At 70.8% G+C, this 57,671-nt stretch carries 50 protein-coding genes and 1 pseudogene (1 of these 51 cut by a window edge); 25 read left to right on the top strand and 26 right to left on the bottom strand.

Annotation, left to right across the window (positions count from 1 at the left end; translation table 11 throughout):
* Positions 1-827, bottom strand: the 5' portion of a protein-coding gene (locus BMY07_RS03890) for a fibronectin type III domain-containing protein (RefSeq protein WP_143073340.1). Its footprint begins 487 nt before the window's first position; 827 of the gene's 1,314 nt are visible here — the first part of the coding sequence; it begins with the start codon at positions 825-827; the stop codon falls past the left edge of the window.
* Between the two features lie 333 nt (positions 828-1,160).
* Here BMY07_RS03890 and BMY07_RS03885 point away from each other — a divergent pair, with 333 nt between their 5' ends.
* A complete protein-coding gene (locus BMY07_RS03885; RefSeq protein ID WP_092775050.1) occupies positions 1,161-1,553 on the top strand; it encodes a peptidase inhibitor family I36 protein in 393 nt (130 codons plus the stop codon).
* Positions 1,554-1,830: 277 nt separating this feature from the next.
* Here the strand turns inward: BMY07_RS03885 and fxsT are convergent, their stop codons facing one another.
* Together fxsT and BMY07_RS03875 are read right to left on the bottom strand one after the other, a co-directional pair.
* Entirely contained in the window at positions 1,831-3,783 is a 1,953-nt protein-coding gene (gene fxsT / locus BMY07_RS03880) for an FxSxx-COOH system tetratricopeptide repeat protein (protein ID WP_092775049.1), read from the bottom strand.
* Positions 3,784-3,871: 88 nt separating this feature from the next.
* Positions 3,872-4,753: a helix-turn-helix transcriptional regulator gene (locus BMY07_RS03875; RefSeq protein WP_092775431.1), complete on the bottom strand. Its 882-nt coding sequence runs from the start codon at positions 4,751-4,753 to the stop codon at positions 3,872-3,874.
* 147 nt (positions 4,754-4,900) lie between these two features.
* Between BMY07_RS03875 and BMY07_RS03870 the strand changes: the two genes are divergently transcribed.
* From BMY07_RS03870 to BMY07_RS03830, 9 genes are all read left to right on the top strand, one after another.
* Positions 4,901-5,926, top strand: coding sequence for an aldo/keto reductase (locus tag BMY07_RS03870; protein WP_092775048.1), 1,026 nt, complete (start codon positions 4,901-4,903; stop codon positions 5,924-5,926).
* Positions 5,923-6,309, top strand: coding sequence for a carboxymuconolactone decarboxylase family protein (locus tag BMY07_RS03865; protein ID WP_092775047.1), 387 nt, complete (start codon positions 5,923-5,925; stop codon positions 6,307-6,309). Before BMY07_RS03870 ends, BMY07_RS03865 begins: the two co-directional genes overlap by 4 nt.
* On the top strand, positions 6,306-7,514 hold the full coding sequence (locus BMY07_RS03860) for an MFS transporter (protein WP_092775046.1): 1,209 nt from the start codon (positions 6,306-6,308) through the stop codon (positions 7,512-7,514). Before BMY07_RS03865 ends, BMY07_RS03860 begins: the two co-directional genes overlap by 4 nt.
* Positions 7,515-7,696: 182 nt before the next feature.
* Positions 7,697-8,500: an AfsA-related hotdog domain-containing protein gene (locus BMY07_RS03855; RefSeq protein ID WP_092775045.1), complete on the top strand. Its 804-nt coding sequence runs from the start codon at positions 7,697-7,699 to the stop codon at positions 8,498-8,500.
* Positions 8,497-9,165 carry an HAD family hydrolase gene (locus tag BMY07_RS03850; RefSeq protein ID WP_092775044.1) on the top strand — a complete coding sequence of 223 codons (669 nt, stop codon included), beginning with the start codon at positions 8,497-8,499 and terminating at the stop codon, positions 9,163-9,165. The genes BMY07_RS03855 and BMY07_RS03850 overlap by 4 nt, the downstream gene beginning before the upstream one ends.
* Complete coding sequence (locus tag BMY07_RS03845; protein WP_245782186.1) at positions 9,162-10,208, top strand: 3-oxoacyl-ACP synthase III family protein; 1,047 nt, start codon at positions 9,162-9,164, stop codon at positions 10,206-10,208. The genes BMY07_RS03850 and BMY07_RS03845 overlap by 4 nt, the downstream gene beginning before the upstream one ends.
* Before the next feature lie 26 nt (positions 10,209-10,234).
* Complete coding sequence (locus BMY07_RS03840; RefSeq protein ID WP_092775043.1) at positions 10,235-10,840, top strand: hypothetical protein; 606 nt, start codon at positions 10,235-10,237, stop codon at positions 10,838-10,840.
* Positions 10,840-11,661: a hypothetical protein gene (locus tag BMY07_RS03835; protein ID WP_092775042.1), complete on the top strand. Its 822-nt coding sequence runs from the start codon at positions 10,840-10,842 to the stop codon at positions 11,659-11,661. Before BMY07_RS03840 ends, BMY07_RS03835 begins: the two co-directional genes overlap by 1 nt.
* Positions 11,661-11,873, top strand: a complete 213-nt coding sequence (locus BMY07_RS03830) for a tautomerase family protein (RefSeq protein ID WP_092775041.1) — start codon at positions 11,661-11,663, stop codon at positions 11,871-11,873. The genes BMY07_RS03835 and BMY07_RS03830 overlap by 1 nt, the downstream gene beginning before the upstream one ends.
* Positions 11,874-12,279: 406 nt before the next feature.
* On the opposite strand, the gene BMY07_RS03825 is transcribed toward BMY07_RS03830, so the two are convergent.
* The 3 genes from BMY07_RS03825 to BMY07_RS03815 all read right to left on the bottom strand — a co-directional run bounded on the left by BMY07_RS03825 (position 12,280) and on the right by BMY07_RS03815 (position 16,017).
* Positions 12,280-13,590, bottom strand: a complete 1,311-nt coding sequence (locus BMY07_RS03825; RefSeq protein ID WP_092775040.1) for an MFS transporter — start codon at positions 13,588-13,590, stop codon at positions 12,280-12,282.
* Positions 13,591-14,356: 766 nt separating this feature from the next.
* The gene (locus tag BMY07_RS03820; protein ID WP_092775039.1) at positions 14,357-15,091 is read right to left on the bottom strand and encodes a hypothetical protein; all 735 of its coding nucleotides are present in this window, start codon (positions 15,089-15,091) and stop codon (positions 14,357-14,359) included.
* Positions 15,092-15,144: 53 nt separating this feature from the next.
* Positions 15,145-16,017 (bottom strand): MerR family transcriptional regulator, encoded by an 873-nt coding sequence (locus BMY07_RS03815; protein ID WP_092775038.1) that lies wholly within the window; start codon positions 16,015-16,017, stop codon positions 15,145-15,147.
* 886 nt (positions 16,018-16,903) lie between these two features.
* Here BMY07_RS03815 and BMY07_RS03810 point away from each other — a divergent pair.
* Entirely contained in the window at positions 16,904-19,597 is a 2,694-nt protein-coding gene (locus BMY07_RS03810) for a response regulator (RefSeq protein ID WP_143073339.1), read from the top strand.
* A gap of 208 nt (positions 19,598-19,805) precedes the next feature.
* Here the strand turns inward: BMY07_RS03810 and BMY07_RS03805 are convergent.
* Positions 19,806-20,009: pseudogene (locus tag BMY07_RS03805) on the bottom strand (transposase); the annotation flags it as partial.
* Between the two features lie 156 nt (positions 20,010-20,165).
* Here BMY07_RS03805 and BMY07_RS03800 point away from each other — a divergent pair.
* A complete protein-coding gene (locus BMY07_RS03800) occupies positions 20,166-20,366 on the top strand; it encodes a hypothetical protein (protein ID WP_092775036.1) in 201 nt (66 codons plus the stop codon).
* 195 nt (positions 20,367-20,561) lie between these two features.
* Positions 20,562-20,738, top strand: coding sequence for a hypothetical protein (locus tag BMY07_RS34115; RefSeq protein WP_177215428.1), 177 nt, complete (start codon positions 20,562-20,564; stop codon positions 20,736-20,738).
* Between the two features lie 16 nt (positions 20,739-20,754).
* Here the strand turns inward: BMY07_RS34115 and BMY07_RS03790 are convergent, their stop codons facing one another.
* Positions 20,755-21,414 carry an HNH endonuclease family protein gene (locus BMY07_RS03790; protein WP_177215466.1) on the bottom strand — a complete coding sequence of 220 codons (660 nt, stop codon included), beginning with the start codon at positions 21,412-21,414 and terminating at the stop codon, positions 20,755-20,757.
* A gap of 298 nt (positions 21,415-21,712) precedes the next feature.
* On the opposite strand from BMY07_RS03790, the gene BMY07_RS03785 reads away from it, so the two are divergent.
* Positions 21,713-23,128 carry an NB-ARC domain-containing protein gene (locus tag BMY07_RS03785; protein WP_092775035.1) on the top strand — a complete coding sequence of 472 codons (1,416 nt, stop codon included), beginning with the start codon at positions 21,713-21,715 and terminating at the stop codon, positions 23,126-23,128.
* Positions 23,129-24,205: 1,077 nt separating this feature from the next.
* Here the strand turns inward: BMY07_RS03785 and BMY07_RS03780 are convergent.
* A complete protein-coding gene (locus BMY07_RS03780; protein ID WP_092775034.1) occupies positions 24,206-24,400 on the bottom strand; it encodes a hypothetical protein in 195 nt (64 codons plus the stop codon).
* 935 nt (positions 24,401-25,335) lie between these two features.
* Between BMY07_RS03780 and BMY07_RS03770 the strand changes: the two genes are divergently transcribed.
* Entirely contained in the window at positions 25,336-26,238 is a 903-nt protein-coding gene (locus BMY07_RS03770) for a hypothetical protein (RefSeq protein WP_143073337.1), read from the top strand.
* Between the two features lie 22 nt (positions 26,239-26,260).
* Here the strand turns inward: BMY07_RS03770 and BMY07_RS03765 are convergent, their stop codons facing one another.
* From BMY07_RS03765 to BMY07_RS34105, 17 genes are all read right to left on the bottom strand, one after another.
* Positions 26,261-26,953, bottom strand: a complete 693-nt coding sequence (locus tag BMY07_RS03765; RefSeq protein WP_092775031.1) for a DUF6461 domain-containing protein — start codon at positions 26,951-26,953, stop codon at positions 26,261-26,263.
* Between the two features lie 65 nt (positions 26,954-27,018).
* Positions 27,019-27,558: a helix-turn-helix domain-containing protein gene (locus BMY07_RS35830; protein ID WP_177215427.1), complete on the bottom strand. Its 540-nt coding sequence runs from the start codon at positions 27,556-27,558 to the stop codon at positions 27,019-27,021.
* Positions 27,549-29,198 (bottom strand): helix-turn-helix domain-containing protein, encoded by a 1,650-nt coding sequence (locus BMY07_RS34110; protein WP_177215426.1) that lies wholly within the window; start codon positions 29,196-29,198, stop codon positions 27,549-27,551. Before BMY07_RS34110 ends, BMY07_RS35830 begins: the two co-directional genes overlap by 10 nt.
* Positions 29,195-31,516, bottom strand: coding sequence for a helix-turn-helix domain-containing protein (locus BMY07_RS35825; RefSeq protein WP_092775029.1), 2,322 nt, complete (start codon positions 31,514-31,516; stop codon positions 29,195-29,197). Before BMY07_RS35825 ends, BMY07_RS34110 begins: the two co-directional genes overlap by 4 nt.
* Positions 31,513-32,010 carry a hypothetical protein gene (locus tag BMY07_RS03740; RefSeq protein ID WP_177215425.1) on the bottom strand — a complete coding sequence of 166 codons (498 nt, stop codon included), beginning with the start codon at positions 32,008-32,010 and terminating at the stop codon, positions 31,513-31,515. Before BMY07_RS03740 ends, BMY07_RS35825 begins: the two co-directional genes overlap by 4 nt.
* Positions 32,007-33,056 carry a tetratricopeptide repeat protein gene (locus BMY07_RS03735; protein ID WP_092775027.1) on the bottom strand — a complete coding sequence of 350 codons (1,050 nt, stop codon included), beginning with the start codon at positions 33,054-33,056 and terminating at the stop codon, positions 32,007-32,009. The genes BMY07_RS03740 and BMY07_RS03735 overlap by 4 nt, the downstream gene beginning before the upstream one ends.
* 215 nt (positions 33,057-33,271) lie before the next feature.
* Positions 33,272-33,994, bottom strand: a complete 723-nt coding sequence (locus tag BMY07_RS03730; protein ID WP_092775026.1) for a CPBP family glutamic-type intramembrane protease — start codon at positions 33,992-33,994, stop codon at positions 33,272-33,274.
* A 290-nt stretch (positions 33,995-34,284) separates the two neighbouring features.
* Complete coding sequence (locus tag BMY07_RS33390) at positions 34,285-34,467, bottom strand: hypothetical protein (protein WP_143073335.1); 183 nt, start codon at positions 34,465-34,467, stop codon at positions 34,285-34,287.
* 315 nt (positions 34,468-34,782) lie between these two features.
* Positions 34,783-35,250: a hypothetical protein gene (locus BMY07_RS03725; protein WP_092775025.1), complete on the bottom strand. Its 468-nt coding sequence runs from the start codon at positions 35,248-35,250 to the stop codon at positions 34,783-34,785.
* Positions 35,247-36,443, bottom strand: coding sequence for a tetratricopeptide repeat protein (locus BMY07_RS03720; protein WP_143073334.1), 1,197 nt, complete (start codon positions 36,441-36,443; stop codon positions 35,247-35,249). Before BMY07_RS03720 ends, BMY07_RS03725 begins: the two co-directional genes overlap by 4 nt.
* Positions 36,444-36,530: 87 nt before the next feature.
* Positions 36,531-37,181 (bottom strand): hypothetical protein, encoded by a 651-nt coding sequence (locus BMY07_RS03715; RefSeq protein WP_092775023.1) that lies wholly within the window; start codon positions 37,179-37,181, stop codon positions 36,531-36,533.
* Between the two features lie 89 nt (positions 37,182-37,270).
* On the bottom strand, positions 37,271-37,843 hold the full coding sequence (locus tag BMY07_RS03710; RefSeq protein WP_092775022.1) for a MarR family transcriptional regulator: 573 nt from the start codon (positions 37,841-37,843) through the stop codon (positions 37,271-37,273).
* Positions 37,844-37,860: 17 nt separating this feature from the next.
* Positions 37,861-39,873 (bottom strand): tetratricopeptide repeat protein, encoded by a 2,013-nt coding sequence (locus BMY07_RS03705; RefSeq protein ID WP_092775021.1) that lies wholly within the window; start codon positions 39,871-39,873, stop codon positions 37,861-37,863.
* Positions 39,870-40,280 (bottom strand): RNA polymerase-binding protein RbpA, encoded by a 411-nt coding sequence (locus BMY07_RS03700; protein WP_092775020.1) that lies wholly within the window; start codon positions 40,278-40,280, stop codon positions 39,870-39,872. The genes BMY07_RS03705 and BMY07_RS03700 overlap by 4 nt, the downstream gene beginning before the upstream one ends.
* Positions 40,281-40,326: 46 nt before the next feature.
* A complete protein-coding gene (locus BMY07_RS03695; protein WP_092775019.1) occupies positions 40,327-41,418 on the bottom strand; it encodes a hypothetical protein in 1,092 nt (363 codons plus the stop codon).
* 32 nt (positions 41,419-41,450) lie between these two features.
* Positions 41,451-42,623, bottom strand: a complete 1,173-nt coding sequence (locus BMY07_RS03690; protein ID WP_092775018.1) for a hypothetical protein — start codon at positions 42,621-42,623, stop codon at positions 41,451-41,453.
* Between the two features lie 128 nt (positions 42,624-42,751).
* Positions 42,752-43,660, bottom strand: coding sequence for a S1 family peptidase (locus BMY07_RS34105; RefSeq protein WP_177215424.1), 909 nt, complete (start codon positions 43,658-43,660; stop codon positions 42,752-42,754).
* A 1,342-nt stretch (positions 43,661-45,002) separates the two neighbouring features.
* Here BMY07_RS34105 and BMY07_RS03680 point away from each other — a divergent pair.
* The 10 genes from BMY07_RS03680 to cas2e all read left to right on the top strand — a co-directional run bounded on the left by BMY07_RS03680 (position 45,003) and on the right by cas2e (position 57,519).
* On the top strand, positions 45,003-46,244 hold the full coding sequence (locus BMY07_RS03680; RefSeq protein WP_143073333.1) for a helix-turn-helix transcriptional regulator: 1,242 nt from the start codon (positions 45,003-45,005) through the stop codon (positions 46,242-46,244).
* On the top strand, positions 46,237-46,752 hold the full coding sequence (locus tag BMY07_RS03675) for a flavoprotein (protein WP_245782183.1): 516 nt from the start codon (positions 46,237-46,239) through the stop codon (positions 46,750-46,752). Before BMY07_RS03680 ends, BMY07_RS03675 begins: the two co-directional genes overlap by 8 nt.
* 1,424 nt (positions 46,753-48,176) lie before the next feature.
* A complete protein-coding gene (gene cas3, locus BMY07_RS03670; protein ID WP_425426226.1) occupies positions 48,177-51,044 on the top strand; it encodes a CRISPR-associated helicase Cas3' in 2,868 nt (955 codons plus the stop codon).
* A gap of 147 nt (positions 51,045-51,191) precedes the next feature.
* The gene (gene casA / locus BMY07_RS03665; protein WP_218150586.1) at positions 51,192-52,850 is read left to right on the top strand and encodes a type I-E CRISPR-associated protein Cse1/CasA; all 1,659 of its coding nucleotides are present in this window, start codon (positions 51,192-51,194) and stop codon (positions 52,848-52,850) included.
* Complete coding sequence (gene casB / locus BMY07_RS03660; RefSeq protein WP_092775014.1) at positions 52,847-53,422, top strand: type I-E CRISPR-associated protein Cse2/CasB; 576 nt, start codon at positions 52,847-52,849, stop codon at positions 53,420-53,422. The genes casA and casB overlap by 4 nt, the downstream gene beginning before the upstream one ends.
* 44 nt (positions 53,423-53,466) lie before the next feature.
* The gene (gene cas7e, locus BMY07_RS03655) at positions 53,467-54,600 is read left to right on the top strand and encodes a type I-E CRISPR-associated protein Cas7/Cse4/CasC (protein WP_092775013.1); all 1,134 of its coding nucleotides are present in this window, start codon (positions 53,467-53,469) and stop codon (positions 54,598-54,600) included.
* Positions 54,597-55,460 carry a type I-E CRISPR-associated protein Cas5/CasD gene (gene cas5e / locus BMY07_RS03650; RefSeq protein ID WP_092775012.1) on the top strand — a complete coding sequence of 288 codons (864 nt, stop codon included), beginning with the start codon at positions 54,597-54,599 and terminating at the stop codon, positions 55,458-55,460. The genes cas7e and cas5e overlap by 4 nt, the downstream gene beginning before the upstream one ends.
* Positions 55,461-55,464: 4 nt before the next feature.
* On the top strand, positions 55,465-56,226 hold the full coding sequence (gene cas6e, locus BMY07_RS03645; protein ID WP_092775011.1) for a type I-E CRISPR-associated protein Cas6/Cse3/CasE: 762 nt from the start codon (positions 55,465-55,467) through the stop codon (positions 56,224-56,226).
* 1 nt (position 56,227) lies between these two features.
* The gene (gene cas1e, locus BMY07_RS03640; RefSeq protein WP_177215465.1) at positions 56,228-57,223 is read left to right on the top strand and encodes a type I-E CRISPR-associated endonuclease Cas1e; all 996 of its coding nucleotides are present in this window, start codon (positions 56,228-56,230) and stop codon (positions 57,221-57,223) included.
* The gene (gene cas2e / locus BMY07_RS03635; protein WP_092775009.1) at positions 57,220-57,519 is read left to right on the top strand and encodes a type I-E CRISPR-associated endoribonuclease Cas2e; all 300 of its coding nucleotides are present in this window, start codon (positions 57,220-57,222) and stop codon (positions 57,517-57,519) included. Before cas1e ends, cas2e begins: the two co-directional genes overlap by 4 nt.
* The last annotated feature ends 152 nt before the right edge of the window (positions 57,520-57,671 follow it).

The raw sequence follows: 57,671 nt of genomic DNA, 5'->3' as shown, positions 1-57,671 counted from the left end.
GTGCGGAGTTTGATCGGTGTGGTCGAGCGCACCAGGCGATCGGGTCGGGTGATCGGACGGACCTGGACGTAGTACCCGGTTTCCGGCATCAGACCGGTGATCACCGCCGACCGGCCGTCAGCGCCGGTCGCGGCGACGACCGAGTCGTCGAGCAGCACCTGGTAGCCGGTCGTCGCCGCGTCCGACGGACCCCACCGGGCGGTGATCGTGTCGGCGGTGGACGTGGCCGTGAAGGGTGTTGGCGCGGGTGCGTAGTCGACCCGCATGTCCATTGTGGTCACCGAGTACCACCGGGTGGTTGGCTGCTCCCCGCGCGTGCACAGGGTGCTGACGGGAGGGATGTCCGACTGGTCCGCCCGCTTGCCGGTCAGGCTGATCCGGACGCTGTCCACCTCGACCGCCGTGGATCCCCAGGCGTTCCCGACCAGTGCGGCGGTCGCGTACCCGAACACCGGAACCACCACGTCCTGGCCGGTGACCGGGGTCGGACGCAGGTCCAGGGTCCGCACCGCGGTCGTGCTGCCCAGGGCGTTGCGGGACTCCAGCCGGACCGCCACGGTGCCCTCGACCCCCACCGCACCGGCCGCCGCCAAGCCCGCGGCGGGAATGGTCAGCGTGCCGCGCACCGCACGGGGCTCCGGGCCCAGCCACCCGTAGATCGGGTCCTCGGCGTTGGTGGTGAGCACGAGGTCCGCGTGGGCGACCACCGGCGAATCGCACGTCCGCGCCACCGCGACCGACCGCTCCGCCGCACCCGCAACACCCCCTGCCGCGAGCACACCACCCGCGACGACGAGCACAGCGGCGATCACGTGTCGTACGCGCATGGGACATCCGTTCGGCCGGGACCACTCGGTGTCGGAATGGTAGGGGCACTGCTGATCACCGGCAATCAGGTTGCGCCGAACGCGGGCCGGTGCTTTCACGCTCGAGTCGATGAAAGCGGCAACTTCTCCTCGAACGATGGATTTCGGCGACCACCGCTCTCCGACCCGGACGGGCGAACGCGGGGTGCCCGGGTCAAGCGAAACCTGCCACGCAGGCATCTGGGTGAGATCAAGCCGAGCCAGGCTCAACCACTCTTCCTGCTGGTGTCCGCATGCCGGTGATCTGGAGTACACCGGATGCCAGGACGTTCGCTCGCGTGAAGGGATCTGGACATGCGCACCAGTCGGAGAGTCGTCGCCGCGATGGCCATCGCCGCAGTCGCAGCCCTGGCGGTACCACAGGTCGCCGCTGCCGCGCCCGTGGCCTGGGAATGCAACACGGGCAACATCTGCTTCTACACCGGCCCGGACGGCACCGGATCGCGGTGCATGTGGGACGTCGCCGACCCCGACTGGGCCACCGGCGGCACCGTCTGCTCCTGGGCGTTGACCACCAACGTCAAGTCGGTGTGGAACCGCGGCACCAGCAGTGCCAGCGGTGTCGCGTACTACCGCAACGTCGACTACGTCAACCGGGCCGGGTGTACTCGACAGGGCCAGAGCGGCAACCTCGCGGGCACCTACAAGCTCCGCTCCCACAAGTGGATCTCCGGTTCCTGCGGCTGACCTGCTCCTGGGGCACGGTGATCAACTGCTGCCCGAGGTCGTTGCTCGTCTGCACCCGGCTGGAAAGTCAGTGCGAGACCCAGGCATGCGTGGCGCGACCGCCGTCGCCACTCGGTTCCGGTGGCCGAGCGGGGAGTTCCTCCTCCGCGCCGACTGGACCACCCGGCACACCCACCGGTCGCTGCCCCGGTGCACACCGCACACCCCGGAGCGGGCGGCCAGGAATCGGCACCGTCGCGGTTCTCCGCGTCCTCACCGGCTTCTGCGGAGAAGGCCTTCACGATCGACCCAGCTCTGCTCGTGCCGCCAACTCCTCGGCATCCAGGGTGTGCTCGTGGTCGACGCCCAATGTTGATCGAAGGATGGGCAAGGCTTTCGCGAGCAGCGACCGCGCCAGGTCGATGTGTCCGGCGGCGAGTGCGGTGCTGGCATATCTGACTGTATAGGTAATCGTCGCGGAATGCTCGGAACCGTGCACTGCCGCGGAGAGCGAGATGGCGTGGCGGTGGAACTCGAACGCTGTCTCGTAATCTTCTTTCTCGTGCATGACGAAGGCGAGGCAGGACTGGATTTCGAGAAGGTCGATGTCTTTCTTCTCGCCGCTCCTGGACCATATCTTCATCGCGAGTCGCAGTCGGGAAAGAGCCTCGTCGTGCAGGCCGAGGCTGATGAGGCGGCTGGACGGCATGACCAACGACTTGATCAGTTCCGGGTGTTCGGCCCCGAGTGTTCTCTGGATGAGCTCGATCGCGAGGGTGAACGATGCGATGCCATCAGCCGGATTGTCGGCCATCTGGGCGGAACCGATGTGGTTCCACAGTTGTGCTTGCATCAACCGCTCGGGCCCCGAACCTGCTCGCTGAAACATCGGCAGGGCTTGCGTGAAGATCTGGATGGCCGTTGTGCGTTCTCCGCGGCGGCTCAGGGAAAGGCCTATCGCGAAGAGCAGTTGCCCCACGTGCGGGGCGATTCGCTGGGTCGGTTTCACGTCCGAGGCGACGGTGCGAATATGCGGATCCAGCCGCTCCATCTCGGGCCACGACTCCGGATGGCCGGGGCCGTGCGGCACGAGGCCCGCGAGCGCGCTGACGGCTGAAGACCGCCACGTCGCCTGCTCTTTCGGGGTCAGCCTGTCCCGAGTGACCTGCTGCACCAGTCGGTGGACGCGGACGACGTCGTCACGGGTACGGCTCAGCAGCGAGGTCGCTATCAGTTCACCAAGCGCGTTCTCGCGGTTCAACGGGTCGGCCGCCACCTCGCGCAGTGTGCGCGGGAGGTGGTCACTCGCACTGAACAACAGGTCGAGGGGTATCGAGTCGGGCGCCAAGAACGCGATGAAGTCCAGCAGCGCCTTCGCGACCGGGGACAAGACCTGGAAGTGCAGCAGCCAAGTGGTGGCAACGGTGTCCGGGTATCCCGCGGGTCTCGGACCGAGACGCAACAGTTCTTGGGCGGCGTTGCGGTACAGCTCCAGGTATCGCGTGACCGAGCAGGAGTGGACCTCGGTGTACGAGCGAGCCTGCGCCAGCGCCAGCGGGAGCCGCCCCAAGAGGTGGACCAGCTCTACCGTGGCGTTGTCAGGCGTCGTGGCGAAGAACGCCACGGCGTCCTCCGTGCTCATCTCCGTGACGTCGATCGGACGGGCGACCCCGGCCCAGTTCCGGTACCTGGTCGTGACGAGGACGTGACCTCGTTCCGAACTCGGGATCCTGGCCAACGCCTCCGGTCCCGTCGCGTTGTCCAGCACGAGCAACCAGTCGTGGTGCCTGCTCAGTTCCGCCGACAGCGAGGCGAGCACCTGCTGTTGCTCAAGGGAGGTGTCCAAGCCGAGCGCGAAGGCCAACGACATCAGGTCCGACATCAAGGTCTGGTCATCCTCGGCGCGCAACCACCACCGCACCGCATACTTCTCGCGGCCGCGGTGTGCGTACTCCAAGGCCAGTTGGCTCTTGCCGACTCCGCCCAATCCGCGGATCGCCGCTACGGGAAGCCGTGCCTCGAGTTCGGCGAACCACTTGTGCTGGCCGGTGAACTCCGGATTGCGCACCGGGAGGTTGTGCACGCCCTTCGCCGCCGACCAGTCCACGCTTGTGGATCGGCCCCCGAAACTCAAGTTGTCGATGTTTCTGGCCTGTACGGTGATGCCACTCGCGTGGGAAGCGAAGTTCACCAACCGAGGATGCTCTTCGATGTCCGGCGAGATCGGGCTGTCCTCGTTGCTCGGCTTCATCCGAACATGATGCCGGATCGCGGTGATCAGGGCAGGCGACCTGGTGCACCGCGGCGGACCACCCGCGGCGACGCTCCACAGTGGACGATCAGCGCTGGTCCGACCGGCGCCGGGGGCGTTCGGTGGTGGTCTCCGCGCTGGGGTTGACCAGGTTGAGCAGCATCATCGAGTCGTGGTCGACCGTGCCCGCGGGGGCCTGGTAGATGACCAGGCGCTGGTGGTCGATGGTGATGTCGAGGACCTCGTAGGTCAGCGCCATCCGGCCGACGTTGGGGTGGTTGAGCAGTTTGCGGCCGGTGGATAGGCTGCGGACGTCGTGCTGCTGCCAGAGGGCGCGGAACTCCTGGCTCTGCTCGCTGAGCTCGTCGACGAGGGTCTGCAGCGCGGGGGCGCCCGGCAGCAGGCCCTCCATCGCGTGCAGGTGCGCCACGGCGTTGTGGGCGATCGAACCCCAGTCCTCGAACAGCGTCGGCGCCACCGGGTGCAGGAAGATGTAGCGGACCGTGTTGCGGCGCGCGGGCGGCCACTCGTCCAAGCCCGCCAGCAGCGCCAGCCCGGCCGGGTTGGCGGCGAGCATGTCGTTCCACCGGTTCAGCACGTACGCCGGGGACGGGGTCACGGTGTCCAGCAGCTGGCGAACGGCGGGCCGCACGGCGCGCGGGGCGGGCGGCGTGGCCTGGGCGCGGTTGCCCGTGTGCGCGGCCAGCCGGAACAGGTGGTCGCGTTCCTCGCCCTCCAGCAGCAGGGTCGTGGCCAGCGACTCCAGCACCGCGATGCTCGGGTTGCGCTCGCGCCCCTGCTCCAGCCGCGTGTAGTAGTCCACGCTGACCCCGGCGGACGCGGCGACCTCCTCGCGCCGCAGGCCCTGCGTGCGGCGGACGGTGTGCCCGTTGTTCAACCCGATGTCGGCGGGCCGGACCTTCGCCCGGCGCGACCGCAGGAAGGTGCTGAGGTCCGTCTGCTGCGCCATGGACCCATGCTGCCACGGGCGCCCGGCCGCCGCCTGGGTGTGCGGCACCCAGGTAGCGCACACCTGGTGACGGCGCACCCGGGCAGCCGACTCCCAGGGTGGATCGCGTCCTGCCGCCGGGCCGCGCGGGCCAGCAGGGTTGGTGGCATGAGCGAGACAGCACAACCCCCAGAGGCCGGGCGGACCAGGCTCCTCGGAGGGGACCCGGTCGGCCTGTTCGGCCTCGGTTGCATGGGCATGAGCGAGTTCTACGGCGCGCACGACGACGCGCGGTCGACCGAGGTGCTGCACGCCGCCATCGACGCGGGCGTGACCCTGCTCGACACCGCCGACATGTACGGCGGCGGGCACAACGAGCGGCTCGTCGGCGCGGTCCTGCGCACCCGGAACGCGTTCGTGGCCACCAAGTTCGGCATCCGCCGCGACGGCGAGCGCCGGTGGAACGACTCCAGCCCCGGCTACCTGCGCACCGCCTGCGACGCGAGCCTGCGCAGGCTCGGCGTCGACACCATCGACCTGTACTACGCGCACCGCCTCGACGGCACCACTCCGGTGGAGGACACCGTCGGCGCGCTCGCCGAGCTCGTCCAGGCGGGCAAGGTGCGCCACATCGGCCTGTCCGAGGTCGACGCCGCCACGCTGCGCCGCGCGCACGCCGTGCACCCCATCGCGGCGGTGCAGAGCGAGTTGTCGCTGTGGACCCGGGACGTGGTGACCGACGGTGTCCTCGCCGCCGCCCGCGAGCTGGGCACCGCCCTGGTCGCGTACTCCCCGCTGGGCCGCGGTTTCCTCACCGGCGCCCTGCGCGACCGCGCGAGCCTCGCCGAGGACGACTTCCGCTTCACCAACCCGCGCTTCACCGAGACCAACCTGGCCGCGAACCTGCCGCTGCTCAGCGCGGTGGACCAGGTCGTCGAGCGCCACGGCGCGAGCCACGCGCAGATCGCGCTCGCCTGGGTGCTGGCGCAGGGCGAGGACGTCATCCCGATCCCGGGCACCCGCCGCCTCGACCACCTGCGGGAGAACCTGGCCGCCGCCGCGATCACCCTCACCGACGCCGAGGTGGCCGCGCTCGACGCCGCCTTCGCCCCGGACAAGGTGCACGGGCAGCGCTACCCGTCCGCCACCCTGCCGGTCACCGGCCCGGCACGCACCGAGGAGGCCAGGGCATGAGCGAGCGCGAGCAGGTGGGCCGGGAGGTCATGCTGGGCCTGGGCATCGACCCGGACGCGGTGATCGCGTCGGTCGCCCCGCTCGACGACCGCTTCGGCACCACGATCGTCGAGTACGCCTTCGGCGACATCGTCAGCAGGCCCGGCCTCGACCTGCGCACCCGCCAGCTCGTCACCCTGGCGCTGCTGGCCGCGCAGGGCGGCTGCGGGCCGCAGCTGGACACGCACATCCCCGCGACCCTGCGGGCGGGCGCCACCCGCGCGGAGATCGTCGCGCTGTTCGTCCACCTCACCCCGTACGTCGGGATCCCCCGTTCGCTCAACGCGCTGTACCAGGCGAAGGAGCTGTTCGCGGCGGCCGACTCCCAGGAGGGAACACCATGACCGCCCAACCCGACACGACCCTCCCGCCCGACGCGGTCGAGGACACCGACCCCCGCTCCTGGCCCGCGGTCTGGGTCCTGGGGCTCGGCACGTTCCTGTTCGTCACCACCGAACTGCTGCCCGTCGGCCTGCTCCCGTCCATCGGCGCGGGCGTGGGTGTCCCCGTCGGCATCGCCGGGCTCGTCGTGTCCGTCTACGGCGGTATCGCGGCGCTGACCGCGGCGCCGCTGACCTCGTGGGTGCGGCGGATGGACCGGCGCACGCTGCTGGTGTCGCTGCTGGGGTTGCTGGTCGTGGGCAACGTCATCTCCGCGGTCGCGCCGAACTACCTGGTGCTGATGCTGGGCCGGGTCGTGATCGCCTTCGCGCACGGCGTGTTCTGGTCCACCACACCGGCGGTCGGCACGCGCCTGGTCGAGCCGAAGAACGCGGTGCGCGCCCTGTCCGTCGTGCTGGGCGGGATCTCGGTCGCCTCGGTGGTCGGGGTGCCGTTGGGCACGGCCATCGGTCAGGCGGCGAACTGGCGGGTCGCGTTCCTGGCGGCCGCCGGGGCCGGTCTGCTGGTCCTGGTGGCGGTGCTGGTCCTGCTGCCGTCGATGAAGGCCCGCAACAGCGGCGGTCTGGCCGCGATCCCGCAGCTGCTGCGCAACGGCCCGTTCCTGGTGGCCATCTCGGTGGCGGCACTCACCATGATCGGCCACTACCTCGCCTACACCTACGTCACGCCCTACCTCGAGGACGTGGTGGGCATCTCGCCCGGCATGGTCAGCGTGCTGCTGCTGGTGTTCGGCGCGGCGGGCATCGCGGGCAACTTCCTCGCAGGCGGCGCCGTCGCCAGGGGGCTGCGCCGGGCGCTGGTGAGCGCGGTGGCCCTGCTGGCCGCGTCGCTGCTGGTGATCTCGCTGACCGGTGGCGCGTCGACCATCGCGGCGATCGTCCTGCTGGTGACCTGGGGGCTGTCGTACGCGGCGCTGCCGGTGTGCCTGCAGACCTTGGTGCTGCGGTCGGCGCCGAACGCCACCGACGCGGCGTCCTCGCTCTACGTCGCGGTGTTCAACGCCTCGATCGCCCTCGGCGCGCTCGGCGGCGGTATCGCCGTGGAATCCGCCGGAGTCGGCTCCGTCACGGCGGTGGGCGCGGTTCTCGTCGCCGCCGCGCTGATCGTCCTGCTGGTATCCCGGAAAACCCAGCAGAACGAAGGCTGAACCTGGCAGCATCCTGACGCGCTTCACAACTCGTGTCACGAAGTACGTGTTACGTTCGAACTCGTAGGGGATGCGTTGACGCGTCCCGCCGGGGAATTGTTCCAGCGTCGGACGGATCTGTTCCGGCGCGGGTATCGAAATCATCGACGAAAACGCACGTGATACCTGAGGGGGTATTTGTCATGTCCAGCGCGAGCAGCGGGATCGACTTAGCCAGCCGTGAGGACCAGGTCGGCGCCACGGTGGTCTGCCTGGTGGGGGACCGGTTCGCCGGGATGCGGGCCGTGCCGGGGGTGCACACCCTGAGCGAGCTGGTCGGCGACCTGCGCCGCGGCGGGCCGGTGCCCGCCGCGATCGTGGTCGGCCAGGGCGTCGGCGAGTACGAACTCGACTACCTGCACAGCGTGCTCGCCAAGCGCGGCAACGCCAACGAGACCGTGGTGCTCGGCATCGACGGCGCGCCGGTGGCCAGGTCGCTGGTGCACAAGCACCGCGAGCAGAACGTGCTGCTGTCGGACCTGCGCCCCGTCGCCGCCGGGCGCTGGGAAGCGGGTCTGGTGGTGCACGGGGAGAACGAGCTGCTGCTCGACCACCAGACCGGCCAGCACGTGCAGGGCATGGTCGTCACCGAGGCGATGCGGCAGATGTTCATCGCGGTGTTCGAGGCCGAGCACGGCGTGCGCTACCCCGAGCGGCACTACTACGTGGTGTGGAACTCGATCGACCTGACCTTCGAGTCGTTCCTGTTCCCGCTGCCCGCGCGGCTCACCTGCGAGATCGTGGAGTCCTCTGTGGAGGACCCGGAGCGGATGACATTCCGGGCGCGGATGGACCTCGCCCAGTCCGGCGCGGTCGCCGCGCACGCCGATATCCGTTTCGCCGCTTTCGACGATCACCGGATCAAGCGCTCGGAACTGCGCCGGGCGACGAGCGCGGTCGAATCGCTGGTCGGTCGCACCACCGGCGAGGGGGTGCTGAACCGATGAGAGTCGCCGCGTTCTTCGACGTCGACGAAACGTTGATCACCGTTAAGAGCATGTTCGACTTCCTGCGATTCCACCTCGCCGACGACCGCAGCCCCCGGCTCGGTCAGGCCGAGCGGTTCGCCGCGTTCGAGCAGGCCGCGGCCGGGGGCGGGCTGCCCCGCGCCGAGGCCAACCGCGAGTACTACCGGATCTACCGCGGCGTGCCCGCCGACCTGGTGGACGTGCAGGGCCGGGAGTGGTTCGAGCGGCGCCGCCGCACGCCGGGGTTCATCAACCCCCGGGTGGTCGGCGCGCTGGTCCGGCACCGGCTCGCGGGCCACCGGGTGGTCCTGGTGAGCGGGTCGTTCCCGGCCTGCGTCCAACCGCTCGCCGACGCCCTCGGCGCCCACCACCTGCTGTGCACCCGGCCCGAGGTCGGCGCGGACGGCCTGCTCACCGGCGCGGTCGACCGGTCGGTGATCGGCCCGGTCAAGGCGACCGCGATGCGCGAGGCGGCCGAGCGGTTCGACCTCTCGCTGCCGCTGAGCTTCGGCTACGGCGACCACGTCAGCGACCTGCCGCTGCTGCGCGAGGTCGGCAACCCGGTCGTGGTGGGTGCCGACCCGGAACTGGCCAGGCACGCCGAGGACAACCGGTGGCCGCGGCTCGCGGGGGTGGCGGCGTGAGCCAGGACTGCTTCTGCGGGTGCGCGCTGGCGGAGGCGGCCGACGGCCCCGCCGTGCACCGGGCGCCCATGCCCACCTCGGGCATCGGCATCCTCGGCTGCGGGGCCTACCTGCCCGACGAGGAGGTCGGCAACGACGTCGTCGCCGCCGAGGTCGGCGTCGAGGAGTCGTGGATCGAGCGCAAGACCGGCATCCTGGCCCGGCGCCGGGCCGCGCCGTGGCAGGCGGCGTCGGACCTGGCGGTGCCCGCCGCCGAGGCGGCGCTCGAGCGGGCCGGGCTGACCGCGGCCGACCTGTCGGTGATCATCATCGCCACGTCCACACCGGACTCGCCGCAGCCCGCCACGGCGTGCGTGGTGCAGGACAAGCTGGGCGCGGTCAACGCGGCCGCGTTCGACGTCAACGCCGTGTGCAGCGGTTTCGTGTTCGCCCTGGAGACCGCGCGCAGGCTCGTCGCCGACGGCGGGCACGCGCTCGTGGTCGGGGTGGACGTGTACTCGCGGATCCTCGACCACACCGACCGGCGCACCGCCGTGCTCTTCGGCGACGGCGCGGGCGCGGTGGTGGTCGGCCCGACCCGGCCCGGCCGCGGCATCGTCGCCTCGTCGCTGTCGAGCTACGGGCAGCACGCGGGTCTGATCGAGGTGCCCGGTGGCGGCAGCCGCGTCCCGCCGACCAAGGAGTCGCTGGCCGCGGGCGCGCACTACTTCAAGATGGACGGCCGCGCGGTGCGCGAGTTCGTCGACCGCGAGGTCCCCGTCGCGGTGCGCGGGTTCCTCGCGGACACCGGGCACGCCGACGACGCCGTCGCGCACTTCGTGCCGCACCAGGCCAACGGCCACATGGTGGCCGAGCTCGAGCGCACCCTGGCCTTCCCGACCGCCCGCACCCACGTCACCTTCGAGCGCTACGGCAACACCGGCGCCGCCTCGGTGCCCATCACGCTGGCCGCCGCCCAGCACGAGATCGCCGAGGGCGACCTGGTCCTGCTCACCGCCTTCGGCGGCGGCATGGCCATGGGCATGTCCCTCATCCGCTGGTGAACCCCCTCCGACGAAAGGAAAGTCCCATGGCCGCGACCACGCTGTTGGTCACCGAGGTCACCACCGCCGCCGACGCGCTGGATGCCGCCGCGAAGCAGTGGGCCGAGATCCGCCCCGAAGGCCACCTGTTCCGCTCGCTGGAGGGCTCGACGCTGCTGCGGCTCACCCCGCTCGCAGGCGTCGAGGCGCTGGCGGGCGAGACCGAGCTGTTCGAGCGCGAGTTCGCCGAGCTGGCCCCGTACGTCGCCGGTGACTTCCGCCGCCAGGTGTTGACGTTCGTCGAGGCCGCCAAGTCCACTGAGGACGCGGTGCCGCTGACCAGGTACGTGCAGCTGCGGCACATCGAGGTGCCGCCCGGCGTGTTCGCCGACTACCGGAAGTGGCGCGAGGGCACCATCTTCGACGTGGTGCGCCGCGCCGAGGAGGTCGAGGTGTTCCTGGCCTACCACTCGCTGCTGAGCACCGAGCCCGGCGTCATGTTCGTCTCCGGCTTCGACACCACCCCCGAGCGGTACGGGGCCGTGTTCGCCAGCGCCGAGTACCAGGAGATCGTCCGGCAGGCCGGGTCGGCCTACATCGCCGGTGGCGAGCGCGGGCTGTTCACCACGATCTACGAGCGCGTCACGGGCTGATGGTCGCCTTGACACCCACCACCCAGGGACCGCTGTACCCGCCCAGCGAGATCATGAACGCCGACGGCGACTTCGTCGTGGTGGGACGGGTCAACCGGCCCGCGCCCGACGGCGGCGTGGTCGCACCGTGGGGGTCGGCCATCGTCAGCGCGAAGAGCCCGGTGCCCGAGTTCGGCAGGCACCTGCCGCACGAGGTCCTGCGCGAGGTCACCCGGGCCGACGACGACATGGTGCTGTACACGTTGCCCACCCCGCTGCCGTGCAACAACTACGAGATGGTGTTCGCGCCGGACCAGCCACCCGCGGCCAGGATCCTGCCCAGCTACCCGCTGCACCAGGTGCCCATCCCGGACCTGCGCGCCGAGGACGGGCGCAAGGTCACCGAGCCGATCACCCTCGGCCGCTGGCTGCGGGCCAAGGGCGAGGTGTCGGTGCGGGTCTGCCCGGACGGCCACCACGCCGAGTTCGACTTCGAGTTCGCCGACCTCATCCCGAACAGCCTCTACACGGTGATGTCGCTGCGCGAGCTGGACCTCGACCCGGTCGCGGGGCCGACCAGGCCGGGACCGCTCGGCGTGCCCAACGTGTTCGTCACCGACCGCTGCGGCGCGGCCCGGTACTCGGCCACCCTGCCCGACCCGTTCCCGACCACGGATCGGCCGGGCCGCAACCGGATCATCAACGTCATCGTGCTGTGGATGAGCTACCAGCGCAGCTACGGCGGCGCCATCGGCCAGTACGGCCTGGGCGGCGACATCCACGCCCAGCTCAAGCTGACCGTCCCGTCCTTCCACGAGTACGCCACCACCCAGGAGCCCTGATGCCCATCCTGTCCGTCACCACCTGGCCGACCCCGGACGACAAGGTCCGCGAACTCGTGGAAGCCCTCACCACCACCATGCACCGCGTCACCGGCGCCCCCCTGGACAAGATCACCGTCCACGTCCACGAAATCGCCCCCGACCGCTGGGCCGAAGGCGGCGTCCTGGGCACCAACCCCGACTTCGCCACCCTCAGCCGCCGCCAGCAGTGAACTGTGGCCCCCGCCCCTTGTCCGGGGGGCGGGGGCCACTCCACCGCGCTCTCACCCGCCGACGACCAAGTGTCCGCGAGAGCGGGTACTCGTCCCCGCAGGCCCGCTCGGCGACGGCGCCGCCCGTTGGTCGACCTGTCGGCACCCGTCCGGTGTCAACGGTGTGCGCTCGAGCGTCGCGTGGTCGACAGGATCTCTATCGCGCACCGCCGGGGGCCGCGACCCGCCGGATTCAGTGCCGGCCTACCGCCAGCCCGAGCACGAGATGGTCGAGGTGTTGACCTGCGCGCAGACGCGGAACACGCGACTGGACGACGAACTGGTGGGATAGGCGGCGGGATTGTGGAACGGTTCCTGGCGGTGACCCCTCGGGATCCTGACGGCATTCTGTGGGTGCATCGCTCCACTAGGGTGCTTGGGCCAGGGCCCGACGCGCTGTCCCGGCGGCGACAACCAGTACAGCCGCGAACAACACGTAGGAGGCCAGCAACCCGCCGGAGCTCTCCGACGAGCTGAGTGTGCCGCCGATGGCGCGTCCCAGCAGTTGTCCGGTGCACTCGGCCGTGATGACCGCGGCAGCGAGGTCCGTCGCGGTGAACGCACCCGAACTCGAAGTCGTCGACCTGATGTACAAGCCGGGATAGGAAAGTCCCACCCCGATCCCGCCCGCTGCCCAGGCGACGACTGCCACCGCGAAGGGCATGCTGACGACCAGCCCCGCGGTCAGCACGGCGGTTCCGAGGGCGGCCAGACCAAGGCCGATGGAGGGAAGGCTCCGTGTGTTCCGCGACGAGGTGAACCGGGTTGCGAGCAGGCTCGTCAACCCCCAGCACAGCGGCGCCGCGCTCAGGACGATCGCTGCCTGCCCGAGGCTCATCCGCAATCCGGAGGTCAGCAACACGGTGATCAGGCTGTCCGCGCCGAAGTAGCCGACCGCGAACAACACCATCGTGCCGAGAGCGGCAGGGGTTCCCGGGCTGAACCGCGCGGTCCCCTCCGGCAGGAGGCTGACCATCCCCGCCAGCGCCACCGCGGCGCCGATGATGGCCAACGGCCACCACTGCACGCTCAGCACCACACCCGCGGCGCCCAACGGGATCAACAGCGTTCGAACCAGCGGGCGGTGGGCGGACTCCTCCGGGGGGTCACCGCGAACGGTGCGCACCACGAGCAACCGTCCGAAGAGGACGAATGGTAGCGGGACGAGCAGGGTCCAGCGCCACCCCACGAGGTGTTGCAGACCCAGGGTCGCGGCTGGTCCGACCAAGGCGGGCAGGATCCACATCGCCGATGAGGCCGCCACCACCTGGATGCGCAGTTGCTCGTCCAGGTGGCGGATCGCGGAACTGATGCCGAAGACCGCCAGGAGCCCACTCGCGAGCCCGTTGGCGAACTGCCCCGCGGCGAACACCCACGCTGCCTGGGAAGTCGCGGCCAGGACGAGCCCGCCGATGTAGATGACGATCCCGACCCCGAGCGCGCCCCGGGTGCCCAGCACGCGCAGAACCCGGCTCGCCAGAGGCAGCGCCACGAACAACCCCAACGTCGACCCGGCGATCAGCAGTGCCAGGTCGTTGCGCGCACCCAAATCAGGGGCGATGACGGGCAACAGCGTGGCGGCGACGAAACTGGTCACCGCGGCAGCGAATTCAAGCGAGACGATCCCGATCGCCAGAATCAAGGACCCAGTCTTCTGATTCACACGACCATCAGACATTCCGGCACGTTAGCATCCAAGTCCGATGTCTACCACGCGGCCATCAGTCACGGTTTCCGCGAGGCCCCCGCACGGCGATTTCCAGCAGGCAGGGCTCGAGCGGTCGCAGCAGGTGATCTTGGTGTTCGGCGGGAACGTCCTCTGTCACGTCCAGGGGGCACGCGGGTGCTGTGCGCGACGGTGAAGTCACGGTCCCTACGACCGTGCGCGGGCTCATGCCCTCCGGCCTGTGACGGAGGTCTTCCGGCCCAGTGGTCGCGCGAGGTAGCCGCCCGTCACGGGGCGAAGACGCCGTAGTAGTCAGGTGCCGGGTTCTCCCGCTGGGTGCGCAGGTCGTCGTGGCGGATCTCGGTGATCGTGGAGTCGCGGGGGAGTGCAGGGCGGCCGAGTTGCCCTGGGTGACCAGCAGGCGCGCCTCGCTGTTGAGGCGTACGGCCGCGCAGGTCCCGCTCCCGTTCCAGAGCACGGACCCATCGCGGAGATCGATGACGTGGAACTCGCCGCTGGTCTCGTTGTCCGGTGCTATCACCGCTCCGGCCCCTCGGCTGCGTCACCCACTCGCGCGCTCCGCGTCCCACATCTCACTCGCAGGCGGCGCCTGGGACCCGTTGCGGGGCAACCAGACCGAGGTGGGGGAGTTGGTTGGGTCTGTCGTCCTCACGTGGTGCCCACGGCGGGTGACCGGTGTGGGTGCAGGTGATCGTGAGTCGCAGCGGGTCGGGAGACGACGGGCACGGTGTGACCGACGCGACCGGTGTGACCCAGGTCAGCCCAGGTAGGCCACCAGTTCGTGGCCATCGAGGCTGTCGGTGAGGAAGCCGTTCGGGATCGCCGTGATCCTGAGGTCGTCGCCGAGGATCGGGACCTTCCACTGGACACCGAGATCCGGCAGCCGAACCGCGGTGACGGAGGGGTCGGGGAACTGGTAGTCGGCACCGCCTGCCCGGGTGACGTACTTCGTCGACGGGACCTTGGTCGGCGGGGTGATCGGGGTCTGCGAGCGCGGTTCGTGCACGCTCACCTTCGCCCCCGAGGTGACCAGCAGCCTGGACGCACCCTCCAGGCGCACGCTGGTGGGGATGCCGGTGCCCGACCAGAGCAGGGCGCCGGAGCGCAGGTCGACCACGTGGAACGGGCCTGCCCCCGAGATGGCCGAGATGACCGCGGTCTCCTGGTCGAGCTGGGTCACCTGGGACCTGGTGACGCCGGGCACCGTGGCCCGCCACCGCTTGGCCCCGGTACGCAGGTCGTAGGCGGTCGCCATGGTCGAGCAGGTGCGCCGCAGACTGTTGTCGGTGTTGCGCGATCGCGTGCTGGACTCGGTGCTTGTGCCGCGCAACCGGGAAGCGCTGGCGAGGCTGTCGAACCTGGCCGTCCGGGCGCCGACTGAGGGGCGGGGACGAGGTTGCTTGGGGGAGCGAGTCGCGTCGGCGGTGGTCATCCGGACCAGCACAGCAACATCCCGGTGGTGGTCGCCCTGCGCCGGGGCGAGGTCGCGCACGCCTTGGTGGGTGAATGTCCAGTCGCATGGGACGGGATCGGCGGTGCGCGTCGCTACTCCTCGGCTGTGTCGGGTTTGCACAACATCGTCACCGCGTTCGACAGCGACTTCGGCTGGTCCCACCCGCCGACCGCGGTCCGCCAGCCGGGTCCCGCGACGATCAGCCGCGTACCCAGAGCGGCGATCGCCGAGGCGGCGTTGTGGTGTTCGGGATCCCGGCGGTGCGACCACAGCACGACGGCTTCCGGTGTGGTCGAGGTGACCGCTCGCACCAGTGCCGGTGTGGGCATGGCCGCTCCCAGGACTCGAGCGGACACGTCGTTCTCCGCCAATGCGGCCGCCAGGGCCTCGACGGGCAGGGCGTGCTGTTCCCCCGGGGCGCAGGCGAGCATGACGGTGGCTGGTCGCAGTGGTCGGTGGACCCGGTGCAGTGCCACCGTCATGGACCAGGACAAGGCGTGTTCGTCGTCCACGCAGTCCGGATCGCTGCGTTGGTCCCGTTCCACCGAGGTCAGCGAGGGCCTGCAGACCCGGTCCCACGTCCGCATGACCCCCCATCGGTGGATCGTCTGGGTCAGCAGGTCCGCACATGTCGCGGTGTCCAACCGTTTGGCGGCCACGACCACCGCGGTGTGAACATCTCTGAGCGCTACCGCTCCGTGGAGCAGGTTCGCGGCGGCCGAGGGGCGCACGCCTCTGTCGATGAGTTCGCGCATCCGGGTCAACCGGACCAGGTCCTCGGGGTTGTAGCGTCGTTGCCCACCCTGCCGCGCCGAGTACGGTTCCATGCCGTAGCGGCGGTGCCAGGAGCGGAGCGTGGACTCGGAGACTCCGAGACGACTGGCGACCTGCCCCGCCGTCCACGTCGGTCGCCGGTCCTCTCCCTGGGCGAAAAGGGAGTCTGGCTCCTCGTGTTCGATGTTCATCGAGGTGGGCGTCCCAGGGTGTGCGGGGTACCTGGCGCGGAAAAGCTACGGATCATCTCTCCAGCTTCGACTCGACATGTGCGCGGCGGCAACGGACACCCGAGCGGAATCGGAGTGCGGTTGACGCCTGCCCGGTGGGCTTGAGCGGCGTGGAGGCTCTGCGACGTTCGGCCACATCGCAGAGCCTCCACCGAGCCCTGGGTTAGGAACCGACAACCGCCCCCAGGACCTGCTGGAGAAGAGTGATCACGATGCCAAGCAGTCCAGCATCCATTGCGCTCCCCGATCGTTCCCGCTGTGAACTCCTGACACGGATTGTTCTAGTCCCCGGCTGCCGGGCCCGCTCGGCAATACACGCGTTCTGATGACACTCCGGCGTGTACTTTCGTCGAAACCGTTGCATTTCTGTTGCGCAGCGTGGCGGAAGCGGAGCGTCGTGAAGAGGGCGCCGGGAGGGTGGATTTCCGGTGGCGAGGGCTTGTGCACGACCTCCGGCTCGGCGCACCCGACCGGCGTGCCGGCCGCCGCTTTCCCCAGCCGATGTCCGGTTCAGTGCGGTGGACGCGCCAGCGGATAAGCGAAAGCGAGGCGCCAACGGCGGACTTTGGTCCTATCAGGACTCGCCAGGACCGGACTCCACTTCGCACCGGACGCTGTGGCCGGTTCCTGGATGTCCGCTCACTGCGGCGGGCTCATCGCCCCTGCCCGAGGCCCGCGCGCTGGTCAATGCCCCGATACGGTGATGGTGTGGCAACGGAATGAGGTCCAGACTCACCCCATGGATGATTGCGGTCGTAGCTCGGTTCACCGCCGTCTCCCGCGGATGGGCACCGTCGCGACGGCTGCGCTGATCGCGGTCGGTGCGATCACTCTGGTGGGATATGCGGTGGATTCCAGGGCCCTCGCCGCACTGGATCCCGATGGGGTCGCCGTGGACCCGATATCGGCGATATCCCTGGTTCTCCTGGGGATCGCCCTGTGCTTGGTCGCGCCCGCGGGCGGTCCGCCCGCCCGGCGGCGGACAGGACGGGCGATCGCGGCGGTCGTGGCCGTTGCCTGCGCCGTGGCCTTCGTGGCGGCCGTCGCCGGTCAACTCCCCACCGGCGACGCCTTGCTGTTCCCGGACCGGGTCCAGGCTTGGGCGGCGGGCACCGGCGCTCCCCCCGCGGTGGCGGCCGCGGCGCTCACGCTGGCCGCCTGCGGTGTGATCGCCCTGGACGTCGACACCGCGCTCTCGACCGCCGCCGCCGTGGTGGCGGCGGTGGCAGTGGTCGCAGGCGGCCACGACCCCGTGGCCGGCCACGCGATGTCGCTGCCGGCGGGAGTGGGTGTCGTCGCGGTCTGGGCAGCCGTCCTGGCGGCTCGGTCCGTCCTGTCCGCGGTCCGCAACCCCGCGGGTCCGAACCGGGTGGCAGCGGACAGGTTCGGCTCGGTGGCTGCCGCGGTGGTGCTCCTGGCGGGCCCGCTGCTGGCGGCGGTCGGCGTGGTCGATGCCGCGACCCCCGCTGCCGTGCTGCTGGTGGCGGTGCTGCTCGCGACACTCGCCCACGCGAACGGGAGGTCGCGGCCCACCGCCGAGGCGGCCCCATTCGAGGGCGAGCAGCGGTTCCACCGCCTGGTGCTCGGCGCGCCGGACGCGATGGTCATCGTCGACGAGCGCGGCCTCATCACGCTGGTCAACCAGCAGACGGAACGGCTGTTCCGCTACCGGGCCGACGAGCTGGTCGGCAAACCCGTTGAGGTGCTGATCCCGGAGCAGTTCCGCCGGGACCACGTGCGCAACCGGCACGAGTACCTCACCTCGCCGTCGCACCGGGGAATGGGCGTGGGCCTGGAACTGGTCGGCCAGCGCAGTGACGGCAGCCAGTTCCCGGTCGAGATCAGCCTGGCCCCCCTGGCGACAGACCAGGGGGTGCTGGTCTCGGCGGCCATCCGCGACACCAGCGAGCGCCGTGAGGCCGAACAGGCGCTGGCGGCCGCGCGCGACGAAGCGCTGGCGGCGGTGCGGGTGAAGTCGCAGTTCGTCGCGATGGTCAGCCACGAGATCCGCACCCCGATGAACGGCGTCATCGGCTTGACCGACCTGCTGCTGGACACCCCGCTGGACGCATCGCAGCAGCGCTACGCCCAGTCGATCCGCGCCTCGGGCCGAGCGCTGCTGACGATCATCAACGACATCCTGGACTTCTCCAAGGCGGAGGCGGGCAAGGTCGAGCTGGTGGAGACCGAGTTCGCCATGGACCAGGTGCTCGGCGAGGTCGTGCACGCCGCGGTGGAGGCCGCGCGCGACAAGGACATCGAGGTGGTCGGCCACTACCCGCCGGAGCTGCCCATCAGGCTGCGCGGCGACGCGGGCAGGCTGCGGCAGGTGCTGCTCAACCTGCTGGGCAACGCGGTCAAGTTCACCGAGCGGGGATCGGTGGTGCTGCGCGCGGAACTCCAGGGGGTCGACGAGGACGGCAGGGTCCGCATCTGCTTCGCCGTCGAGGACACCGGGATCGGCATCGCCGTGGCGGAGCTGCCGTCGCTGTGCGAGCCGTTCTCCCAGGTGGAAACCGCCGCGAACCGCCGCTTCGGCGGGACGGGACTCGGCCTGGCCATCACCCGGGAGCTCGTCGGGCTCATGGGGGGCGAACTGGAGGTGGCCAGCGAACCGGGCCGCGGCAGCCGGTTCAGCTTCACGATGCCGTTCGACCGCGCGCCCGAGACGGACGCGTCCGTGTCCCGGCACTTGGCGGGACGCCGGTTGCTGCTGCTCGACGACAACCCCACGACCCGCGACCTGATCACCCGGCACGGCTGGGCCTGGGGCATGGTCCTGACCTCGGAGACCGACCTGACCACCATGCTCGAGCGGCTCCGCGCCGCCGAGCCGCTCGAGCCGTTCGACGTGGTCGTGATCAACCAGCACGTGGCGAACCGCCGCGGGCTCGACCTGGTCGCCACGATCGCGGCCGACACCGACCTGGCACACATCAGCACCGTGCTGCTGACCTCCGGGTCATACCAGGACGACCAGCGGGCCATCGAGGCGGGTGCCAGCGCGGTGCTGCCCAAGCCGATCAACCCCTCCCAGCTCTACAACTGCCTGGTCGGATTGCTCGACCCACCCGCGGGGCCTGCCACCGGGGCCACGCCCTTCCCCGTCCAGCGCGGCCGCTCCGAGGTGGACGGGGAGATGATCCTGCTCGCCGAGGACAACGAGATCAACCAGATGGTCGCGGTCGGCATCCTGACCAAGCTCGGCTACCAGGTCGACGTCGCCGACAACGGCCTCGAAGTGCTCCGCCTGGTCGGGAGCAAGCCCTACGCGGCGATCCTGATGGACTGCCAGATGCCGGAGATGGACGGTCTCACCGCCACGGTCGAACTGCGCCGCCGCGGCGAGGCGACCGAGGTGCCCCCGATCATCGCCATGACCGCGGGCGCCTTGGCCGAGGACAAGCAAGCCTGCCTGGACGCGGGCATGGACGACTACGTGACCAAGCCCGTCGACCCGGTCGTCCTGCGCAATACCCTGGAGAAGTGGATCCAGCGCACGCGAAATCCCTCGGGCAGGCACGGGGTCGGCCAGTCCTAGACGTCGCGATGGCGTGGCCGCTGTGTCTGCCGCCGGCATTCCGGAGGTGAAAACGCCGGGCGCGAAGACCCTTTCGCGTGGCGAATCGGTGTTGTACCCGCAGTAAGACCGTGTCTCATGTGGGGAGCTTCTTGCAGCAGGTCAGGGCGGTGGCGAGGGTGGCAAAGGCGAGGTAGTGGCGGGCGTGGCGTTCCCAGCGTGTGGTGAGTCGCGACCAGTCCACCAGGCCTTGTTCGCCGAGACGGTCGAGGACGGCATGATGGATCCGGGTCCAGAGCCCGGCCTTGGTCCAGTCGGCGAACCGCCGATGCGCCGTGGGCACCGCGACCCCGAACGAGCGTGGCAGCATCCGCCACGCACACCCAATGGTCAACACGAACACGATCGCGGTGAACACCGCTCGATCATCCACCGGAAGCGGCTCAAGGACGCCGAGGGACGCTTGCGGCGCTACCAGTAGGCCATCGGCGCCGAAACGACCCAGCCGCCTTGGTTGACGCGATGGTCACGCACCGGTAGAGAAGTTCGCCGCACAGGCAGAACTAGGGGAAGCGCCAGAGCCGGGCACATGGTCAGTGCGGCTGAGATCTACGCCATGATCGACTCGCTCGGCGACGTGCAGGCCATGGTGGACAACGCCGACCCGGCCAACCTGGCCGCCCTGTACGACGCGATGGGGTTGGAGATCAGGTACTTCAACGATGAAACAGCCGTCGAGATGACGGCCGCTCCGCGGGTGAATAGTGTCCGTGTCCGAAGGGGGACCTGAACCCCCACACGTAGCACTGGTGCCAACTTCGCGGGTCTGTGTCAGATGGGGTCGTGACACCCAACCAACTGTCGGTGGTACCGACGCACCAACGCGGAATGGCGGGTCGCGGTCCTGCCCGCGTCGTGCAAGGTCGGCGTCCACTCGCTGCACAAAGTCGGCTACCTCGCCCGTGTCGGCGAAGCCGAGGGTGTCGTGCGGATCTCGTGTAACGCCTGCAACGAGAACGTCGACGTGGACCACTTCTGGGTGTTGACCATGCACGGGTCGCCACCGGAATCCGCGGAGTTGGACGACGAGCCGTACCGGGACGTGGTGCCGGTCATGGTCGACCCGCGCGGTCATGGTCGACCACCGGCCACGACGCCCTGAACGTCCCTGCGCCCGGTCAGGGGACGAGGGTGGTGGTGATCGGGTCGTTGGGGCACTGCTGCGCGCGGGCGGTCAGCGTCCGCTGCTCGGGCTCGTCCACCGACAGGTGCCAGCGGGTCTTGACCGTCGCCCAGTCCGCCAGGTAGGTGCAGACCGCGTCGGGGTCCGGGGGTAGCCAGGTGGCGGGGTCCTGGTCGGCTTTGGAGCGGTTGGTCTTGGCGGTCACGGCGACCAGCGCGCGGGACTCACCCAAGTCGTTGGCATAGTCCTGGCGCCGTTGCGGTGTCCAGTCGATCGCCCCGCTGTCCCACGCCTCGGCCAGCGGGACCATGTGGTCGATGTCGAGGCCACCGGCCTTGTCGACGTCCACGTTGTCGTAGTAGGAGTGCCACCGGCCCCCGACGATGGTGCAGCGGCCGGTGGTCTCCGGCGCGATGGTCGCCTCGGCCAGCAACACCTCGGCGCGGGTGTTGCAGCCATTGCTGTCGGAGTCGACCCAGTGACGGAACTTCGTCCGCACGTAGCCATCCCGGACTTCCGTGGCCACCGGCAACGCGGCGATCGCCTCCCGCAGCGGCACCCGCACCTGCTCCGGTACGGGGTCGACCACCTGCTGGGCGTGCGCGACGCCGGGCACCGCGATCACCGCCACCACTGCCGCCGCGACCATCACCATCGCACGCACCACAACACCCCCGACTCGGGAACTCGGACACCACCGTCCTACCGGGACGGCCGAGCCGCTGCTCGGCCACCGCGTCGCCAACACTCGATCGGGTCCGACCCGCCTGACCTCCATGCCTGCCCTAGGGGGTGGTCGTTGATCAGCCCCGCCCTGGTCCCGTTGACCACCGTGCTGCGTCCCTCGGTTGCGACTAGGCCGAATGGGGGATTTTTCGTTCGTGTCGGCGAGGAGGAACCGGCTTGCTTGGCGTCAGGAGGATCATGTCGGAGTGGAAAACCACAACCATCACATGGGCGACGCGAAACAAGTCTTCCAGGCGCGCGACATCTACGGCGACGTCAACGTGAGCGCGGCGACACCAACGGACTCGCTCCGGTTCGACCAGCTCCCGGTGCGCGTCGACGGCTTCCAGAGTCGCGGAGTGATCCTCGGTGACGGCTGCACAGTCCTGTACGGCATGGCCGGGGCGGGCAAGACCCAACTCGCGGCCGACTTCGCGCATCGGGAACGGGCGGCGGGTCGCGAAGTCATCTGGATCGTCGCGGGCTCCCGTGCGCAGGTGAAAGGCGCCTACGCCGATCTCGACAAGCACGTCAGCGGCGTCCAACGGGACACCGACGCCGCCGTCCGGTCGTTTCTCGGTTGGCTCGAGACCCACCCCCACCTCGTCGTCCTCGACGGTGTCCCCTCACCTGCCGACGTGCACGGGCTCATCCCCGCCGGTCACGTCATCATCACCACCCAGGACCGCAGCGCGGCATGGCGCGCCGACGGCAGGAAGATGGAGGAGGTCGGCCTCTTCACCGACGCCCAAGCCCGCGACTGCCTCGCCTCCTGGCTCGTCCGCCGCCGCCCCCACCTCCTCGATGACGCTGACGACCTGATCAAAGAACTCGGCCACCTCCCACTGGCCGTCGCGCACGCGGGCGCCTACCTCTCCGACCTCGGCATCACCTGCGCCGACTACCTCGACCGGTTCCGCGCCCACCACTACCGCCTGTCCGACCTGTTCCCCGACAACCACGACCGCATCGTCGCCACTACCTGGACTCTGTCCATCGCCCGCGCCGACGAACGCAGACCGGTCGGCTTGGCCCGACCGCTCATGAGGCTGCTCTCGTTCCTCGACCCCGCCGGCATTCCCCTCCAGATCCTTCGCGCACCCGCACTCCACAAGTTCCTGAACGCGGACGAGAACCAGGTCAACGACGCCGCGAGCCTCTTGGCCCAACTGCACCTCATCTCGATCGACGACCACCCCGCCGCTGCGGGCGTCGCCATCTGCCTGCACGCCCTCGTGCAACGCGCCACCCGCGAAGCCAGCCCACCGGACACCGAGATCGAGACCGCCGCCCAGGCGCTGTGCGACATCTGGCCCGAGGTGGAGACCGACGCCGCTCTCGCAGACGCGTTGCGCCAGAGCGCGACCGCGCTCGGCAGGTACGCCGAATCGCAACATCCGAATCCTCTGTGGACACCGAATCCGCACCCCGTCCTGATTCGCGCCGGACGCAGCTTGATGGACGCCGGACACCTCACCGCCGCCCGTGACCACTTCACCGCCCTGCTCGACTACGGCACCCGTCGCCTCGGATTGGCCGGTACCGATCTCTGGCACATCCGGTGCCATCTCGCCGACATCCACGGCCATGCAGGGGACATAGCGGGTTCGGGGGAGGACCTGCCGCCCTGCTGGCCGACATGAACCCGGGCACCGCCCTGCCGGGTACAACGACATCGCCCTCCGCATGGGCAGGGTGGGAGATCCGATCAGCGCGTGGTCCGCACTCCGGGGGCAGTTCGCTGACCAGAAGCCGCCGGTGCCCCTCGATGCTCCGACACCGACCTGGATCGCGGCCATCCTCGGCGACAGAGGCGTGGTCGAAGTCGGGGCGGGCAAAGGCTACTGGGCCCGGCAGCTGAGCACGGCCGGGTGGACGGGGTGGCCTACGGCCGCGACCCTACGGCGCCACCCACGCGACCGAACCGGGCCGCGCTACCACCTCGGCGAGCACGAAGTCGCTGCGGCGCACCCGGGACCGAGCGGTGATGCTGTGCTGGCCCCCACCCCGAGGACCCGCTCGCCGTCGACGCTCTGTGCGCCTGCCGCGGCGAACTGTTGCTCTGCCTCGGTGAGTCCCGGGGCTGCAGTACCGCCGACTCCGACTTCTTCGACGCCCTGCAGGCGTCGTGGACGACGAGCAAGGGCTCCAATCCGCACCACGTCACCAACGGCGGACTCCACAGCCGCGTCGAGTTCCACCTGCACATCACCTCATGTGCGCTCCCGGTTGTGGCAGAAAATGCGTTGACTGCATCGGTGCGCATTTTCTGCGGCAGGGAGTGCGATTCACGGCACGTACCGGGCGCGCGATAGCCTCTCGGCGCGGCGGATCCTCGTCGCGTCCACGAGAGGAGTTTACTATGCAGAAGGGCTGTGCCCAGTGCCGGGTTACGCGGCGCCATCTAATGATGCTGGTGACGCTGTTGCTGATCCAGTCAGGAGCCCTGCCAGGGGTCCACCTGGGGATGTAACCCCTGGCAGGAGCTTTGCGTAGCAGACGGCGGCCGATCCCGTGCGGGGTGTGACCCAAAGAGGCCGGTCGATTTCCTTGACATCTGCAACATCGGCAAACCGAAATTTTGTGTCAAAAGTAGACTATACACGCCCCGGTGAACGGCAATGTTCATCGGGGCGCGCAATTTGCCAGATAGGCGTTCTGGGTGCGCATTCAAGAGACGATATCCCGCAACGAACGCAATTCCTCCGACTGATTGTCGGTCATCTGGTGAACCAGGTCCAGAGGCCGGTGAGGTGATCGTCGGGCACCCGGTGTCCCACGGCGGCGACGACGGTGGCCCACAGCACGGTGACGCGTCGCTCCACGGCGGCGAGCAGGAGTTCGCCGCGGGTGTAGCCACCATCCGGTTGGTGGGCTCGCCAGACGGCGGCGTCGGCTGGCGGGTGGGCGACCACGGCGCACAGCCGCCAGCAGGTCAGCGTTCCCGGTGAAGGTCGAGCAGGTCCACCCCGTGCTGGAGCGGGCGGGTTTCGACCGCGTGCGCGGTGGTGTCGTCGCCCAAGAGTTGGCGACGGTCGGCGGTTTCCCGGCCCGGCTCCCGCACTGGTCTCGACCCATGGACACATCGCCGGGATACCGGTGATTGTCGTCGCCGATACCGTCGGCTCGACGCACCGCGTCCTGGAGATCACCGGCCTGCTCAATCTGCTCACCGGGACCGCCGTCGTCGACGAAGCACTCCACCACCACTGCGGCCAGCCCGTACCGCTGCGGGCGACGTCGGTGGCGTACCGAGGATCCGTGTGTCGATGTCGACCTATGGGGATCGGCCTGCAGGCCGTGATGCCCTCGACGAACGTCGTGGTTTGTCGGGCCTGTGGGTGTGCCGGCGCGGTACACCCGGATACCCGGTCGGGGTGACAGGGCCATGGCGTTCGGCTTGTGGCCTGCCCCGGGTCTTCACGGCCTACCCGTGTGCTGGTGATGATCTCCCGCTGGATCGGAAAGTGTTGTCGGTTCGGTGAGGGGAGTGACGGTGATGGTGATGGTGAGCAGACGATGGCGTGCCGTGGTGGTGTCGGTGGTCGCGACGCTGCTGTGGGGGGTGAGCCCGGCGACCGCTGCGGCGGTGGTGTCGTCGAGTGCGGTGGTGGTGCGCCCCTCCTCGGTCCCTGCTGTGTCCGCTGTGGATGGTGGTGTGGTGGAGGTCGGTGAGGCGGGGTGTGTATCGGCCGGGCAGGCGAGGACGTGTCTGGATGTCGGGTCGGTGTCGTCGGCGGCTGTCGGGTCCTCGCGTGGGGTGTCGCGAGTGGGGTCGACGTGGTGTGACGGGCTGACCGGGGGGCAGTGGTGGTTGGCGCGCTCGAGCGGGTGCGTGCACGGGGTGGCGATGACCTACACGCTGGTGCACCCGACCAGTGGGGCGGTGGTGGGGGTGGCGTCGTTCCGCTACTCGCAGGAGATCGAGTTGTCGGCCAGTTCGGCGGGGATCTCCTCGGATGTGGAGCTGGTGATGACCGGTGGCACCGGGGTGTTGCTGGGGTTGACCGCGACGGTGACGGTGTCCTGTGGGACCGGGTGTGTGGTCGACTCGGGGGCGTTGCACTCGGAGCCGATGAGCACCGGGTCGACGTTGGAGGCGGGTACCGATGTGAGCGCGACGATTCCCGGGGGCGGGAGGGTGTCGCCGAGGTTCACCACGAGCATCACCTTCACCCAGCCTGGTGCGGTGCCGACCCAGCCCGCCTCGATCGTCTCGGCGTCGGGGTTGCGCTGCGACTCGGAGGTGGGCCAGTCAGCCGGGTGTGTGTTCACCCAGGCGCTGCCGCAGGTGGTGCTGTCGCTGTCGGATCCGGCGGTCGCCCAGGCGGCCGCGGGGTACGCGTGGGCGCAGCAGACCCTCACCGATCACTGGGGCACCGGCGGGAACTCGTTGCGCCGGGAGGCGGACCCGACGGTGCAGGCGTCCAACCGCGGCATCGTCTGTGACGCCACGTTCGTGCGCAGCACCAGTTACAACACCCCGGATTCGTGCGACGAGTTCGCTTTCGCCTCGACCAAGCAGTCGGGGGCACAGTTGGGGTTGGCCGGGTCGGCGTGCGCGGAGATCTACCCGTTCCAGGTCAACGGGTCGTGGTACGCGCAGGTGATCAGCGGCGGCGCGTCGTCGCGGTGCGTGCGTGCGCATGTGCAGTCCACGGTCAACTCGAACGTGGGGGCGAGGTTGGCGAACATGGCGATCTCCCAGCGAGTCCTGGACAACGACCCCTACCAGTTGGTGATCACCACCTAGCCGCACGACGGGGTGGACCGGGTCACTGCTCGGTCTCACCTCGCGCGTCGAGGTGCACCAGTGCCGCGCCGCCGGAGACCGGCGGCGCGGCGCCGTGGTGTTCGGCGCTGGGCACGACCGCGACCGCACCCGGCAGGGGTGTGGCCCGTGCCGCGGTGTGGGGGAGTGGGTGGGGGGTGATCTCTGCGATCAGCAGGGTCTCGTGCTCGCCGGGCGCGACGAGGTCGATCCCGGTGAGGTCGCGGGCGGCGCGCAGGCAGGCGGCGAGGTCGGGGCGCCTGGGGTCGAGTCCGGCGTGGGCAAAAACCGCGCGGGCCCGCGCGGGGTCGGTGCCGGTGATCTCGCCGGGGGCCAGGCGGTGCAGGGCGGCGGTGACGGTTCCGTCGGCGGCCCAGGCGATCGCGGTGTCGCGGTCGTTGTCGCAGACGGCCACCATTCGTGCCCCGTGCGCGGTGACCGCGCCGAGCACCTCGGGCCGCACGCCCTCGGCCGAGAACGGTTCCCACACCAGTACCGACCCATCGTCCAGGCCGGCCACGGCCAACAGGGCTCGCCCCACAGCGGGGGCGACGCGGCCGCGGGCGAGATCGTCGAGCAGTCGCGGCCACGAGCGCGCCGGCAGTCCGGTGGGGGCGCGGCCGAACCGGTCGACGACCGCGTCGCAGGAGAGCCCGGTGACCACGGAGACCATCAGCGGGCCGCGCAGCTCGGACACCAGGCCCCCTTTTCCCGTCCTCGCGCGGTGCGACGACTTCTGTGTGCGGAATCAGGGAATGGAGCCTAGCGGCGGGGCCGGTGTCGCGGTCTCACCTGATCGGGTTCGATCACCGAGCCGGTGTCGGTGGTCACCGCGGCTCGATAGTCGGGACCGGCGAGGACATCCAACGCAGCCCACACGCCTAGGGAATGGCGCAGGTGCACCACGATGTGCCCGCTGTGTGCTCGTAGCCGCGCCCAGGCGGCGAGGTTCGGCGGCGTGTCGGGGTCGGCGAGCAACGCCTGAGTGGAGATCACGATGTCCCCGGGGCGCGGCACCAGACCGCGGGGGCAGGCCCCCAACACGTCCAGCACCACCAGCAGTGTCGCGGCGTCGGGGACCCGTCTGCCGGTCTCGTAGCGGCGTAGCGCCTCGATGGTCAGACCATCGACCCTCGCCGCGACCGCCGCACGCGAGAGCCCCCACCGTGCACGGGTGTCGCGCAGGAGTCCGCCCAGAGCGGCGAGGACACCACGGTGATAGCGGCCAACCTCACGACCCCCGCGTGCGCCCTGGGGCCGCCGAGCGGGTGTCGGTGGGGTAGCGCCATTGTCTAGTGGCACTCGAGGCTTTCCCGTGCGTATCGGCGGAGGCCGTCGAGGCTGGTGACGTGGAGTGTGCGGTAGCCGGCGGTGAGGCCGTGTGGTTTGAGTGCGGCGATCGCCTGTTCGACGGTGCGGGGGGCCATTCCGGTGAGGCAGCCGAGGTCGTGTCGGGTGAGTTGGGGGAAGCTCCAGTGGCCGTCGGTGAGTTCGCCGTGGTGGTCGGTGAGTTCGATGAGCAGTGTGGCCAGTCGGACCGAGCCGTCTTTGATGGCGGTGTCGAGGCGGCGGCGTTCGGCCCACCGCAGTCGTGACTGGATCGAGCGACTCATCTGGATCGAGAGGTCCGGGTGTGTCGCGAGCAGCGTGGCGAGGGTGTCGCTGTGCATGATCCGCGCCGCGAGTGTGGTGGCGGCTCGGATGGTGGTGGGGTGCGGGGTGTCGGGGGTGAGGGCGCCGGTTTCGCCGACGATGTCCCCGGCCGAGCGTAGGTCGAGCAGGACCTCGGTGCCGATGGGGGAGCGGGCGGTGATCTTGACGGTGCCGTCGAGGATGAGGATGGCCTGGGTGTCGGTGTCGCCTTCACGCATGAGCACCGCGCCTGCCGGCCGTGTTGTTGTGTGACCGGCGTCGAGCAGGGTGATCCTGGTCTCGGTGGTCAGTGCGCCGAGGAGTGTGTGCTCGGGCCAGTCGGTGCGCTCAGGAAACCTGGCTATGTCCGATGTGGACAAATCGTCCTCCGTGCGGGGCGATGGGTCGGGAACGGGGATCGTTGTTGGTGTCGCGGTGCCGGGTGGTCGGTTGCGGACGGGGTGGTGAGAGTCGGTGGCGTGGGTGAGGGCGTGCGCGGCTGAGGCGTCGAGGGCGCAGGCGATGTCGTGGAGTCGGTGCAGGGCGATGTGGCGGGTGCCGGTCTCGTAGGTGTGCACGGTGACCGGCGCGATGGCGGCGCCGCTGTGGTGGGTGACGCGGTCGGCGAGCTGCTGCCGGGACCAGCCGTGCAGGGCGCGCAGACGGCGGATCCAGCCGCCGAGTAGGCGGTGGAACCGGGGTGTGGTGGGTGCTGGGGGTGGCGTGCGTGGTGGGGTCGGGGTGATGCGGGCGTGGTGGCAGTGGCGCAGCACCTCGAGGTCGTCGCGGCCGTCGAGGGCGGCGAGGTGGCGAACGGTGGCGGCGGGGATCCATGCCGGGGCGAGGCTGTGGGTGGCGAAGCGGCGCAGGGCGGGTGGGATGTCGGGGCCGCGCAGCGGTTCGGGGTCGATGAGCAGTAGTGGGGGCAGGGGGTCGCGTAGCGCGGTGGTGCCGGTGGCGGCGGCGGTGAGTAGGTGTTCGGGGGAGATGCGCAGGGCGTGGCAGAGGTGCGCGGCCCGGTAGGCGGTGAGGTGGCGGTCCCCGCGTTCGTAGGAGCCGATGGTGCTCGCCTTGACGGATCCGAGGCGTGCGGCGAGGTCGGAGGGCGAGAGGTCGAGTGCTTCGCGGCGTGCGCGCAGGACGCGCCCGATCGCCCGGGCGAACCCGGAGTCGTGGTTGTCGGTCCTGACAGCGCCGGCGCGGGGTGCGTCCGGGTGGGCCGGTGAGGGTGTTCGACTCTCGTGGTCGGGCACCCCGCCGGTGGGGTGGGCCGTTGTCTGTGATCGGGACACCGCTGGGGTCGATGTCATGTCGGCTCCACCGCGGTGGGCAGGTGGGTCTGGGGTAGTCGGGGGTCGGCGCGCAGCAGGGGCGGGTCGAGGACGCCGCGGTGGGCGAGGTCGTCGACGAGGGCGGTGAGGAGGGGGAGTTCGGTGCGCCATCGGGTGTGGGGGTGGGGGTCGAGGGCGGCGAGCCATCCGGCGGCGCTGGCGCGCAGGACTCCGGCGGTGAGGTAGAGGCGGGTGACGCGCAGCGCCTGCCCCTGGTGGGGGGTGATGGCGGTGCCGGGTCCGGGGGTGAGCGCCCGCAGCTGTTCGGCGTCGAGGCCGGTGCGGCGCAGGGCCTGGGTGACCAGGGCGCCCACGGTGGGTCGGCGGCCGGTGTCGTGGTGGCGGGCGTGGCGGTGCAGGTCGGTGGCGGTGGTGCCGTCCAGGGCGGCGATGACGGCGGCGCCGCTGACCCCGAGGTGGGCGCAGTGGCGCAGGAACTCGGTCACGGTCATGGGTGCCGCCCCGGCTTCCCACCCCAGACGCCGACCCGCGTTCGGCGCCGCGGTGGCGGGAGTGGGGGTGTGGTGTCGGATGGCGGCGAGCAGGGCGCCGAGGGCGGTGGCGACGGTGGCCTCGTTCGGTCGACGCCGGTAGGGGCGTGCGACGGCCGGGGGCGGGGCCAGGTCGAGGGGGTGGCCGTGGGTGCCGAACGCCGCCGTGATGCGGCCGGTGCCGTGGCCGGGTTGGTGCCGCCACGGACTGGGCATGAGCGTGGGCGCTGCGGCGGGATGGCGGTCGAGAACGGCGGTCTGGGTGCTCGGGGGCTGGTCGAGGAGGGCGGCGAGGGTAGTCGCGGAGACCGGGTCGAGGACCGCGACGCGGGCGCGGGTGTCGGCGCGGACATGGTTGGCCCATCCGGCCAGCAGGGCGGCGTCGGGGCGGGGGTCGGTGGCGAGGGTGTCGAGGTCGACCAGCCGGGCCCCGGGGGCCAGGAGCACCCGGGCGGGTGCGCGGGTGCGGCGGTGGGGTCCGGGCAGGTGGGCGAGGCGATCGAGCAGGGCGTCGGTGGCCGCGACCGGGCACCCGCCCAGGCGCCGCACCAGCAGGATCCAGAGCCCGGTGGGCACCGGCCGCCGCCCACTCTCGTGACGCGCCAGGGTCCGCGCGCCCAGGGTGGGGCCGTGCAGCGCGGCCGCGGAGGCGACACCGAGGCGGCGACGGCGCCGCAGGTGGGCCAGGATCTCGCCCGCGACCGCACCCGGGTCCCGCGTGGCAGGATCCCACGTCGCGATGGCCTGGCAGCGGCGGGTATCGCGCTGGTCGATCCGCGCGACGAACGCGACGGGATCGATATCGAGGCGGGCGCAATACTCGACCAGTTCCGGCAGCGGCGGGTCCACCCGCGCGCTCTCCCACAGCCGCAGCGTGTCCGGGTCGAGGTCGGTGGTTGCGGCGGCGGCGTCGAGCGAGACCCCCGCGCGGTCGCGGGCCTGGCGCAGCAGGGCCGCGAGAGCGGCGCCCACGGTGTCCGGGCAGGACGGCACCTGCCCATACCCGTCGGGCAGGACCGCCGCGTCGGGGATGGCGCGCCCCCGCAGCAGCGCCAGGGGAACGGGCAGCGCGCCCGCGGCGGCGGCCTCGCCGAGGGCCCGGGCGGCGACCCCGGCGTCGGCCACGACCTGCTCGACGGGCACCCCAGCGAGGTTCGAGGCGACCACCGCGGCGGGCATCGTGAGCACAGGGGCCTGGTGCAGGAGTTCATCCGCCCACGCCCCGCCCTCCCCGCCAACGAGCGGGGGCGGCCCGGACGAGCGGCGCGTGCGTGAGCGGGCGGCGGGGGTCATCGCGTCCCGCAACGCCTCCGGTGTGGCGCCCTCGAGCGCGGCGAGCACTCCCGCCGCGCTCATCCCATACCGCCGGCACACCACATCGAGAGCGGCCACGCTCCCGCCGCCGGTATGGGCCGGTGCCGGTTTGCCCGCCCGCCGCGCCACCACCGCCACCAGGGCGGTGATCATCGCGGCGGCCGTCGAGATCCCGAACGACTCCTCGGGGTCGCGATCGACATCCTGACCCTGTGCCGGCCCGGCCACGCGTCGATCCGGGATCGGTCGTGGCGGCACGGGCCGAACAGGGGTGGGCGGCGGCGTGGGCGCCGAGTGGAGGCGCGGGGTGAGGGGGCGGAGGTCGGCGACCTGCCACCGTGGTCTGGTCGGGGCCTCGGCGACCGCCAGCACGGTCGCGGCGGGCACGGCGAACGCCCGACACAACACCACCAGGTCCCCGAGACGCAAAATCTCGTCCCCGCGCTCCAGCGCCCCGATCCGCGTCGCGGGCATCGCCGGGTCCTCGGTCATCGCGGCGCACCGCTGCTCGCTCCAGCCCCGCGCGCGCGCCGCAGCGCGCGCAGCAGCGCCCCGAGGGGCGCCGCTGTCCGAACACCGGCGGTGGCGGCGGCGGTGACCAGGACGGCGCGGTCGGCGCGGGTAGCCTCGCGCGCGGGGCGGTCGACACCGCCGAGCAGGTCGGCGGCCGACACCCCCAGCGACCGGCAGCACTCCAGCAACCCCGCCACCGAGGACTCGCCGCCCTGCACCGTCCACCTCGGCGTGCTCGCCCGAGTACCGGCGATACGGGACACCAGTGAGGTCTCGCGGTCGGCGGCGCCGCGGTGGACACGCCCCAAAGCCGCGGCCACCCTGGCCAGCGTCGCGCGCGTGGCCGCGTCGTGGAGGTACCCGTGCCCGGGTGACCCGGCGCGGCCCGGCTCGATCTGGGGACCGAGCGCGGCCGCGCTTGATCGCCAGGCGTGGCTGGGAGGGTGCGCGGAACCGGTCTGCCGTGCCGTCACGCCGATCCCACCCACGACCGGCACCGAGCGGCCCCACCGGCCCGGGACTCAGGCTCGGGCTCGGGCTCGGGCTCGGGCTCGGGAGAAAGTGGTTGATCGTCCGGCGCCCCGATGGGTGGCGGCGTGATCACGCCCGCCCCTGCCTCGGCGCCCTGTACCCGAGTGTCCTCACCGGACTTGCCAACGGTGGATGTGGTGGTGGCCTGCGACTCCGGCCGATGAGCGCGCGGGCGGTCGAGCACCGCGCGGGCCTCGGCCAACGCGCCCGTGGTGCCGTAGCCCAGCGTGGTGAGATGGTCCACCAGTTGTCGTGCCAGGTCGACCGCGTCGGTGACACGCCCGGCCGCGACCCACGCCCGGACCAGGACCACCAGGACGGCGGCGTGTTCCCAGTGCGGCACCGCCACACACACGACTGTGTGGCGGGCAGTGTGCAGCGCGTCGAGGGCGTCGTCGACCCGGCCGAGACAGAGCAGGCTCTGCGCGGTCGCCGCCAGCGCCAGCGCCACCCCCCGGGGCCGACTCGCGAGCAGGTGCAGGTCTCGGGCGTCGGCCAGGTGGGCGAGGGCCTCGGCGTGATCACCGCGAGCCCCGGCGAGGCGGCCCCGCAGGACAAGCGCCCCGGCGCGGTCCCCGGGGCGCGACCCGGCCAGCAGCAGCGCCTCGGCGACCAGCGGCGCCGCCCGCCGGTGCGCCCCGGCGGCGAGATGGCTGGCGGCGAGCCTGCGCAGCATGATCGCGATCACCGCCGGGTCGCCCAGCGCGCGCGCCGCTCGCAGCGCGAGCGCGTGCACGGCGACACCGCGGTCGGGATCGGCCCGGACCGTCAGCCACGGGTAGAGGGCGTCGGCCAGCGCGACCGCCGCCCCGGGATGCCCCCGGTCCACCGCGTCCGTCGCCACCTCGATCACGGCGCGGTGCTGGCGGTCAAACCACACACGCCCCGAGACCCGCCCACCCGGGGCGCGAACGGCGACCGGCTCACTCCAGGGCAGCAGGGCGTGTTCGGGGGCGAACGCCCCGACCGCGGCCCGGGCGATGAGCACCGGACCGTCCCACGGGCACGACCCCGCTCGCGCGGTCCCCAGGTTCCCGAGTGGACTGCTCCCGCCACACCCGAGGCACATCGTCGTGCCGGCAGGGGGCCGGGTGTCCTCGCGGGTCTGCCCGGCGGGTGCGGGCGCCGCAAGGAACGGGCCGTCTGCCGGGCGGTCGGGTGCCGGTGTCGGTGTGTGGGGGGCGGGCATGGCGGACTGTCCTTTCAGGCCGGCAGGGTCAGGGCGTTGTGGAGGGTGTGCCCGGCTATCAGCGGCAGAACGCAGCGGTAGCGCAGCATCAGCACCGCCATCACCGCCGACCACACCGCGGTCACCGCGGCGGCGGTGATCCCCAGGTGCAGGCCCGCGAGCCCGCGGTAGCAGGCCACCAGGGTGACCAGGACCCAGGTGGGGGTGCGGGCGGCGGAGAGCAACGCGATGACGGTCGCGGCGGCCAACTCCTCGGCGAACCCGGCCAGCAACACCGGCCACAGGACGAAACCCGTGTCGAGCCCCACCGGGCCGGATGCTCCCGCCTGGATCAGCCAGGAGGCGAGCAGCGCGCAGCCGCGCAGCGTGACGAACGCGTACAGGCCGACCAGGGCGAGCTGTTGCCAGCGTCCGGTGTCGCTGAGAGGGGGCGGGATCAGTCCCACCGGGCGCAACCCGGTGCTCAGCCACGCCGCCGCCACGGCGGTCACGCAGACGAGGACCGCGACGAGGGTGGCGGTGAGCGGCGTGCGGTGTTCCCGCAGCTGCAGGGCGATCCCGGAGGCCAGTTGCGCGGCGTTGGCGATGGCGGGTCCGGTGGTGATCACCACGACCGCGGCGGCCGCACCCCACAGACCGAGCCGGGTCTCGTGGTGCCGCGCGGGGCGCAGGATGAACGGGTCCGCCAGCCGGTGGGGGATGGTCGGTGCTGTGGTCGGTGTCGGGTCCTCGGCCATCGAGTGTGTCCTTCGTCCTGTCGGGGTCGGTTCGTGCGTCGGCGCGGGAACGGTCCATCGCCGCGCGGGTGCTGCGCGGTTCTGCCGATCTCGGGCCCGCGGTGGGGTCCGGTGTGGACGGAGGTCACGGATCGATGGCCCCGATCACGGCGCCGCAGATCCTGGACCCGGTGGCGGTGGTGAGCGCGCAGTCGTCGGTCAGTGCCCGCAAGGTGATCGCCGCGACCACGCGCAGCGAGAAGTCCAGCGGCGGTGTCCCCGTAGCCGCGGTGACAGCACCGCGGCGGAGATCACCGCCACACCGACGAACCCGATCGGTCGCGGGGGGTCCCGCTCAGGATCCGCACGCTGGTGAGCGTGCCGCTGCCGAACACGACCGCGGTCAGCAGCAGGGCCGAGGCCACCCATTGTCGGCGGGAGCGCCCGCTGTCGCTGGGCAGGAACTGCTGTTCGTGCCACCGGGCGCATGCCACCGAGGGTGGCCGCGATGGGTAGCGCTCGAGATCCGGCGGTACTGGTGGTGTGGGGCTGGTGGTCACGGGATTCGGGTCAACCCTTCTGGTGCGGTGATGCGGTTGTCGTGTGTCCTCGGCCGTGGCGGCCGGCGGGCGGGTACCCGAGGCGCGCCACGACCGAGTCCGGGCTCGGTGGGCCACTGGTCTGTGCAGGGAGCGCGGGGGCGCGGTGTCCGTGTGCGGCACCACCCGTGGACCGGGCGGGGCCACCGCCTCGGCGGCCGACATGGCGGCCGGGCGGGATCGGTTCCCCGGCGCGGACAGGGATGGCGTTCACGCTGTCGTGTCGGCTGGGCCGGTGGTGCGGTGGTGGTGGGCCTCGTGCAGGGCGCGAAGCAGGATTCCCACGCTGTCGCGGCCCAGTGCCGCCGACTGTCCGGCGGGTGGGGCCAGCAGGACCGTGTCGGTGTCGGGAATGAGCAGCAGCGCGCTGTCCCTGCCTGCCATGTCCCGGCAGGGGATGGTGGCGTGCCCGTCGGCGATCGACCAGAGCACCCTGCTCGGATCGGTGTCGGTGCTGCCGTGGTGTGCCAGGACCGCGCGCAGCGTGTCGACGACGTCGTGGTCGAGGGCGATGGTGCTCACCGCGGACACCACGATGGTGACCACCACCGAGGCCCTGGCCGAGGCCACGCCGCCGGTGACGGTGAGCTGGGCGGGGCGACCGTAGGGATCCCGCGCGGGGATCTCCGTGTGTTCACCGTCGACGATCGGTGTGTCGCGCGCGGGGGCGGCGGTCACGGGATGTCCGGTGTGGACTGCGGGGTGGTGATCGTGGTGATCAGCGTCCGCGCGGCGTCGACGCCGGGGGCGGATCCGGCGGCGGTCATGGCCTCCAGCGCCAGAATCGCCGTCGACTTGGCCGCGGTGATGAACCCGCAGCCCAGCTGCGCCTGGGCGAGGGCGAGGGCCGCGCGGCCGCGGTGGTAGTGGTCGCCGTCGAGGATCCCGTGGAACAAGCTGACCGCCCGGGCCAACGGCCCCACGGCGCTGCCGTGCCGGTCGAGGGCGAGCAGCAGCAGTCCTGTCTGGATCAGCGCCTGCGCCTCACCGCGCGCGTCACCGGATTGATCGTGCGCCTCGACCACGGCATCGAGTAGTGCCAGGGCGGTGTCGTGCTCGCCGTCGGCGGCAAGCAGCGACGCCTGGGTCACCAGGATCTCGGGGTTCGCGTCGCCGTCCCGCTCGGCCCACCGCGTCAGCTCGACGAGCAGGGCACGGGCTCGGTCGAGGTCGCCGTCGGCGATCCAGCGGCGGGTGGCGCGGGTCGCGATCGACGTGAGCAGGGCGGGGTCGCCCAGGGCGCGGGCGGCGGGCAGGCACAACTCGACCAGGTCGGCCTCGGTCGCGGTGTCGGCGTTGAGGATGGCCGGGGTGTGCAGCGCGTCGGCCAGCAGCACGACGGCACGGTGGCGGCTCCGGGCGGCGCCACGCCGCAGGACGGTCATCAGGGTGGGCTGGGCGCGGTCGAGCCACAGGCGGGCGTGCTCCGGTTCCTCGAGCGTCCAGGCCTGGGTGTACGGCACGCCCGTGTCGGGCGTGGCCGGTGGGAGGAGGTCGCGGGCGGGCCAGGCGAGGGTCGCGGCGTGGCGGGCGGTGGTGACGAGCCGGTCGAGGACCAGGTCGTCGAGATGGTCGAGAACGCGGGGGGTGTCGCCGCGCGTGGCCGCGGTGATCACGTGATCGGGCACCACGATGTCTCCGTCGACGATGTCTCCGTCGACACTGTCGCGTTCGAGCAGGCGTGCCATCGTCAACCGCCGCAGCACGTGGTCCGCGGTCGCGGGGGACAGTCCTGTCACGGCGCGGGCGGTGATGTCGTCGACCGGGCCCGGCACCCGACTCAGGGCACGCAGGCCCTCCCGGGCGTCGGTGTCGAGTCCGGCGAGGATCTCGGGGACGGGGCGCTGCAGGGCGGGCAGTGGTTCGGGCACGGTGTTCTCCAGGTCCAACGTGGCGTGGGGGCGGGCCGGGTCACGCGCGGGGCGGGATCGGGCGCTGTTTGCGTGGGGCGTGTGCGGTCAGGCGGGTGGCCGCGGGCGTTCGCTGTCGGGGTGGGCGTGGACCGGGAGGAGACCGGCGCGGGAGGGCAGCAGGGTCTCGGCGGCGGCCAGGACCGCCGCGGGCGGCACATCGAGGGCTCGGCAGAGCAGGTGCAGGTCCCCGAGGTAGAGGGTCACCACACCCGACTCCAGGTCACCGATCCGCCCAGCGGGCAATACCGGGGAATCGACGCGGGCTGCCAGCCGCGGCCGGGTCCACTCCCGACCGTTCCGCAACGCCGCGAGCAGATCACCCACCACCCACGCCGCCCGCGCACGACCAGCGACGGCGACCCCGGCCAACGCGGCACGGTCGCCGTCGCCGATGTCCTGGACGGGGACGGCGAGATCACCCACGAGCGCGGGGAGGTCCACACCCAGCAGACGGGCGTGGCGCAGCAGCGCCGCGACGGCCGGTTCGGCCCGCAGGGTGGCTCGCAGCCGCGCCCTGGCCGCGGTGAGCAGAACGTGCTGGCGTTGCGGGGGTTCGGTGTTCGCCGCCGCGTGGTCGCCCGCGTCCGCGAGGGCACCGGTGACCGCCGCGAGCAGCGCGCGGGTGTCGGCGGGCAGCAGCCGGGTCGCCGACCGGGTCCCGTCCAGCGACGCGCGCTCGACGGATCCCCCCGACATCACACCACTCCGGCGACCCTCGCACACGGCCGGGTCGTGTCCATAGTGGACGGTGAGGACGGGTGGGCTGGAGGGGGCTCGGGGTGGCGTCATCGACCCGCTCCCGGTCCCGTGTCGTCGTGGCCGGTGGTCGGACCGGTCGGGGCGAGTGTGTCGGGACGGTGATCACCGCGAATGCCCGCGGTCACCGCCGCCAACCACTCCGCGAACGGCCCCGACAGGCCGCCGCGCGGGAGAAAGCCGCCGAGGCGAACGTGGTGATCGGCCAGCAACGCCCACCCCGTGTCGGTGAGTTCGACCCGGACGAGTCGGCGATCACGGTCGTCGCGGACCCGCTGGAGGAGACCGGTCGCGGTGAGACGGGCGATCAGGGAGGTGGCCGAGGACGTGGTCAGGCACAGCCTGGCGGCCACCAGGCTCGGCGTCGGGTACCGGTTCTCGGTGCGGTGGTGGCAGCCCACGACGATCACCGCGCGCAGGTCGATCGGGTGCAGGTCGCGGGCCGCGGCGTACCACTCGTCGAACTGCCGGAGGGCGACCTGCAGGTCCACCACCGCCGCCACCACGGCGGTGTTGACGCCCGCGTCGGGATCGGTACCGCACGCCGTGGGCACGGGCGTGGTTGTGGTGTCGTGGGCGCGCACGGGCGACTGTGTGGTCATGGCGATCGGGAATCCCTCTAGTCCTGTGTGGACTTGCGGTGGGTGTCGAGTGTGTCGATCAGGTCCTGGGCCAGTCGCGCCCCGGAGGGGGATCCGGCCGCGGACATGTCGCTCAGGGCGGCGCGGGCCAGCACGAGCGCGTCCCGGAGGGAGCCGGTGGCCTGATGGGCGCGAGCGAGGGCGAGCCCGGCGCGGCCCCGGTTGTAGGTCTCGTCGCTCGGGTGCTCGGAGAGCAGGGTGTGCGCCTCGGTGAGCGGGGGGATGGCCTCGGCGGCGTGCCCGCTGTCCAGGCGCAGGGTCCCGAGCTCGGTGAGCGCCAACGCGCGGGCGCGGGGCCGCCCGAGGCCGCGGTGCAGATCGGCGACCTGGATGAACAGGGCGTCGGCCTCGGCGGTCCGGCGCCGGGCGAGGTGCAGGTGCGCGCGGGCCTTGAGCGCTTTCGCCCGCATCAGGTCGCCCCCGTCGATATCGGCCAGGGCGGCCAGTTCGTCGCACAGGCCCTGGGCGCCGGGGAGGGCATCGGACTTGATGGCGGTGCGGACCGCGTCGGCGAGCGTGCCCGCCAGCAGGTCGCGATCACCGAGTTCGCGCGCGGCCGATAGCGCCAGCGCGCTCACCTCGGCCGCGGCGGTGTGGTCCTTGTGCAGGAGCAGGGCAGTGCGCAGCGCGTGGACCATCAACACCACCGCCCGGTGGCGCCCGCGGGCGGCGGTGGCGCGCACGGTGGCCACCAGGCCGGGCTTCTCGACGTCGAACCAGAGCAGCGCTTCGGCCCGGTCCCCGGGAACCAAGGCCCCGGTGGCCGACTCGTCCGGGGCGGGAAGGTCGGTGTCGCCGAGCGGGGGCAACGTCCGGGCGGGCATCAGCAGGGCCGCGAGCGCGCGCAATCGCGCGAGTCGGTGTGCCGCGACGCGGTCGTCGACACCGTCGGCGTCCGGGCTGCCGATCCCCACGGCGACCTCGGTGACCACGTCATGGAACCGGAGGTGGCCGTGGTCGTCGGCGGGCGCCAGGAGGTTGGCCTGCACCACCATCTCCACGGCCAGGTCGAGGGCTTGGGGGGCGAGTCGGGTCACGGCGCGGGCGAGGTCGGGGGAGATCGGTCCCGGGACGCGCGCGAGGTCGACCACGACGGCGCGGGCCACCGGGTTGAGCGCGTCGATGGCCTCGCGCACCGCCTCCCGGGTCGGGACCAGGGCGGGCGGGGTGTCGGGCATCGGGTCCTCCTGGGAGTGGCGACGGATGGCGGGATCACCGGTGGTGTCGGGAACGGCGGTCACGCCGGTGGCGGCGCGCGCGGCGGTCACGGCCACGGCGAGCGGGATCCCCGCGCAGTGGGCGTGCAGCCGCGCCGCCAGGTTTGGCGAGGGTGCGTGCAGGTGGTGGGCCAGTAGTTGCGCGGTGGCGGGCAAGCCGAAGGGCGGCACGACGAGTGCGCGCGCGCCGACACGGGCGACCAACTCGACATGGGGTGTCCGGCTGGTGATCAGCACGACGCTGCCCGGCCCGGTGGGCAGCAGCGGCACCACCTGGGCCGCGGTGGCGGGGGACTCCAGCAACAGCCCCAGTTGGCGTGGCGCGGTCATCGACCGCCACAACGCGAGCCGCTCCCGCCCGTCGTCGGGAACCAGATCGGGTGCGACGCCGAGCGCGCGCAGGAACGAACCGAGTACCTCGACCGGGTCGGCGACGAGGGGATGGGTGAGATCGGCCCACAACAGCCCGTCCGGGAGCCGGTGCTCGTGGTGGTGCAGCGCGGTGACCGCGACCGTGGTCTTGCCGATCCCGCCGGGCCCGTGCAGCACCAGCACCGTCGACCCGGTGGTGCCGGCGTTGAGCCGATCGGCGATGTCGGCCAGGACCTCGTCGCGGTCGACCACCAGACCGGCCGGGGGGATCTGCCGGGGCCGCACAGGCAACCCGGTCGATCCGGGCAGGTGCAGGGTCACATCGCCGTGGATCTGTCCGGCCTGCACCAGATGCCCGCCCACCCGCCCGGAGACGGCGTTGCCCGTCCCGTGCCCGGTCACCGCGTCACCGCCTCGACGCCGCCGGAGGGGCCACCGCCGCGCCGGCGGTGCAGCTCTCGCAGCTTGCGGTCGAGAAGTGCGTCGAGGTCGGCGATGGTGCGGCGCTCCAGCAGCATCTGCCACGGGGTCTTGTCGATGCGCGGTCTGCCCTGTTCGAGCGGTGCGGGCGCGGGGGTGCCGATCCCGGCCCGGGCCGCGTCCGCGCCATGCTGGGGGCATCGCCACCGCGCGGGGAGTTCGCCGACGGATAGGTCCGCGGCCAGGGGCCGGGTGAAGGAATGACCCAGCGGGCACAAGAACTCGTGGTCACGGCGCGGCGCCTGATCATCAGACGCGCGGTCGATATCCCCCGGTCCCAGCGCTGTCGAGCCGTTGCGGGAGCTGGCCAACCGTCCGGAGACGTACATCAGGCCACCCCCACCATGTGGGACGCAGGCGTGTGTCGGGGGCGGCTCATGCCGGGACCACCGGCTCGGCCGCGGCCGGTGCGGGCAGGTAGGGGGTGCCGGTGGCGGCGGCACAGCGGTGCCGCTCGGCGAGTCGAGCGTGGTGTCCGCCGGGGTCGGCTTGTCGGGCCAGGGCGGTGTGGATGTCGGCGGCGACGGTGTGCGCGTGGTGGTGCTGGGGGTCGGTGTGGATGTCGGCGCAGTCGCGTGCGCGCAGCACGGTGATCGCCGCTCCGGCGGCGGCCGCCGCGATGTCCGGTTCGCCGCGGGCCAGCCGCACGATCGCGGTGCTCACGTGCACGGGGAACAGCGTCCGCGGCTGCCGCTTGCCGACCGCCGCTATCGCTGTGGCGGCGTCGAGCCAGGTGACCGCGTCATCGAGGTCGCCGCCACGGGCGCAGGCCTGGGCCATCAGGCACAGCACCCTCGTCCGCCGGGCGGCGCGGTTCTTGTGGTGGGCGCCGCCGGTGCGCCCCCGGGCCGGGCTGGCCTCGTCGCGGTCCTGCGCGGACAACGCCTCGCCGAGGTCGGCGCGTGCCGCGGCCGGGTCGCCCAAGTCGAGGTGCGCGGCCGCGCTGTGTGTCAGTGCCTCGACCTGGGTCGTGTCCTCGCGCAGCGCCCGGGCGCGCCGCAGGGTGTCGGCGCACACCACGAGCGCGGACCCGGGCTCGCCGAACTCGATCAGCGCGTGGGTCAACCGCCTGCCCAGGACCATCGCCCGCTGCCGGCCGTCCTCGTCGTCGGGCAGCAGCGGCACGGCCAGGTCGTGCACGCGTCGACACAGGCCGGTATCGCCCAGGTGCAGCAGCGCCGTCCCGGCCTCCGCGACCACCAGCAGCCGCTCGGCGTCGCCCGCCCGCGCCCACCGCTCGACCGCGCACCCCAGCTCGTCGCGGTGGGCGCGCACCCACGCACAGGCCCCGCGGTGGGTGGCGAACCGCCGCGGCGCCTCGCCGCGCAGCCTCGCGTAGCGGGGATGCACCCGTACCGCCGTGGGCGCCAACACCCACTCGGCACGGATGAGGTCGTCGATCAGCAGGTCGTCGGCGGGCACGGCGTGGGCGGGTGGCTCGCCGGTGGGCAGGCGGGTGTCCGTCATGTCGATGGCCTTCCGGGGAGAACGGGGGATGGTCAGAAGGTGGTGGCCAGCAGCGGCTCGGCCGGGGCGGTGCGCGCGTCGACGACCGCGACGACCGACCACTTCGACACCTGGGTGCGGTCGCGGTCGAGGAACCGGACGGTGCCGCGGGCCAGGTGTCCCAGCGGGATCCGGGTGGCGCGGTCGGGCGCGAGCAGGTCCACCCGGGTGTGCTCCCCGGTGCCGTCGGGTGGGACGCCGTCCACGACCAGCCCACCGCTCGCGTCGGTGACCACCGGCAGCGGTTGCCCGAGGGCGGTGACCGCGCTCCACCCGTCGGGCACCGTGTCCGCGGCCAGGACGCCACCCGCACCGACGACTCCGGCCCACCACCCTCTGCTGGTCACCACGTCCCCGACCCGGTCGTCGAGCACCCGAGCGGGGTCGTCGCCGGCCGGGCGGACGGGGCGCACGACAGGGTCGTCGAGTCCCGCCGCCACAGGCAGCAGAGATCCATCGGCGGTCGCGGCGAAGGTCGTGGCCGCGCCGGCGCCCGCGGGCTGCGGCACCCAGGCCACCGGGTCACCGACGGCGCCGCCGGTCAGCGACATGTCGATCAACGGACTCGCCAACCGGGCCGTGCCCCCGGGTGCGGCGAGGGCGAACGCGGGGACCAGCGGCGCGGACAGGACGGGGTCGCCGGTATCGGGACGCGCGTCGACGAACCCGATCGCCTCCGGAGCGCTGCCCGCGGGGAACTGCTGCAGAGCGCGCAGATGCAGGCGGGTGTCCGGTGCGGCGGGCATGGCGGCGACGGTCGAGGTCAGGTAGGCGACCGTCTCGCCGCCGCCGACCCTCGGGGCGACCAGCACCACCACGGTGAGCCCCACCTGCCCGGGTGGGCCGGTAGCGGCGAACACGCCGGTCAGCGGCGCACCGGGCGGGGGCTGGTCTCTGCTGTCACCGGTGGCCCACCAGGCCCGCGCGGCCGCGACCAGCAGCGCGTCGTCGTGGACCAGGGAACCGCGCGCGCACCACCGCGCCACCGACCCGGCCGGTGCGGGGGTCGACGGGCAGGCGGGATTGACGCCCACGTTGACGGCGGGCTCGGGGGGCGGGCCGGTCGCGGTCGTCACCAGCACCACACCGGCGAGCGTCGCCAGCACCACGGCCGCCACCAACAGGTTCCCGCCGCGTACACGGCGGGGCGGTGGGTGTCCGAACATCGGGTTGCCTCCACACAGGACAGTCGACAGTCGATCAAGGACAGGAATCGCTGTGGTGCGCGCGGATCTGGGTGCCCCGCCGCGCCCCGGTCGGGGGCACGGTGCGCGGCGGGACGGTCAGAGGGTGATCAGCCCGCCAAGCCGACGTCGGCGCGGTGGGTGGGCTTGGGCAGCGGCCCGGTGGTGGTGATCGGCGCGTACGGGGAGGTGATCGCCCCGCCCTGGGCCGGGGTCAGCGGGAGCGTGGTGTCGAGCCGTCCGGCCATCACGTCGTAGATCCACCGACGGTGCTGCGGGTCGGCGATGGAGGTGTAGACGGCCGGGTACTGCCCGCAGTCGCCCGCCGTCCGGCTGCTCACGCCGACCACGGCCCACCTGCGGGTGCCCGCGATCTTGGTCAGCAGCGGGCCGCCGCTGTCGCCGTTGCACACCCCCGCCGTGCCATGCGGATTGAGTACGCACAGGTCCAGCGCGGTGATCGCAGAGTCGCGGCACCGCCTCGCGGCGACCACCGTGCTGTCGAGCTCCTGCACGAAACGAGGCAACGTGCCCGACGCGTCCGGGCTCGTGAGCCCGAACCCGAGCAACCTCACCCTCTCGCCCACCGCAGGGACCTTGGCCGCGATCTCGAACGGCGCGAACTCCTGCTGCTCGACCTGCGCGAGCAGCACGTCCTCGGCGGGACCGTCACCGGAAGCCCAATCCCAACCCGGGTGCACGACGAAACGCCTCACCGGCAGCACCACGCCGCGAGTGCGGTCATGGGACCCCACCCGGACCGAGAACTGCTTGGCCGCGGTCGGGATCGGCGCCGCCCGCTCGTCCAGCGTGCCGAACATCGACCCCGTCGCGGCCGGGGCGAGAGCGGGGATGTTGGTCGCGCAGTGCGCGGCGAGCACCACCCACCCACGCTCGATCATCGACGCGGTACAAGTGGTCCACCCCAACCGCCCATAGGCGGGGGCGTCGTACTGCAGCGAGGCGATGCCCTCGTAGACCTGGGAAGCCGGGTGGCCACCGACCACCTGGATGCTCACGTCACCATCGGGCGAGGTGCTCTGCGCCGCTGCGGGAGACGCGCCCGGGCCCGCGACCAGGGCCGGGGCGATAAGGACGGCGGCGGCTCGGGCCGCTCGTCGGAGGGGTATCAAGGGTGCCTTTCCTTCTGTTAGGTGTGCCTTCGGAATCCACACGGATGCTGGTGCAGAACCTGTCCCGCGACCGCGTGGGGCATGGGGAACGGGCGCGGTCACTCCGCTGGGCTGCCGCGCTCCTGTGGGTCGGAGCGGTGACGAGCGCCTCGGCGAGCCGGTGCCGCGCGCGGACCGAGATCCGCACCAGTAGCTGGTGCGCACCAGCAGAGCGGCGCTGGTGCCCAGCGGCGCCAACAGCCCGACGGCCGCCCCTGTCGCCGCAATCGCGTCGGCCATGTGCCTCGCATCGTGGTGCAGGCGAGCCAATGACCCGGCGAGCTCCGCCTCGGCCAACGCGTCGCCCACGGCGCGGGCCAGCTCGATCCCCGGCTCCACAGGCCGAGAGCCTCATCGAGTCTGCCGAGGCGCGCGGTGACCCCGGCCTGGCCGTCCAGCAGCCGCCACTGCTCACCCGGTTGGTCCCCGACCACTGTGGTGATCTCGGCGCCCGAGAGGATCCCCATGGCCTGGGCCGCGGTGGACACGGGCAGGGAGCAGTGAGCGCATTCATTGGTCCTTGTGGGTTGTCCAGGCCAGCAGTCCTGCGAACACGGCCAGAGGCAGCAGCACCAGGAGGACGGTGTTCAGGGTGGTCATGTGACTTTCGTGCCTGTGGTCATGGCCTAGGGAGTCCATAGACCGGAGGACACCCGCACGAGCGCGGGAGCGAAGCGTTCTCCGGGCTCCGGCAGCGCCAGGAGCTCTTGGACGATGACGGCCAGGCCGCCTCGGTCGTGCTCCAAACGGTGCCTCCGCCGAACTTCTCGGCCAGGATGCGAGCGCTGGCACTTCCGTGCGGCTGTAGATCCACAGGGCATCCGTGTAGCGCTGAAGGTGGCGGGTGCCCACCAGGCCAACCAGCGCTCCGGCTTGGTCCACCATTGGTCGGAAGCCCCACTCGGTCGGCCGGGCAAGTGCCAGGTAGTACAGCTCGGGATATCTCAGCAGTCCATCTGCAACGGTGATGCCCAGTCCGGACATGGGGTGGCTCCTGCAAGGTCGGGTGGCAGGTGGACGAAATCCGGCATCAGGTCCCAAACACAGGCTCCGGGGCGGTGGCTCGGGCGCTCCTGCGGCAAGGGCTGGCTGGTGTCGGGTGTCTTCGTTCTGACCATTGCTGGTTGCGTGGGCGAGGTACAGCGCACTTCAGCAGCACTCCTGCGACACGCGCTATGCACAGCCGCTCATGACCTGCGTGAACGACTGGCCACTGACCGTGTGGGACACTGGGCATATGGCACCGCCCCGTTCCCCTCTGGCCCGGCTGCGTAAGGCAGCGGGTTACACCCAGGAGAGCTTGGCCGCGCAACTCCACGTTGACCGCATGACCGTCTACCGCTGGGAAGCCGGACGAAACGAGCCGCAGCCGTACTTGTGGCCGAAGCTGGCCATGCTCCTCGGTATCAACCGGAGCGAGCTGCAAGGGCTGTTCCCGTCGTCTCCAACCAGCAGCGCTCCGCCGCTTGAGACTCTGCCATCCCAGGCACCTCTGGTCCTATCAGCGCTGCGCCGGATGCTGGCAGGCGGCCAGGCCGACACCATCTCGCCTGGGGTGGCCGTGACGCCGCTGGTCAAAAGGGTTCATCAGCTCTACCAGCACGCCGACTATGAGGCCAGCGCCCGGCTCTTGCCCCAGCTCCTGCTCCAGCTCGACAACCAGGCTCCCAGTCGTACCGCGGCCGTATGGACCGCCAGCGGCTACATCGCGGCTGCCAAGCTGGCCACCAAGCTCGGGGATGTCCAGGCGGCATGGGTAACGGCCGATCGAGCACAGCGTGCTGCCCGGGAAGCCGAAGCCCCGGCCCTGATCGCCGCGGCTCGCTACCAGGTGGCCTGTGCCCACCTGCGGAGCGGTCATCTCACCGATGCCCAGGACACAGCCGCTGCCGCTTTGGACGAATTGGCTACCGCAGTGCAAAAAGAAGACGGTCGGCTGATCCTCTCGGCTCGCGGTGCGCTTCTGCTGCTGTCAGCGGTCATGGCCGCCCGCAGCAACGAACACCACAGCGCTCGGCAGCTTCTCAGTCAGGCCCACCAGCTGGCGGACGATCTCGGCGGTGAAGGCAACTGGCTATGGACGGGCTTCGGCCACACCAACGTGGCCATCCACGAGCTGTCCGTGGCCGTGCAACTCAGGGACAACGACCAAGCTCAGCAGCTCGGCGCAGCACTGGACACCGACCGCTTGCCCGTGGTTCTCATCGGCCGCCGCTCCCAGGTACACCTGGATCTCAGCCGGGCCGCTACCGACAGACAGGACGACAGCGTGGCCGTACTCCACCTGCTCGAAGCGGAACGGGTCGCGAAGCAAGCCGTCTCCCGTAACGTAGGCGCCCACGAGGTCATCCGAACGCTACTCGGGCGGGAACAGCGCCACAGCACTCCGGGCCTGCGGGCACTGGCCCAGCGGGCTGGCATCCATGTCTGACCCGGTGCTGTACCTGATCGGCTGCGCCGCACCGCCGGTCCGCGACCTGAGCAGCCTCGTTGCAGTCGTTCAGCCTCGTGGCTGGCAAATCTGCGTCATCCCCACACCAACGGCATCCAAATGGATCGACCTGACAGCCCTAACTGCACAAACCGGCTTCCCTGTGCAAAGCACCCCACGCCACCCTGATGACTCCCGCTCTCTCCCAAAGGCCGACGCCCTTCTGGTCTGCCCTGCGACCTTCAACACCGTGAACAAGTGGGCGGCAGGCATCTCGGACAACTTCGCGCTGGGAGTGCTCAACGAGGCCATTGGACTCCGGCTCTCCACCTACGTTGCGCCTTACGTCAAGCCGACCCTGGCTGCTCATCCAGCCTTCGAGGAGAGCCTGGGCAAGTTGGAGCGTTGGGGTGTGACGGTACTGGCGAACGAGTTGGTGCGGCCGGAGGGCAAAGAAGAAAGGTTTTTGTGGGAACAAGTGGCCAGTGCATTGAACTTCTTACTTTAGAGAAATGGTCGTGTCTAACTGAATAGGTGGCTTTGCAATTGGTTTAATTGGCTCGACTAGCCTTACGGGTTACTGTAAACGAGCCTGAGACTTGCCGCACATCGACCGCCGGTGGATTAAGTGTCGCGAAGGCTGGGGTGCTCTTGACTCTTGCTTGCAAGCGCCCGATTCGTGTGCGTACATTCCCCGTCTTGGTTGTAGGTGGTGCAGTGGCTTGTCAGGGGTGCGACCAGTCCTACTCGGTGACGCCCGCGAACTGCCGCCTTTTCAGGTGGTGGTGCGGAGTGGGTAGAGTTCATGCTATCGCACCGCCTTGTGTTCGCTGGCGGTGGAAGGGGCCGTGATGGGATGGCGCGAGAGTGCGTGTCCGGATTGGTTCCGCGCTGGCTCCGTAGCCCTAGTCGCCCGCCGCGCAGCATGCCCCGGTGCAGCTGGGGCATGTGGTCGACAGGCAGGCAGGTGGGGTGGTCGAGGAGCTCCCGGTCCGAGCGGTCGCGGCTCTGCAATGCCGACAGTGTGATCGCCACGTATTCGACAGAGCGCGTCAGCGGGCCCGCCTTGTCCTGCTCCAGCGACAGCGGCGCCACACTGCTTGGGGTCACCAGGCCGGACATGTGCCCGCTCCCCTGCTGGCTGCGGCCGGGTAGACGATCGAGCCGTGAGTCTCGATGCTGATCGCTACTTATGCCAGCGAAGCCGTCACAGCCGCGCCCGATCCCGACGACCCGCACGGTTGCGGTCGAACACATGGGGGTTGTTGGTCTGGCCGACGACGCCGGACCGGCTCTACGCGCAGTGCGTGCAGTGGAGGTTGTTTCACTCGGACAGGTTGGCCATATCCAGCAACACGGCACCCGCGTCGCTTGGCCGTTCACCAGAGTGGCGTCGGCGGGCGCGCAGCCCGCCAGCGCCTGGATCCTGCGGTCGTGCGCAGGCCGCGGGTGTCGATGTTGTCGTTAAGCAGCAGAGGTCCGTGACCCCTGCCCGGCCCGGCGCCTGCAGTATACAGACGCGCCATGACGCGTCGACCCAGACAGCTCCTTGGGGGCTGTTTGCCAGACTGTCGGCGGGCATGGCCCCGCAGCCGATCCACGACGCCGTCCTGCCCGCTCGAAGTGTACGGGCACGAGGTGGTCGCAGTTGGGGAGTCGGCCGCCATGTTGGCGTACTTCGGCGGTGTGCTGACCGTGTTGGTCGCGTTATGGCATGCGGTCGGGGTGGACCTGTGGGCTTTCAACACGGTGTGCCGTGGTTGGTTCGGTAACGCTTGGTGGTGATCACTCGATGGGGTGATCACCACCAGGGACTGCTCACCTGCGGGTTCGGCTGCGGCCACGATGGCTTGCCGCCTTGGGTGTGCTTGTGGGGTGGACTGTGGTGGTGCGATGTCGATGCTCGGCGCGACGTCGCGGAGAGGGGGACGGGTGCGTAGTGCCGGAGAGATCGCGCGGGGGTTGGGTATCGATTCAGCCACCTGTGCCCGGCTGGGTGTCCTGTGGGGGAAGTCCCGTAAGAACGCGGGCGGCACCATGAATCTTGTGGTGTCGCACCTGTTCGACACCGCGGCGGTGGCAGAGTTGATCTGGGACCACTTCCTGGCCTCGTCGACGAAGAGCCTGGTGGATCAGGTCGCCGGTGGGCGTGGGCGCGTGTTCTTCGCTTGGTTGTGTGGCATCCACGACTGCGGGAAGGCGACCCCCGCCTTCCAGGTCCTCGACCCCGAAGGCGCGCTCCGGATGCGGGCATCGGGGTTGTCCTGGTCGGCGGCGGTGAAACCCCGTATGGGGTGGCGTCATGACAAGGCGGGCGCGCGGCTGCTGATCGACAGGTTGACCGAAGCTGGCTGGTCGCAAGGCAGCATCGACTGGATCTGGCCGCTGGTCGGAGGTCATCACGGCATGTTCCCCAGTCACCGTGACATCAGCGGCCGGAGTTCACGGGGGGAAGGACAAGGGCGCGGCCCGGAATGGGTCGCGGTCCAACGCGCGGTGGTGGCGGTGTTCTCCCGCGCTCTCGGATTCGCCGATGTGGCAACGGTGGAACCTGTAGGCACGATGACCCGGGCCGAGCAACTGCACTTGAGCGGGTTGATCGTGATGGCGGACTGGATCGCCAGCGATGAGCGGTTCTTCACTGGTGTCGACGATCTCGACGCCGTCACGATGGACGACGCCAGGGGCCGTGCGGCCAAGGCGTGGAGCGAACTGCGGGTGCGTGGCGGCTGGGGCACGTTGACCGTCGGCGACGGTGATCTTGTCCATGCCCGGTTCGGGCGACCGGCCAGACCGTTCCAGACCGATGTCATCGAGCAGGCCCGCAGGATGGCCGCACCCGGTTTGCTCATCATCGAGGCACCGATGGGGGAGGGCAAGACGGAGGCGGCGCTGACGGCGGCGGAGATCCTGGCCGCGCGGTTCGGTGCCGACGGGGTGTTCGTGGGTATGCCGACGCAGGCCACCTGCGACCCGATGTTCTCCCGGGTCCGTGAGTGGGTGGCGAAGGTCGCGCCCGGGCTGCAGGACCATGTCATGTTGCTGCACGGCAAGCGCGACTTCAACCCCGAGTGGAAGAAGATGATCAGCCCCGCCGAGAACGAGGACGGCGACTGGTTCGGTGGTGTCGGGGAGGATCAGTACGGGATATCGCATGACGGGTGCGGTTGCGCCGGTGAGGACATCGACGGCGCTGGCCCGTCGGAGTGGTTGCTGGGCAGGCTGCGTGGTCTGCTGGCGCCGGTGGTTGTCGGCACCATAGATCAACTGCTGCACGCCGCCACCCGTACCCGACACGTGATGCTGCGGATGGCCGGTCTGGTCGGCAAGGTGGTGATCCTGGACGAGGTCCACGCCGCCGACGTCTACATGTCCCAGTTCCTCCACGAGGCTCTGCGCTGGCTGGGTCAGGCGCGGGTGCCCGTCATCCTACTGTCGGCCACCCTGCCCCAACACCAACGACAGGAGTTGGCGCGGGCCTACCTGACCGGCGCCGGTGGCGGACAGGGTATCGAGCCAGTCGGGTCGCCCGGAGCGGACGGCTACCCCAACATCGCCACGGCCTACGTGTCCGATGGGAAACCACACCTCCAGAACACGCCATCGCAGGGCTGGCGCGCATCCCGCCCTGTCCACATCGAGACGCTGGGCGAACCAGAAGCCGACAACGGTCATTTCGACGAACTCACCGCGTTGTTGCGGCAACGACTCTCCGACGGAGGCTGCGCGCTCGTCATCCGCAACGACGTGCAACGCGCCCAGGACACCTACCAGTGGCTCACAGAGCACATCGCCAACGTCGATGTCCGACTGCTGCACGGCAGGCTCGCCGTCGAACCACGCGCGACCCGCACCCAGCAGTGCCTGCAACTGCTGGGTGCACCGCATCGCGACCGGCCGCCAAGACCACATCGGATGATCCTGGTCGCCACCCAACTCGCCGAGCAGTCCTTCGACGTCGATGCCGACCTGCTGGTATCCGACCTCGCTCCCATCGACCTGCTGCTGCAGCGGATCGGCCGACTCCACCGACACGACCGCGGCCGGCGGCCACTGTCGCTGCGAACCCCGACCGCCGTGATCACCGGGTTCACCGTCGCGGACGGAGCGGCCCCGGAGTTCCTCGGCAGCAGTGAGTTCATCTACGGTCGCCACCTGCTGCTGCGCACCGCGGACCTCGTCCTGCGCGCCGAAGTCGACGGCTGGTCGGTGCCCGCCGACGTCCCCACACTGGTCGACAAGGTGTACTCCGGCACCGACGAAACCCGCACCCCGTGGCCGAAGGACGAACTGGCCGCCAAGACGATCTGGGAAGACCGCGAAACCACCCGCGCCGAGACCGCCGCGAACTACCTGCTCTCCGCACCCGGACAGTGGAGCGTCCCCACACTGGCCGGACTGCACTACGCCCCCGTGCGCGGAACCCAGGAACAGACGGAACTTGATGCCCTCGTGCGCGACGGCGAGGAGTCCATCGAGGTCGTCCTTCTACGGCACGGCACACGCGGATACAGCACCTACCGCGGCAAACGACTCGGTTCCCACGGTGAACTCGGCCCCGACCTGCTCGAGGACGTTCTCGCCGGGACCGTGCGACTGCCCGCGAGCCTGACCAGCGCGGCGTTGCGCGAGCTGAGGCCGTTGCCGGAGTGGAGCCGTCACCCCTGGCTCAAACACACCCTCGTCCTGCTCCTGCCCGACGGTGGGGACCCGGTGAGCCTTGGGGATCGGCTCGTCTCCTACCGCCGTGACCTCGGTTTGGTGGTGCGGCGATCGGAAAAGGGAGGCTGGCACGGGTGAACCCCGCTCGCGCGGGGACGACTACAGGACGAGCAGGAACAACGGGTCCCCCCTGGTGTCAGGGACAACCGTGCCAGCTCGAACGTCGCCGAGGACGGCGCGGTGCTGGACGGCATGAAGCGTTGGACGATGGAGAGAATGGTGACGATGAACCTTCTGGATGACCCGTGGATCCCGGTTCAGTTGGGTGATTCTCACATCGAGGTCTCGGGGCGGGACGCGATCCTGCGTTCGAACGAGATCGCGCAGCTGACCGTGACGGCGCCGACCATGATGGCGGTGATCCTTCGGCAGTTCCTGCTGCCGGTGGTCATGGACGCGCTGGGAGTGCCGCAGTCGGCGCGCGAATGGCCGCGCTGGATGCGGTTGTTCACCGACGGCTCGCTGTCTTCACAGGACGGTATCTCCGGGCGAACGGACGGGAATGAGTGGAGCGCGCGGAAGCGCCAGGAGTTGGCGGACTACTTCGCCGAACATCACGACTCTTTCGAGCTGTTCCACCCCGAGCGTCCCTTCGCCCAGGTCGCCGACCTGCGGACGACCAACAACGACACCAAGTCGACGTCGTTGCTGATCCCGTCGGTCGCGTCGGGCAACAACGTGCCGTTGTTCTCCACTCGCCTGGGTGACGCGCCGTGGCCGCTGACACCGGCGGAGGCGGCACGGTGGCTGCTGCACGCGCAGTGCTGGGACACCGCGGCGATCAAGACCGGAGTCGTGGGGGACAAGCAGGCCAAGAACGGCAAGACGACAGGGAATCCGACCGGTCCGCTGGGGCAGTTGGGGATGGTCATCCCGGTCGGCCGGACCCTGGCCGAGACCTTGGTGCTCAACCTGCCGATCGTCGCTGATGGGCTGCCTGAGTCGGACAGACCTCAGTGGCGTCGCGGCCCGTGGACCCCGGTCTGGGCTCCCGGCCGGGCGATGGGCCGTCTGGAGTTGCTGACCTGGCAATCCCGGCGGATCCGGTTGCACACCGCTGGCACGCCGGACGGGGTGCGGGTGACGTCAGTGGTGCTCTCGGCGGGGGACCGGCTGATCGAGACACCGCTGCACGAGCCGCACACGGTGTGGAACGTCGACCCCAAACCCAAAGCCGGTGTGCCCCCGGTACGACCCCGTCGCCACTCCTCCGGACGTGCTGCCTGGCGCGGCTTGGACGCGCTGCTGGCCTTGGGCGAGGGCACCGGCAAGGTGCGGACCAGCCGCCAACTCGAGGATCTGGCGGAGGTGCTCGACCAGGACTTCCCGTTGCAGGTCTTCACCGTCGGTGTCGAGTACGGCAACCAGTCGGCGGTGGTGGAGAACGTCATCGCCGACTCCCTCCCGCTGCCCGTCGCCGCCCTGCGCGAGGTGGCCGTCCGCGACGCGTTGATCCAGATCGCCGAACAGGCCGACGATGTCGCCAAAGCCGTCAACCTGCTCTCCGCCGACCTGAGGCGTGCCGCGGGATGCGAGCCGCTGCCCTGGGACAAGGGACAGCGCCCTGGCGACCGCCTACTGCACGCACTGGACCCCAGCACGCGCCGTGTGCTGGGGAAACTGCGGACCCGCAGCGACCCCGACGCCGTGACCGCTGTGCACACGGCATGGGAGCAGGTGGCCCGGCGGACCGCGTTCGAGATCGCCGAACCGCTGTTGTGCGACGCGTCCCCCCGCCAGTTCGCCGGCGTGGAAACCGAGCACAACAAGAAGAAGATCACGCACTGCTCACCCAGAGCCGAGTTGTCGTTCCACAAGCGCATCCGGGACGCCCTGCCGCTGGCCGCGGCAATCAACCGTCGTGATCCTGATCAGGAGGTATGACCATGCCTGACCCCGGCAGGCGGGGCAAGTGGTACTGGGAGAAGTACATCGACGATGAAGGTCGGTGGGTCGAGGCGAACAAGTCACCGTCCGGGCAGCACCTGGCCGCGATGCGACGCGGACTGGGCAAGCCACCAGGGTCGGTACCGCAGATGTGGCCGTTGTATGAGGCCGTCGTCTCCCACGAGGGATCGCCCAGGCTGGCTGCCGAGCACGCTGCGTTGTGCCTGTTCGGGTTGCACCAGCAGTCGCAACGCACCCCCATGCACACGCCGGGCGTCGGGTTGGGTGCGGCACTGCGCCGGTTGAGCAGGCTGGACAACGTCAGCGAGGAGGCCGTGACGCGACGGTTCAACGCCGCGGCGACCGCCACCAGCTTCGACGAACTAGTCGAGCACCTGCGTCGACTCGTTACCCAGTTGCGGTCGAAAGCGATCCCGCTGGACTACACCCGGCTTCATCGCGACCTGCTCGCTTGGTCAACACCCGACGGGCAGGCACGAGCACGTCGGCGGTGGGGGATGCAATACCACGCCTGGCATGCCACGACCGTCGACACCCCCGCTACCTGACTGACCCCGTTTACCACCTACCTCACCCCTGTTGGAGTATCACTGTGTCCGTACGCCGCTACCTCGACGTCCACGTGCTGCAGACCGTCCCACCGTCCAATGTGAACAGAGACGACGCGGGCAGCCCCAAGCAGGCCATCTACGGCGGGGCCCGCCGGGCCAGGGTGTCCTCGCAGGCGTGGAAGCGAGCCACCCGCACCGCGTTCGCCGAACGCGCCCCCAAGGCAGACCTCGCCACCCGCACGCAGCGGATCTCCGACCTGCTGACCAGGAGACTGGCCACCGCCCATGGCGTTTCGGAGCAGGACGCGGTCAGGATCAGCAACGCTCTGCTCAAGCAGTTGGGCATCAAACCCAGCAAGAACAACGCCGAGAAGACCTCTTACCTGCTGTTCTTCGGCTACTCGCAACTCGACGCCATCGCCGAGGCGGTTGGGGCCCGGGCCGGCGCGTGGACCGCGCTCGACGACGACGCGCTGGGCAAGGCTGTGGAGGAGGTGGATGTCAAGAAGATCCTCGGCAGCGGCCACCCGGTCGACGTGGCGCTGTTCGGGCGCATGGTCGCCGACATTCCCAACCTCAACGTCGACGCCGCCTGCCAGGTGGCCCACGCCCTGTCCACCCACCCGGTGGAGATCGAGTTCGACTACTACACCGCGGTCGACGACGAGAACACCCGCGAGAACACCGGCGCCGGGATGATCGGCACCATCGAGTTCAACTCCGCGACCCTCTACCGCTACGCCACCCTGGGCCTGTCGCAACTGGAGACCAACCTCGGTGGCATCGAGGCCGTCCCGGACGCGGTCGAGCTGTTCGTCGACAGCTTCGCCCGCTCCATACCCTCTGGTCACGCCAACTCCTTCGCCCACCGCACCCTGCCAAGCCTCGTCGCGGTCATCGCCCGGGAGGACCAACCCGTCAACCTGGTCTCCGCCTTCGAGAAGCCGGTGATCTCCCGGGCGGGTGTGCTCGACGAGTCCGCGAGACGTCTGGCCGACGAGCTGACCAACGCCGCCATCAACTGGGGCCAGCGGCCGACCCAGACCCTGGCCTGCTACAACGCCGACCACGAGGATCTGCGTCTCGCCTTCGGCTCCTCGCGGCCATTCCCTGCTCTGCTCGCCGACCTCAAGCGGTTCACCGCCGACTGGCTGACCGGGGACGCCACCCGATGAGCGCCGAGCCTCCCGCGGCCGCCGGGACCGCGGTCCTGCTGCTGCGACTGGCCGCCCCCCTGCAATCCTGGGGCGACAGCAGCGCGTTCAACCGCCGCGACACCGCCGGGCGCCCCACCAAGTCCGGGGTCATCGGTTTGCTCGCCGCCGCCCAGGGCCGCGCCCGCACCGACAGCATCACCGACCTCGGAGAACTCTCGCTGGGCGTCCGCGTCGACCAGCCCGGCACCCTGCTGCGCGACTACCACACCGTCAGCGACTACCGCGGCACCCCGCTGCTCTCGGCGTCACTGACCACCAATGGGGCCCAGAAATCCACCGGGCCCGCCAAACACACCCACATCACCCACCGCTTCTACCTGCAGGACGCCGTGTTCCTCGTCGCCGTGCACGGCCCGCGCGACCTCGTCGGCACCCTGCGCCACGCCCTGGCGCACCCGGCCTTCCCGCTGGCGTTGGGCCGCCGCTCCTGCGTCCCAACCCAACCACTGCTGCTTGACGACGACACCCAACCCACGATCACCGCGGCGTTGACGACCACCGCCTGGCTGGCCTCGGACCACGCCCGGCAACAGGTGACACGCGACGGCGATGCTCCCGCGTTCGTCCACCTCGCCACCACCATCGACGCGCACCGGCCCGACACGGCCGAAGCGGCGGGCACCGCTGGCGACGACGCGACCGGTGACCTCGACATCGCACACGACCAACCCCTGTCGTTCGACCCGCTGCGCCGAGGCCGCGCCACCCGCACGGTGCGCCACGGCTGGGTGCGGATACCCACCGGGTTGGCCGACCCCGAGGACACCCCCGGGTCCGACCACACCGACCACGATCCGTTCGCGCTCCTGGGATGGTGACCAATTGACCTACCTGTCCCGAATCCGACTCAACCCGCTGCGCGCGCGGGGACGCGAGTTCCTGCGCAACCCCCGCACCATGCACGCCGCAATCCTCGGCGGCCTGCCCGAACACGGCGCTGGCGACCGTGTCCTATGGCGCCTGGACACCCGCGAACACCGAGTCGACCTGCTCGTGCTCACCCCGACCCGACCGGACTGGACCCACATCGTCGAACAGGCCGGGTGGCCCCAGGCCGACGGCGAGCACGTCCTGCTCCGCGACTACACCCCCGCACTGGGCCACGTGGCGCACGGCCGTGAGTTCGCCTTCCGGCTCACCGCCAACCCCGTGCAATCCACCATGGCCCCCGACAAACGCACCGACTCCCAACGCGCACGCCACGGCGAGGACCGGCCCACCCGAGGTTTCCGGGTCGGGCACCGCACTCCGGCCCACCAGATCGACTGGCTGCTGCGCCGCACCGAGCACTGGGGCATCACCATCCCCGCCTCCCGCACCGACCCGCCTGCCCCCGGCATGGCCCCCACCCTCGACGGCCCGACCTCGCACGAGGTGCGCATCGTCTCCACCACCCGGCACAGCATCCCCAAGAAGGGCATGACCAAGCCCGTCACCATCCAGGCCGTCTCGTTCGAAGGCCGCCTGGCCGTCACCGACCCGGACAGGCTGCGCACCGCGATGCTCACCGGCATCGGCCCCAGCAAGGCGTACGGGTGCGGCCTGCTCACCCTCGCATCCCTGCCAGGCACTGTCGGTGGGTGACATGTGGTGGCAGGCCCACCCGCACGACCTGCACCGCGTCGTCGACCGCGTGTCCAGCGTCTACGCCGAACGCACCCACGTGGACCGCGACGACAACGCCATCATCCTGATCAACAAGGAACGCACCGTCCGCGTCCCCGCCGCCATGATCGCCGTCCTTTTGCTCGGCCCCGGCACCCGCGTCACCCACGCCGCCATGCGCCTGCTCGGCGACTCCGGCACCGCGGTGTGCTGGGTCGGTCAACACGGTGTGCGCATGTACGCCAGCGGACAAGGCGCCAGCCGCGGCACACACCTGCTCATGCGCCAAGCCTGGCTGGTCACCCGCACCACCGAACGCCTCGGAGTCGCCCGACGCATGTACGACATGCGCTTCCCCGGCGAGGACACCGCCACCCTCACCATGCAACAACTCCGCGGTAGAGAAGGAACCCGAGTCAAGAAGCTCTACCAACACCACTCCCAACGCACCGCAGTCCCCTGGACCCGCCGCGAATACATAGCAGGCGACGCCTTCGCCGCCGGAGACGACATCAACCGCGTCCTGTCCGCAGCCCACTCCGCCCTCTACGGCATCTGCCACGCTGTCATCGTCGGCCTCGGCGCCAGTCCCGGACTCGGCTTCGTCCACACCGGCTCCGCAACTTCGTTCGTGATGGACATCGCCGACCTCTACAAGGCCGAACTCACCATCCCCCTGGCCTTCGACCTCACCGCCCAAGGACTCACCGAGGAACGCGACGCCCGTACCGCCCTCCGCGACCGCATCGTCGAAACCCGGCTACTGCAACGGATCGTGCGCGACATCAAACACCTCCTGCTGCCTGAAGGCGAGGAACCACCCGGCCGCGACCCCCACCAACTCTGGGACGAGGAACTCGGTGCCGTGCCGAGCGGAATCAACTGGTCACCCGCCCACGACACGCCATCAGGCGAACACGTGGTCGTCATCGGCCCGGAGTTCGACGACCCCCCACCCGCGAAGGTGGACTTTTGACCGTCATCATCCTCATCGCTGCCCCCGAAGGACTCCGCGGCCACCTCACACGCTGGATGGTCGAAGTCTCCGCAGGCGTCTTCGTCGGCACCCCCAGCCGCCGCGTCCGAGAACGACTCTGGGAACTGCTCTCCGACCGCATCCGCGACGGACAAGCCGTCATGACCGAACCCGCAGACAACGAACAAGGCTGGACCGTCCGCACCGCAGGCCACGACCGCTGGTACCCCGTCGACTACGACGGCCTCGTCCTCTCCGCCCGCCTCCGCCGCCACACCCCACCAACGACACCATGACAACAACACTGAATCGAAAACGCCGTTTCGCTTCGTAAACCCGCAGGTCACGAAGCCTCGACCCCGCGCAAGCGGGGATCTTCCCTGGGTGGAGTACTCGTCAACGGTGTCGAGTAGCTCGACCCCGCGCAAGCGGGGATCTTCCGCTCCCG

This window comes from Actinokineospora terrae (assembly GCF_900111175.1).
GTDB lineage: Bacteria > Actinomycetota > Actinomycetes > Mycobacteriales > Pseudonocardiaceae > Actinokineospora > Actinokineospora terrae.
The sequence above is the reverse complement of the archived record's forward strand: the minus strand, read 5'-3'. Positions and strand labels throughout refer to the sequence as shown.

Excerpts from the sequence above, each read along its gene's own strand:
- BMY07_RS03885 (WP_092775050.1), top strand. The coding sequence starts at position 1,161 with ATGCGCACCAGTCGGAGAGTCGTCGCCGCGATGGCCATCGCCGCAGTC.
- fxsT (WP_092775049.1), bottom strand. The coding sequence starts at position 3,783 with ATGAAGCCGAGCAACGAGGACAGCCCGATCTCGCCGGACATCGAAGAG.
- BMY07_RS03875 (WP_092775431.1), bottom strand. The coding sequence starts at position 4,753 with ATGGCGCAGCAGACGGACCTCAGCACCTTCCTGCGGTCGCGCCGGGCG.
- BMY07_RS03870 (WP_092775048.1), top strand. The coding sequence starts at position 4,901 with ATGAGCGAGACAGCACAACCCCCAGAGGCCGGGCGGACCAGGCTCCTC.
- BMY07_RS03865 (WP_092775047.1), top strand. The coding sequence starts at position 5,923 with ATGAGCGAGCGCGAGCAGGTGGGCCGGGAGGTCATGCTGGGCCTGGGC.
- BMY07_RS03860 (WP_092775046.1), top strand. The coding sequence starts at position 6,306 with ATGACCGCCCAACCCGACACGACCCTCCCGCCCGACGCGGTCGAGGAC.
- BMY07_RS03855 (WP_092775045.1), top strand. The coding sequence starts at position 7,697 with ATGTCCAGCGCGAGCAGCGGGATCGACTTAGCCAGCCGTGAGGACCAG.
- BMY07_RS03850 (WP_092775044.1), top strand. The coding sequence starts at position 8,497 with ATGAGAGTCGCCGCGTTCTTCGACGTCGACGAAACGTTGATCACCGTT.
- BMY07_RS03840 (WP_092775043.1), top strand. The coding sequence starts at position 10,235 with ATGGCCGCGACCACGCTGTTGGTCACCGAGGTCACCACCGCCGCCGAC.
- BMY07_RS03835 (WP_092775042.1), top strand. The coding sequence starts at position 10,840 with ATGGTCGCCTTGACACCCACCACCCAGGGACCGCTGTACCCGCCCAGC.
- BMY07_RS03830 (WP_092775041.1), top strand. The coding sequence starts at position 11,661 with ATGCCCATCCTGTCCGTCACCACCTGGCCGACCCCGGACGACAAGGTC.
- BMY07_RS03825 (WP_092775040.1), bottom strand. The coding sequence starts at position 13,590 with ATGTCTGATGGTCGTGTGAATCAGAAGACTGGGTCCTTGATTCTGGCG.
- BMY07_RS03815 (WP_092775038.1), bottom strand. The coding sequence starts at position 16,017 with ATGAACATCGAACACGAGGAGCCAGACTCCCTTTTCGCCCAGGGAGAG.
- BMY07_RS03800 (WP_092775036.1), top strand. The coding sequence starts at position 20,166 with ATGGTCAGTGCGGCTGAGATCTACGCCATGATCGACTCGCTCGGCGAC.
- BMY07_RS03790 (WP_177215466.1), bottom strand. The coding sequence starts at position 21,414 with ATGGTGATGGTCGCGGCGGCAGTGGTGGCGGTGATCGCGGTGCCCGGC.
- BMY07_RS03785 (WP_092775035.1), top strand. The coding sequence starts at position 21,713 with ATGGGCGACGCGAAACAAGTCTTCCAGGCGCGCGACATCTACGGCGAC.
- BMY07_RS03770 (WP_143073337.1), top strand. The coding sequence starts at position 25,336 with ATGACCTACACGCTGGTGCACCCGACCAGTGGGGCGGTGGTGGGGGTG.
- BMY07_RS34110 (WP_177215426.1), bottom strand. The coding sequence starts at position 29,198 with ATGACATCGACCCCAGCGGTGTCCCGATCACAGACAACGGCCCACCCC.
- BMY07_RS35825 (WP_092775029.1), bottom strand. The coding sequence starts at position 31,516 with ATGACCGAGGACCCGGCGATGCCCGCGACGCGGATCGGGGCGCTGGAG.
- BMY07_RS03730 (WP_092775026.1), bottom strand. The coding sequence starts at position 33,994 with ATGGCCGAGGACCCGACACCGACCACAGCACCGACCATCCCCCACCGG.
- BMY07_RS03715 (WP_092775023.1), bottom strand. The coding sequence starts at position 37,181 with ATGTCGGGGGGATCCGTCGAGCGCGCGTCGCTGGACGGGACCCGGTCG.
- BMY07_RS03710 (WP_092775022.1), bottom strand. The coding sequence starts at position 37,843 with ATGACCACACAGTCGCCCGTGCGCGCCCACGACACCACAACCACGCCC.
- BMY07_RS03700 (WP_092775020.1), bottom strand. The coding sequence starts at position 40,280 with ATGTACGTCTCCGGACGGTTGGCCAGCTCCCGCAACGGCTCGACAGCG.
- BMY07_RS03695 (WP_092775019.1), bottom strand. The coding sequence starts at position 41,418 with ATGACGGACACCCGCCTGCCCACCGGCGAGCCACCCGCCCACGCCGTG.
- BMY07_RS03690 (WP_092775018.1), bottom strand. The coding sequence starts at position 42,623 with ATGTTCGGACACCCACCGCCCCGCCGTGTACGCGGCGGGAACCTGTTG.
- BMY07_RS03680 (WP_143073333.1), top strand. The coding sequence starts at position 45,003 with ATGACCTGCGTGAACGACTGGCCACTGACCGTGTGGGACACTGGGCAT.
- BMY07_RS03675 (WP_245782183.1), top strand. The coding sequence starts at position 46,237 with ATGTCTGACCCGGTGCTGTACCTGATCGGCTGCGCCGCACCGCCGGTC.
- casA (WP_218150586.1), top strand. The coding sequence starts at position 51,192 with ATGAACCTTCTGGATGACCCGTGGATCCCGGTTCAGTTGGGTGATTCT.
- casB (WP_092775014.1), top strand. The coding sequence starts at position 52,847 with ATGACCATGCCTGACCCCGGCAGGCGGGGCAAGTGGTACTGGGAGAAG.
- cas5e (WP_092775012.1), top strand. The coding sequence starts at position 54,597 with ATGAGCGCCGAGCCTCCCGCGGCCGCCGGGACCGCGGTCCTGCTGCTG.
- cas1e (WP_177215465.1), top strand. The coding sequence starts at position 56,228 with ATGTGGTGGCAGGCCCACCCGCACGACCTGCACCGCGTCGTCGACCGC.